Source organism: Agreia sp. Leaf335 (assembly GCF_001423605.1).
In the GTDB taxonomy this organism is placed as follows: Bacteria; Actinomycetota; Actinomycetes; order Actinomycetales; family Microbacteriaceae; genus Agreia.
In genome coordinates this window covers 390,896-446,733 of sequence record NZ_LMOQ01000001.1, presented here as the reverse complement: position 1 = coordinate 446,733, position 55,838 = coordinate 390,896, and the positions used below count along the sequence as shown (strand labels likewise).

Here is a 55,838-nt window from a genome sequence, read left to right as displayed (position 1 = left end):
ACGACAACCCGTGCTTCGCTCCCTCGAGGGCGGCGAGCAGGGTCTCGAGCGACGACCGGGTGGGGTTGCCGCCTCGCGCGTACTCGTAGCCTCCCCGAAAACCGCCGATGCCGTCTTGCACGAAGGTCGACGTCTGGTAGATCGGGGGGATGATCGCGCCGGTCGTCGGGTCGAACTCCTGTCCGGCGTGAACGGCGACGGTCTCGAACTGCTGCTTTTTCTGGGGCATGTCTACTTTCAAGTCGAGTGGGCCGCGGAATATTCGCGCGGGCGGCTTATTCGATGGCGGAACTATTCGCTCAGGAAGGTGAGCAGGTCGTGCCGGGTGATCACGGCCACGGGCTTGCCGTCGTCGGTCACCAGCAGGGCGCCGGCTTTGCCGAGAAAGCGTCGCGCCGAGGCGACAGACTCGTGGATGCCGATGAGCGGCAGAGGATCGCTGGCGAAGGCCCCGACATGGTCGGTCATGGAGGCCCGGCCGGAGAACACCTCTTCGAGCAGGCTCTGCTCGTTGAGCGAACCGGTGACCTCGCCCATCACCACGGGCGGCTCCGCCGAGAGCACCGGCAGCTGAGAGACGCCGTAGCTCGTCATGATCTGGATGGCGTCGCGCACGGTGTCGCTCGGGTGCGCGTGCACGAGCGCGGGAAGTCCGCCGGTCTTGGCCTTCAGGATGTCGCCCACCGTGGCCTCGTCGGTGGCGTCTGCGAAACCGTAGCTGCGCATCCACTTGTCGTTGAAGATCTTGCCGAGGTAGCCGCGGCCCCCGTCGGGAAGGAGTACGACCACGACGTCGTCGGGCCCGAGCTTGGCGGCAGCCTTCAGAGCGGCGGCCACGGCGAGCCCGGAGGATCCTCCGACGAGAAGGCCCTCTTCGCGCGCCAGCCGGCGGGTCAGAGCGAACGACTCGGCGTCGCTCGCCGCGATGATCTCGTCGACCACGCTCGCGTCGTAGGCCTCGGGCCAGAAGTCTTCTCCCACTCCCTCGACGAGGTAGGGGCGGCCGGTGCCGCCGGAGTAGACCGATCCCTCGGGGTCGGCGCCGATGATCGTGACCTCACCACCCGACACCTCTTTGAGGTAGCGGCCGACGCCCGAGATGGTGCCGCCGGTGCCGACGCCCGCGACGAAATGCGTGATCTTGCCCTCGGTGTCGGCCCAGATCTCGGGGCCGGTGGTCTCGTAGTGGCTGAGCGGCCCGTTCGGGTTGGAGTACTGGTTCGGCTTGAAGGCGCCCGGAATCTCGCGGGCGAGACGATCAGAGACCGAGTAATAGGAGTTGGGGTCTTCGGGCGCCACCGACGTGGGCGTGACCACGATCTCGGCCCCGTAGGCGGTGAGCACGTTGCGCTTGTCTTCGCCGACCTTGTCGGGAAGCACGAAGACGCAGCGATAGCCGCGCTGCTGGGCCACGAGAGCGAGGCCGACGCCGGTGTTGCCCGAGGTCGGTTCGACGATCGTGCCGCCGGGCTTCAGCTTTCCCTCGCGCTCAGCGGCGTCGATGATGCGCGTCGCGATGCGGTCTTTCGACGAACCGCCGGGGTTCAGATACTCGACCTTCGCCAGCACCGTGGCCTGGATGCCCTCGGTGACGCTGTTGAGCTTGACGAGGGGCGTGTTGCCCACCAGATCGATGACCGTATTCGCGTATTTCACCTCACGAAACTATCACCGACACTCGATGAACAGGCCCGCGCGCGAGCTGATCTACGTCGTTTCGTGCTGCTGCGAGTAGAGCGTCGAGTAGACCCCGTCGGCGTCGATGAGCTCGGCGTGCGTTCCGCGCTCGACGACCTCGCCGTTGTCGATCACGAAGATGACGTCGGCCGACAGCACCGTCGAGAGCCGGTGGGCGATCGCGATGGTCGTGCGGCCGCGGGATGCCGTGTCGAGCGCCGCCTGCACCACCCGTTCCGAGATGGTGTCGAGGGCGCTCGTAGCCTCGTCGAGAATGAGCACAGCGGGGTCTTTCAGCAGCACCCGGGCGATGGCGATGCGCTGCTTCTCTCCGCCGGAGAGGCGATAGCCCCGCTCCCCCACCACGGTGTCGTACCCGGCGGGGAAGCTCATGACGCGGTCGTGGATGTTCGCCTGACGCGCGGCGTCTTCGATTTCGGCCTGCGTGGCATCCGGCTTCGCGTAGCGCAGGTTGTCGGCGATCGTCGCGTGGAAGAGATAGGTCTCCTGGCTCACGATTCCGAGGTTCGCCACCAGGGAGTCCTGGCTGAGGTCGCGCACGTCCGTGCCCGCGAAGCGAACCGTGCCGTCGGTCGCCTCGTAGAAGCGCGGCACCAGGTACGACACCGTGGTCTTGCCCGCACCCGACGGACCGACGAAGGCCGCGAACTGGCCGGGCTCGATTACGAACGACACCCCGTTCAGCGTCGGGCGAGAGTCGTCCTCGGCATCCGGGTAGCGAAAGACGACGTCGTCGAACTCGACGCGGCCGAGGTGAGCCGTGTCGACCGCCCGCGCATCGGGCGCATCCGAGATGGCCGGCTTCAGATCGAGATACTCGAAGATGCGGGCGAACAACGCGCTCGAGGTCTGCAGGTCGAGCGCCACGCGCATGAGTCCGAGCAGGGGGAACAGGAGCCGGGCCTGCACGGTCGTGAACGCAACGATGGTGCCCGCGGTGATGTCGGGAGAACCGCCGACCAGCAGCCATCCGGCCACGAGGTACACGATGGCGGGGATCGCCGACAGGAAGATGTTGACCATCGCGAAGAACCACTGGCCGCTCATCTGCTGGCTCACCTGCAGTCGCACCTGGGTGGCGTTCTCGTCGGCGTAGCGGCCGATCTCGGTCTGCTGCCGGTTGAAGCTCTTCGAGAGCAGGATGCCCGACACGCTCAGGGTCTCTTGTGTGATCGCTGTCATGTCCGAGAGCGATTCCTGGGTCTTCGTGGCGATGCGGGCCCGCACTTGACCTACCCGTCGCTGCGCGAGAACCAGGATGGGCATCAGCACCAGGGCCACGATCGTGAGCTGCCAGTTCAGCAGCAGCATGGCCACGACGGCGGCGATGAGCGTGACGGTATTGCCGAGAATCGACGAGATGGTGTTGGTCAGCACGCTGGCCACTCCGCCCACGTCGTTCTGCAGGCGCGACTGGATGACACCCGTCTTCGTCTTGGTGAAGAAGCTCAGCTCCATCGCCTCGAGGTGCGTGAAGAGTCGAACGCGGAGCGCGCCCATCACGCTGTTGCCGACCTTGGCGGTGAGATAGGTCTGCCAGACGCTCAGCAGACTCGAGACGATGTAGATCACGATCATCAGAACGACGATCTCGATCAGCACCGGCAAGTTGGGGCCCTGGATGATCGAGCCCGCGTCTCCCGTGTCGGCCCCTGGGCCTGCAGACGGGAACAGCCCGTCGTCGAAGGCCCGCTGCGTGAGCAGCGGCGGGATCACCGTGAGGCCGGCCCCGAGCAGCACGAGCACGATGGTGCCGATGATGGGCCGGCGGTATGGCGAGAAGAGCGAGAGGATGCGGCTGAGGAGGTGGTCGATCTTCGGAGCGCTCTTGTTGAGCTCTTTCTGCAGACCGACATCTCCGGCGCTCACGCCGCCTCTGTGGCCGCCGCCACCTCGCATACTCATCTGCTCAACCTACCCGCGGTTCAACGCACGAGGCCCTCCGACGAGCTCGGGGAACGGTTCGCTCCCTGAGCCCGTCGAAGGGCCTGCATTGCGTGTCACTAGCCCTTCGTGGCTCCGGCGAGCAGGCCTCGAACGAAGAAGCGCTGCAGCGAGAAGAACACGACGAGCGGCACGATGATCGAGATGAACGCACCGGCGGACTGCAGGAACCACTGGTTGCCCCAGGTGCCCGACAGCGAGTTGAGCGTCTGGGTGAGCGGCAGCGATGTCGACGGCGCGAAGATCGTCGCCACGAGCAGGTCGTTCCAGACCCAGAGGAACTGGAAGATGGCGAACGACGCGATCGCCGGCGTGGCCAGCGGCAGCACGATACGGAAGAAGATCTGTCCGTGTCCGGCTCCGTCGACACGAGCGGCCTCGATCACCTCTCCCGGAATCTCCGAGATGAAGTTGTGCAGCATGAAGATGGCCAGCGGCAGGGCGAAGATCGCGTGGGCGATCCACACCGTCGCGAAGCTGTGCTCGGCGTCACGCAGCTCAAATCCCGGGAAGATGCCCACGCCGTTGACGGTGAGGCCCTTCGAGAAGAGGCTGAGCAGCGGCACGAGCGCCATCTGGATGGGCACGATCTGCAGGGCGAACACACCGACGAACACGATGTTCTTGAACTTGAAATCGATCCACGCGAAGGCGTATGCCGCGAGCGAGGCGATGACGAGGGGGAACACGGTCGCCGGAATCGTGATGCCCAGCGAGTTGATGAACGACTGGCCGAGCGTGAGCGCCGTTCCGCCGGAGTTCAACGCCTGCGAATAGTTGTCGAGCGTGAACGAGGGGTTCACGAAGACCGTCCACCACCCGGAGGACTGCGTGTCTGATCCGGGGCGGAAGGAGGTGACGAAGAGGCCGAAGGTGGGGATGGTCCAGATGACGGCGATGATGATCGCGGCGATCGTGGCGCCCTTCGAGGTGAGGCGCTTCTGCGCCATCTTCTCGCTCTTCTGGGTGGCCCGAGCGACCTGACGCTTCGACCTGTTGTCGACGAGAGTGTCGGTGGTCATCGGATCTCCCTCTGCTTCCGCATCTGGTTGGCGTTGTAGATGATCAGCGGCAGCACGAACAGGAACAGCACGACGGCGAGGGCCGCCGAGTGTCCGTAGCTCTGGAAGCGCTGCTGCTGGTTGACCATCTCGAAGCCGAGGACAGTCGTATTGGCGCGGCCACCGGTCATGACGGCGACGATGTCGTACACCTTGAGCGAGCCGATGGCGATGGTCGTCAGCACGACGATCAGCGACGAGCGGATGCCGGGAACCGTGACATTGCGGAAGCGCTGCCAGGCGTTGGTGCCGTCGAGCTCGGCGGCCTCCATCTGTTCGGTGGGCACGCCCTTGATGGCCGCCGACAGGATCACCATGGCGAATCCGGTCTGCGTCCAGATGAAGACCACGAGCAGGAGCAGGGTGTTGATGAGGGGCTGCGCGTCGAGCCACGAGACGGGCTGGCCGCCGAAGGCGGTGACGATCGCGTTCAGCAGACCGACCTGCTCGCCCTGGCGGTTGTCGTAGATGAACTTCCAGATGATTCCGGCGCCGACGAACGAGATGGCCATGGGCATGAACACCAGCGACTTCAGGTACTTCTCGCCGCGTGCCTTGTCGATGAACACCGCGTAGGCGAGACCGATCATCGTCGAGAAGACGGGGGCCACGAGCACCCAGATGAGGGTGTTGACGACAGACCAGAATCCCTCGGGATTGGTGAAGACCCAGAAGTAGTTCTCGAGGCCGACGAACTCGGTCGTGGTCTTGTCGAAGAACGACTGGTAGATCGTGGCCACGGTCGGGTAGATGAGTCCGAGCGCGAGCAGCAGCACCGCGGGGGCCATGAACGTGACGAGCTGGAAGAGGTAGCCCGCGCCCTGCCGCGACCGGTAGTCGGCGAAGAACAGCAGGGCGCCCACGACGAGCGCGATGACCAGAACCCAGATGAGCGCGTTCTGGTAGGGGCGCAGGAGCATCAGCGCCAGCACCGGGATAACGAAGCACGCGGCGAGACGCAGCCAGAAGTAGAAGTTGCCCGCTCGCGGCGCGTACTCGATGAGAACGAGGATGAGCGCGATGACGAGACCGAAGATCACGATGATGATCGGAATCTGAGCGAGAGGGTTCAGGTTTCCCATCCACCGGAAGAGGCTGTTCAGCGAGAATCCGAGAGAGACGGGCTTGGCCTCGTCGTTCGGCGGACTCGTGATCAGCAGGACGAAGACGACGGCCAGTACGACCGCGGCTCCCGCGACGACCAGCTTGGTCGTGCGCGCCGACGGCTGCCGCCTCGGCGATTCATGTGGCTCCGGTGGTACTGCTGACACCGGAGGCGTCTTCGTTCGTGTGTCGGACATGAATACCCTTTCGAGTACAACGGTGGACTCTTGGATTGGCCAACAGTAGCGCTTAAGGAATGGGCGCATCGACCTTTCGGTCGGTAGGGCCGAGAGTGGGGGCCGCCCCGTTGTACGAGCGGCCCCCACGGGCGCCGGGCAGGTCTGCCCGGCAGGTGGTCATGCGTTAGTTCTCGTAACCAGCCTGGATGTCGCTGAGCACCGTGTCGGTGTCCTTGCCATCGATCCAGTTGACCATGCCCTTCCAGAACGAACCGGAGCCGACGGTCGAGGGCATCAGGTCAGAGCCATCGAATCGAACGGTCGTGTTGGAGTCCTGGAGGAGCTTCATGGCGTCCTGCAGCAGCGGGCTGGATGCCTTCGAGGGGTCGGCGTTCAGGTTGGCCGAGATGACGCCACCGAGGCTGACGCGAGCATCGGCGAACTCGGGGGTGGCCATGTAGGCGGTGACCTTCTTGACAGCCTCGGAGTCGGTGAACGGCGTGACGAACTCGCCGCCGACCTCGATGTTGGCCGAGCCGGCCTCGATGCCCGGAAGCACGAAGCCGTAGACGTCACCGTCGGGAGCGACGGTGGGCGTGGCGCCCGCAGCGGTCTTGACGTCGAGGAAGTTGCTCGAGAGGAACGACGCCTGGTGGGTCAGCGCGCAGCTGCCGTCGGCGACCTTGGCGGCAACGTCACCGAATGCGGTGGAGTTGATGCTCTTGACATCGCCGTAACCCGCGTTCACGTAGTTCGGGTTGAGGAGGATCTCTCCGACGGAGTCGAAGGCCTTCTTGATGTCGGGGTCGGTGAACTTGGTGTCTCCCGCGACCCAGCTGTCGTAGACGTCGGGGCCGGACTGGCGGAGGACGAGGTCCTCGATCCAGTCGGTTCCGGGCCAGCCCGAAGCAGCGTCAGACGCGAAGCCGGCACACCAGGGCGCCTTGCCCGTCTTCTCCTGGATGGTCTTGGTCAGGGCGAGCGTCTCGTCCCATGTGGTGGGAACGGTGACGCCCCACTCCTTGAACTGCGCCGGCGAGTACCAGACGTAGCCCTTGATGCTCGCGAGCATCGGGGCCGCGTAGAACTTGTCGTCGAACGTGCCGTACTTCTTCCAGTCGGGCGACCAGTTCTTGTCGACGTTGGCGCTCGTCTCTTCTCCGGCCTCCTTGACCTCACCGGTCTCGACGAGGGTCTTGAGCAGACCCGGCTGGGGAACGATGGCGATGTCGGGGGCGGAGCCACCGGTCACCTTCGTGACGATGTTTCCTTCGAAGCTCTTGTCACCCGTGTACTCGACCTTGATGCCGGTGTCTTTGGTGAATGCGTCGAAGCTCTTGTTCAGGGCGTCGGCCTCGGTGCCGGTGATACCACCGGAGATCTTGACGGTCTGACCTTCGGTCGAACCGGAGTCGGTGCCGCTCTCTTCGGCACAGCCGACAAGGGCGAGTCCGACGATGGTGGCGATGGCGATAGGTGCTGCGATACGGCGATGCAGGGAAACCCGCATTTCTCCTCCTCATTGAGTCGAGAACAGATCGTCAGGACGGCCGATCTGCCTGCCGGTTGAGTGACCGGACTAGGACCGCCCAGCCACGCGAACAGGACGCGGGGAGGGCATGTAGGAAAACCTTTCCATGAGTTCCATGGAATCACAACCCTGCGAGCGACGTAAGAAAATTCCGTAACGATTCGATACCGAGAGCGCTCTCAGAGTTCAGCCTCATCCGGGTGCCGACGCTATTGTTGTGCTCGGGAATGTGACGGGGACGTTACATTTGTGGAACCGATTGCAGACGAGGGGGTCAGCCAGGAATGTCGGGTATCGAAGACGTCGCGATTCGAGCGGGAGTGTCGAAGGCCACGGTCTCGCGCGCTCTGAGCGGACGCGGCTACGTCTCGTCGATCACCCGCGACAAGGTGGCGATCGCGGCCAGCGAGCTCGGCTACGTGGTCTCGTCGAACGCCTCGAGTCTCGTCACGGGCCGAACGAACAACGTGGGCGTGATCATCCCCGTCATCAACCAGTGGTTCTTCGGCAGCATCATCGAGGGCGTCGAGCGCGCCCTGATCGAGCGCGGCTACGACCTCATGCTCTACAACCTCACCAAAGACATCGAGGCCCGAAGCAGGGTCTTCGAGTACTTCCTGGTGCGCAAGCGGGTCGACGCGATCATCGCCGTGACCCTCGAGATCTCACCAGACGAGGCATCCAGCCTGCTCGGCCTCGGCAAGCCCATCGCGGGCATCGGCGGTCCGCTCGCCGGCATTCCCACCCTCAGCATCGACGACATCGCAGCAGCCCGACTCGCGACAGAACACCTCATCGCCCTCGGCCACACCAACATCATGCACGTGGGCGGCGATGCGGCGGAGCTGATGGACTTCCACGTGCATTCCAAGCGCCTGCAGGGGTTCATGGATGCCCTGGCGGCCGCGGGTCTCCCGTTCAGCGACGAGTCCTACGTCGCGACCCACTTCGACATCCCGGGCGGTTACGCCGCGGGCAAGCAGATCCTCGGCGATCCGCGGCGCCGGCCCACCGCCATCTTCGCCGCGGCCGACGAGGTGGCGATCGGCGTCATCCTCGCGGCCCGCGAGCTGGGCATCTCGGTTCCCGACGATCTGTCGGTGATCGGCATCGACAACCATCCGCTCGCCGAGCTGTTCGGGCTCACCTCGATCGCGCAGAACCCCGCCAAGCAGGGCGAGCAGGCGGTCGACCTGGTGATCCGTCAACTCGAGACGGCCGGCTGGACGCCACCGAACATCCACACGACGGTGCCCGCGCAGCTCGTGATGCGCTCCAGCACGTCTGCCCCGCGCGCGGGCTCCCCGCGCTGACCGAGGGCCGAGCGCGGGCGTCGACGGTCAGTCGCGCTCGCCTCGGAACGCCCGACCCGACGATGCGAGGAATTCGTCGAACGATGCGCGGGCACGACGACGTCGATCGCCTCGCTCGTGGCCGACGACGCGCACCCGAGGATCGGGCTTCGGGGTACGGAGACGTGACGGGCGCCAGCGATCCGGCCACCAGGTGTGCGCGAGAGAGAAGGCGAACAACAACCACCCGGGTACGAGCAGCCAGCCGTTCGGCGCTGCCCCGCCGCCGAGAACGGCCGATGCGATGAGGAGCCCGGCGCCGACCGCCGCGCCGACGAAGGCGAGTTCGCCGTTGCGGATCCACCAGTGCCGCGCCCTGCGGCTGACACGCAGCGGAAGCCCCGCGATGACGACGAAGACGGTGGAGATCGCGGAGACCACGACCGCGGCGAGCAGGCACAGCAGGAATGCGCCGACCCCGTCGGACGCATAGCCCGTCGACAGCAGCAGAATCGTGGCCGCGACCGACAGGATGGCGCCGGTGGCGATGAGGTGAGCGGTCAGAACCCCGAGCTGGGCGGCTCCACGAGCCACGGGCGGGGCCGCGGCTTTGACCGTGCCGACCACACGGGCACCGGATGCGCGGAGGTTCGGCCTGGCCCTGCGATCGCGGGCGGGCGGGGCGTCGTGCACGCGTGGGGGAACGTCGTCGTACACCGTGGCCATGACGACTCCTCTCGTCGCTGAACTTCAAGGGTACACACCCCGCCTGAGTACACAGAAGGCCCCCGCACGTTCAGTGCGGGGGCCTTCTGATTCAGTAGTGTGCTCCGAAGCCGGAGCGCAGACTACTTGAGGGTGACGGTTGCGCCAGCCTCTTCGAGCTGAGCCTTGGCCTTCTCGGCGGTCTCCTTGTTGGCGCCCTCAAGGACAGCCTTGGGAGCTCCGTCAACGAGTGCCTTCGCCTCTCCGAGACCGAGGCTCGTGAGGGCGCGCACCTCCTTGATGACCTGGATCTTCTTCTCGCCAGCAGCCTCGAGGACGACGTCGAAGGAATCCTTCTCCTCGACCTCTTCGACGGCGGCGGCAGCTCCACCGGCCGCGGCGACCGCGACGGGGGCAGCAGCGGTGACCTCGAAGGTCTCCTCGAACGCCTTGACGAACTCGCTCAGCTCAATGAGCGTGAGCTCCTTGAACGCGTCGAGCAGCTCTGCAGTTGACAGCTTTGCCATGATTTTCTCCTTGTGATTTTCCCCTTCGACAAGCTCAGGGAACGAACTTGTGAAATGGAATTAGTTACTTGACTGCTTCTCGCGCAGCGCATCGACCGTGCGAACGGCCTTCGACAGCGGTGCGTTGAAGAGGTATGCGGCACCGAACAACGAGGCCTTGAAGGCGCCTGCGAGCTTCGCAAGCAGCACCTCCCGGGATTCGAGGTCGGCGAGCTTCGAGACCTCTTCGGCGGTCAGGGGGTTACCGTCGAAGTAACCGCCCTTCACAACGAGAAGAGGGTTTGCCTTGGCAAAGTCGCGCAGGGACTTCGCGACGGCGACAGGGTCACCGTGAACGAAAGCGATGGCGGACGGGCCGGCGAGTTCGTCGTCGAACGACGAGATGCCGGCGTTGTTGGCCGCAATCTTGGTCAGCGTGTTCTTTACCACGGCGTAGCTAGCGTGCTCACGGAGGGTGCCGCGCAGCGTCTTAAGCTGGGCGACCGTGAGACCGCGGTACTCGGTCAGCAGAACGGCGGTCGAGCTCTGGAAAAGTTCCGTGAGTTCGGCAACCGAGGCTTCCTTGTTCGCCATGGCGCTCCTTGTGGTTTCAATGCCGGTAGCCCCAGGCGCACCCCACAAAAAAAGCTCCGGCGCAGGAGGCCGGAGCGAATGCACACAAGTGTGCGTTTACTAACGTATTCCTGCGCAGGTCTTCACGGACGTGAACCTTCGATCACTGCGTCTGCGTTCGAACGAATCGAATGCGGGCACGGCGATAACCGGCGGTCTTTGGCTTCGTTCACCATACGTCATGCGCGGGAGCCATGCAAGTGCACGGCAGAATCATGCCGTGGTACTACCCAGACACATCCCCGGTCGGATGCCCGGATCGCGCCTCGTTCGTAGCGTTGAAGCATGACAACTTCGACACTCACCCCAGACACCCCGAACGTTCCCGACGCCGATGCCAACACCACCGTTCAACTGCCGATCTCGCAGCTGCCCGCCTCCGAAACGTTTGCCTCGCAGCAGCCACCGGTGCAGCCCGCCGCGCCGCAGGCCACCGCTCCCGCCTCACCCCACTACGACTACCCGCCCGTTCGCCCCACGAACGTGCTGGGCATCGTCACCCTGGTGCTCGGCGTGCTCGGCTTCGCGATCGTGCCCGTAGTCACCGGGCACATCGCCCTGGCACAGATCAAGCGCACGGGCGATGAGGGACGTGGCATCACGATCGCCGGCCTCGTTCTCGGCTACATCGGCCTCGCCGGCTACACCCTCGCGGCACTGCTCTTCTTCGGAGCGCTGTTCCTCGGCTTCATCGGCGCAGTGAGCTCCTACCGGTGATCGCCGCCCCTGCCTCCCGCGAGCGCCTGCGTCATCGGATAAGCGACGTAGGCGACGCGGCGGCCATCCGGAGACCAACCCGGCACGTTCGTCGTGCCCTGCCCACCCAGAAATGAATCGACCACCCTGTCGTCTCCCGACGAGAGATCGATCAGCCTCAGTTCGACGTCGAGATTCGGCGGATGGCCCGTCGTACCCGCGGGGTAGCTGAGGTAGAGCACGTGTCGGCCGTCGGGCGACGGATGCGGAAACCAGTTGACCCGGTCGTCGTGCGTCATGCGCTGCAGCCCGGTGCCGTCGACGCCCATACGGAACAGCTGGGCGTGTCCCGGGTACTCCCCCGCGCGCTCCGAGTTGAACCAGATGGCCTCGCCGTCGGCCGAGAAGTCGCAGCCGTCGTCAGCGAAGGCGTCGTCGGTGAGTTGCGTGTGCGGCCCGCCCACCGCGGGCAGTGTGTAGACGTTGGTCACCCACGTGCCGGATGCGTCGAGGCCGCCCCCGATGGCGGCCAGCGTCTGACCGTCGCGCGAGACCCCGTGCAGGTAGTACTTGAAACGCAGCGCCGGGTCGCGCGGCTCCGTGATGCGGCTCGCGACACCTCCCCGCCACGGGATGCGATAGAGCTGACCGTCTCTCGCCGAGACCAGCAGGTGCTCGCCGTCGGGCGAGATGACGTGGTCGTTGTTCAGCACGAGCGGCTCCGGCACCGCGATGGTCTCCAGCGGAGACGTTCCATCGGCGCGCAGCCGCACGAGGCCGCCCTCGACGTTGAGCACGAGCCACTCGCCGCCCGGATGCCAGTTCGGCGCCTCGACGTAACGCTCCGTCGAGCTGAACACGACGGTCGTCTTACCCGCGTCGAGATCGTGCACGCGCAGCTCGGCACGCTGGTGCGTCTGCAAGGTCAAGAAGGTCATGCCGGACCCTGCTCAGTCGCGCCAGCTGTGCTTCGGGTCGTAGCCGAGCAGGCGTCGGGCCTTGTCGATCGACAGCAGCGTGTTGGTGTTGTCGAGGTCTCCCCGGGTCTCTACTCCGGGGAAGACCTCGGCGACCAGCTCGGAGTTCGGGCGACTCATCACTGTGTCGGGCGAGGCGATGATGAAGCGGTCGAAGCCCGTGTGCTGCCACTCGAGGGCCTTGAGAACGGCTTGAGCTCCGTCGCGGGCGTCGATGTAGCCCCAGAGGTTCCATTTGCGAAGAAGCGCGTCGGCGTCGAACGACGGGAACTCGGCGTAGTCGGACTCGTGCATGACGTTCGAGAAGCGCAGTGCCACGATCTTCAGCTCGGGGTTCCAGCGGGTGAGCTCGATCGCCATCGTCTCCTCGAGGTGCTTCACGAGCGAGTAGGTGCTCTCGGGCCGCGCCGCGTACTCCTCGTCGACGGGGATGTAGGGCGGCGGAGCATCGAAGGGCAGCCCCAGCACGGTCTCGCTCGAGGCGTAGACGATGTTCGTGATTCCGGCCCGCTCGGCCGCCTTGAACACGTGGTAGGTGCCGAGCATGTTGTTCTCGAACGTCACCACATCGCTCCGGATGCCCGGGGCCGGGATCGCGGCGAGGTGCACGATGGCGTCGAAACCGTCGGGTCCGTCGTCGACGCTGTGGAAGGCATCCACGACATCGCCGTAGTTGGTCAGGTCGAGGCGCACGAAACCGGAGCCCCGCTCGCCGACGACATCGAAGTTGGTGACGGTGTGACCCTGCTCGCGCAGGTACGGCAGCACCACGCTGCCGAGCTTTCCAGAACCGCCGGTCAGTGCAATACGCATTCAAAACTCCCGTGTTGTGAGGCGAGCGCTCGGCATCGATGGTCAAACCGAGCGCGTCACCCCAGTCTGTCACCGGTCGTGAGCGAGAATAGGCAGGTGACTCTTCAGCCCATGCTCTCGTTCCCCTGGGAAGAGGAGCAGCGGCCGGCCCGACCCGCGCATCTCGATCGACTCGTCGCAGACGGCACGAACCGTGTCGAATGGCTGAGAGCACGCAGCCGCGGCGTCACCGCCACCGACGTGGCCCGCCTCACCGGCCCCCAGAACCTCGAATCGGTGGCCTACGACAAGATCAACGGCACCGGCTTCGGCGGCAACATCTTCACCGACCACGGCAAAGACCGCGAGCCGCACATCGCGCGCTACGTGCGGGCGATGTTCGGAGTCCTGCCCAGCTCATCCCTCTTCCACGCCGAGGGAGAGAAGCGCCATCTGGCGACTCCCGACGGCGTCGCGGTGACCAAGCACGGAACGATCGAGCTGGCCGAGATCAAGACCACGAACAAGGCCTGGCGCTCGATTCCGCGTCACTACCTGCGCCAGGTGTGGTGGCAGCAGTACGTGCTCGGCGCCGAGCGCACCATCGTGGTGTGGGAGCAGCACGACAACTTCATGCCCGTCGACCCCGAGCCGCAGAGCCGCTGGGTCGATCGCGACGAGAACGAGATCGCGCGTCTCGTGAACCTGGCCGACCGACTACTCGCGCTCATCCAACCCGGCCGCTGACCGGGCTCGCACGCTCGGCCGTCGCAGACGCCTCTGTCGGCACGGCCGCGAGTAGCGCGACCGCGAGGATCGCCAGCCACAGCAGGGCGACGGTGGTCGCGGCGAACTCGAGCAGGCCGCCCAGGTGCTGCATGAATCGGGCGAGAGACAGGATGCCGCCGGTTCCGGCGACCACGGCCACGACGACGGCCGACACCATCGAGAGGCGAGCGAGCCTCGGGTGGTCGCGTGCCGTCGCCACCTGCAGCATGGCGACGCACGCCGCCGCGAAGCCGAGCACGGCGATCACCGTGTGGGTGAAGTCCTGCCAGGTGAACGAGGCACCCACCGGCAGCGGACACCCGCTGGTGCAGGTGATCTGCGACGCGAGAGCGAACGCGGCCCCGGCGATCAGCAGAGAGACCGAGGGCGTGATGAGGGCGAGGATGCGCACGCGCGAGCGCAGGGGCGTCGCCTCCGCGGCCACGATGAGGGCGGCGACGGCGATGAGCAGCAGCGACCAGCGGAACGCCCAGGCGGTCGGCTCCCCGTCTGCCCCGAGTTCGCTCACATAGACGAAGCGATTCGCCGCGATGCGTGCCCCCCAGAGCAGCACGAGGCCGACGAGCACCGCCACCGCCGCCACAGCGAGCAGCGGGCGAGCCACTCGGGGCGACACTGCGCGAGAAAGGCGGAAAGACACGATATGCGAATGGTACCCGCGGTCTCGTTTGTTTGCTTCCAAGGAACACCGTCGTAACACCGGTGAATCATTCGAGCGATTGACTGGAGCCTGCGGGAAGCCCGAACGACCCTCACGCTCGGCAGGCAGCATATGCCTCGTCGAGAATCCCTCACGGGATACCCAGACCCCGTCGATGAAAGGCCAGCGATGACGCCGCACGAGAGCAACTCGATCACCCCTCACCTCGTCAGCGCTCCCCCGTCGTCACCGCCTGCGCTGATGAGGGCGGTCGTGTTCGACGAGCCGGGAGACCCGTCGGTTCTGCACGTGGCGGAGGTGCCCACGCCGGCCCGGGTGGGTTCCGAGGTGTTGGTCAAGGTGTCCGCGGCCGGCATCAACCCGATCGATGCGAAGACCCGTTCGGGCGCGGGCGTGTCCGTCGCCATCCCGTTCTATCCGACCGTCATCGGTCGCGACTTCTGCGGAATCGTCGTCGAGAGCCCGTACGACGGGCATCCGTTGAAACCGGGCGACGAGGTCTACGGCGTCAGCGCCGCGCCGCGCACCTTCGGGTCGTACGCGGAGTACGTGACCGTTCCGAGCCTGCAGGTCGCCCGCAAGCCGCGTCGACTCACTCCCATCGAAGCCGCGGCCGTCCCGACCGCGGCGCTCACCGCGTGGGGGCTCGTCGTCGACCTGGCGAAGGCTCACGAAGGGCAGCGGATGCTCATCCACGCAGGAGCGGGCGGCGTCGGCCACCTGGCGGTGCAGCTGGCCGCATACTTCGGCGCCCGCGTGATCGCGACGACATCGAGCAACAACGTGAGCTGGCTGCGCGAACTCGGTGCCGAAGAGGTCATCGACTACTCGACGACGCGCTTCGAAGATCGGGTGTCGGATGTCGACGTGGTGATCGACCTCATCGGCAACGTTCGCGACAACACCGGAACGCGCTCGCTGGCGACGCTCCGTCACGGCGGGCTGATCATCTCGGTTCCGACCGGCGGGCATCCCGGGCTCGCTACAGAGGCGGAGGAGGCCGGTGTTCGGTGGAGCGGGTATTCCGTGTCGCCAGACGCGGCCTGCCTGGCCATCATCTCGAGACTCATCGACTCCGGCGACCTGCATGTGCACGTCTCCGAGATCTACCCACTCGACGAGGCCGCGGAGGCGCACGCGCATCTCGAACGGGGCCACACACGCGGAAAGCTCGTGCTCGAAGTTCCCTGAGCCTCGGCCGCCCCTTCTGCCCGGCATGTCGCACGCGCCGCGTACGCTGGGGCGCGTGACCCGATCCTCGCTCCGGCTGACGATATCCACCGACGACCGTCTCGCCACGGCGATCGCGGCCATCCGCGCCGAGCTCGACCTGCCCGACGGCTTTCCGGCATCCGTCGAGGCGGAGGCTCAGCGCGTCGTCGAGGCGAGCCCGCTGCCCGAGGCCGATCTCACGGATGTTCCGTTCATGACGATCGACCCCGAAAGCTCGACCGATCTCGATCAGGCCGTGCACATCGAGCGACTGGGCGACGGCTATCTCGTGCGCTACGCGATCGCCGATGTGCCCGCGTTCGTCGAGCCGCTCGGCGAGATCGACGACGAGGCGAGACGCCGCGGCCAGACGTTCTACGCGCCCGACGGGCGCATCCCGCTTCACCCCACGATCATCAGCGAGAACGCCGCGTCGCTGCTGCCCGACCGGGTGCGTGGCGCATTCGTATGGCGGTTTTCGCTCGACGCCGACGGCGCCGTGCTGTCGACGGAGCTGTCGCGTGCGCGCATCCGCAGCGTTCGCCAGCTGTCGTACGTCGAGGCGCAGAGCGAGATCGATTCGAGTGCGGGCCCTGATGCGGCGACGGCCGACGAGACCGTGATGCTGCTCGCCGAGGTGGGCCCCGCCCGGCGCGTGCTCGAACGTAAGCGCGGGGGCGCGAGCCTGTCTCGACCCGAGCAGATCGTCTTCTCGAGCGAAGGCCACTACGCGCTCGAGCGTCGCTCCTCGCTTCCGGTCGAAGAGTGGAACGCTCAGATCTCGCTGCTCACCGGCATGGAGGCGGCGCGCATCATGATCGCCGGCCGGGTCGGCATTCTGAGAACGATGCCCGCCCCCGACCCCGACACGATCGAGCGATTCAGATTGCGCACCGAGGCGCTCGGCCACCCGTGGCCCGCCTCTATGCCCTACGGGGAATATCTCGCATCGCTCGACTCGAACGATCCCCTTCAGCTCGCGATCACCCATGCTGCGGGCTCCCTGTTCCGCGGCGCCGGCTACACGGCCTTCGACGGCGAGGTGCCCGAGCAGGTCTCCCAGGCCGCGGTCGGGGCGCCCTACGCCCACACCACCGCGCCCCTTCGCCGACTGGTCGACCGCTTCACCCTCGTCGTCTGCGAGGCACTGTGCGCGGGTGAGGCGCCGCCGGAGTGGGCCCGCGACGCCCTGGCCTCCCTGCCCAAGATCATGGCGGCATCCGATTCGCGTGCATCGCAGCTCGACAACCGATCGATCGCAGCGGTCGAGGCCGCCATCCTCTCCGATCGCATCGGAGAGGTCTTCGAGGCGTCGGTCATCTCGGCCAAGCAGGATCGGGGCGTGGTCCAGCTTCTCGATCCGGCCGTCGACGCGGAGTGCGCGGGCAGCCTGACGCCCGGCCAACGGGTACGGGTGCGCCTGGTCGAGGCCGTCATCGAGACGGGTCGAGTTCTGTTCGAGCTCGTGGCCTAGAGAGGCCGCGTCTGCTTGTCGCGCGCCTGGTTGTCGCTCGCCTGGTTGTCGCGTGCCTGGTTGTCGCTCGCGGCGCAGAGAACGGTGTCGAGCTTGGCTCCGAACGAGAGGTTCATCAGCTCCGTCGCCGCTTCGTCACCCTCGAAGTTGTCGGGCAGTCCGATGGCGAGGAGTGTGTTGATCAACATGCCGTCGGCGAGAAAGCTGCGCACCTGGTCTGCGGGAATCCCGGCCTCGTCGCGCAGCAGCCGGTAGATCTCGAGGAACCCGGCGCGTGCGTGCCGTCCGATCACGTCGTCGTGGCCCTGGATAAACCCCTGCATCAGAGACATCAGGATTCCCCGGTCTTCGATCAGATCGACGTAGGCCTGCCCCAGCCTCGCGCCGAGTTCGTCTGCGGCGATCTCCCCCGCGTCGCGCTGACGGATGATCTCTCGGAACGCCACGATGAGCTTCGCGAGCGCGCGTTCGATGACCTCGACGAACAGCTTCTCTTTCGTACCGAACATGCGCACGACGTAGGGCTGGCTGATGCCGGCGGCCTGGGCGATCTGCTCGGTCGTCGTGCCTGCGTAGCCGGTGCGACCGAAGACGGCGCTGGCGTGGCCCAGAATCAGCTCTCGCCGCTCGGCGGCCGGCATGCGTTCGCGAATGGGGCGCTCGGACGGGGCTTCGGTGGTCACGCTTGACATGGTATCAGCCGATACCTTAGCCTCTCGGTTATTAGTTGATTACTAACTTAGATCCTATGGAGAACTCATGACCGTCGCCCGCCGCATTCCCGTCTGGCTCGCGCTCGTCGCCGCGTCGGTGCCGGTCTTCATGGCCACCCTCGACAACCTGGTCGTGACCAGCGCTCTGCCCGTCATCCACGAGGAACTCGGAGCCGGCGTCACCGATCTGCAGTGGATCACCAACGCCTACACCCTGACCTTCGCCGCCCTGATGCTGCTCTTCGTCAGCCTGGGCGACCGCTTCGGGCGACGAAACGTGTTCGTCGGCGGCATCGTGCTCTTCACCCTCTCGAGCGCAGCTGCCGCGCTCAGCACCGAGCCGTGGATGCTCGTGCTGGCCCGGGCCGTGCAGGGTGCCGGCTCTGCCGCCATCATGCCGCTGTCGCTCACCCTTCTCGTCGGCTCCGTCTCCACACGCATGCGTCCCCTCGCGATCGGCATCTGGGGAGGCATCTCCGGGCTCGGTGTCGCCCTCGGCCCCCTCATCGGCGGTGCCGTCGTCGAGGGCTGGAACTGGCAGGCCATCTTCTGGCTCAACGTTCCTCTGGGCATCCTCTCGGTGCCTCTCGCCATCGCCGCACTGCCGAACTCCTTCGGCGCCCGGGTGCGCGCGGACATCTGGGGAGTGGTCCTCGCGGGCGTGGGGATTCTCGGCATCGTCTATGGAATCGTGCGCGGCAACGACGCCGGCTGGGCGAGCGCAGAGGTGCTCGTCGCGCTCATCGGCGGCGCCGCGCTGATGGCCCTCTTTCTCGTGCGGGAGTCTCGGGTGGCCGCTCCCCTGCTTCCCCTGCGCCTCTTCAGAGACCGCAGCTTCTCGATCGCGAACGCCGTGGGGCTCATCTTCAGCTTCGGTGCCTTCGGCGCGGTGTTCATCCTCATCCAGTTCCTGCAGATCGTGCAGGGCCGCTCACCCCTCGAAGCGGGCGTGCTCACCATGCCCTGGACGATGGCTCCCATGGTGGTGGCGCCGCTCGCCGGATTCATCGCGCCTCGGGTGGGCACGCGCATCCTGATCGTCACCGGCCTCGCCTCGCTCGCCATCGGCATCGGCTGGCTCGCCTCCACCATGGCCCCGGATGCGACGTACCCGGCCATGCTGCCCGGCTTCATCTTCGCGGGGCTCGGCATGGGCCTGGTGTTCGCGCCCAGCTCGACGGCCGTGCTGGTGAACATGGCTCCCGCCGATCACGCCAAGGCGTCGGGAACGAACTCCACGCTGCGCGAGATCGGTGTCGCTCTCGGCATCGCCGTGCTGACCGCCGTCTTCACCGGTGCCGGCGGCCAACTGACGCCGACCGGGTATGTGGATGCCGCGGTTCCGGCCGTCTTCGTCGGTGCCGCCGCCCTGGCCCTCGCCGCCGTCATCGCGCTGTTCCTGCCCGCTGGACGCGGCACGGAACTGCGCGACGAGGCGCCCGCCGTGCGCGAATCCGCGCTCGAGACTGTGGCCTGATCGCCTGCTCCCGCAGCCTGTCGACGGGCAGTTAGAGCACGCGCTCCCGCACGAAGTCGTCTTCGTACTTCTCGCCCACGAGAAACCGCTTGGTGCCGACCTTGGCGAAGTCGTTCTTCTCGTAGAAGCGATTCGCGCGGGCGTTCTCCTCGTTCACCCCGAGCCACACCGCTGCCGCTCCACGCTCGTGCGCCGTCGCGATCGTCGCGTCCATGAGAGCGGAGGCGATGCCCTGCCCGTGATGCCCCGCAAGAACGTAGAACTTGCTGAGTTCGATGGAGGGTCTCACGGTCAGCGCCCTCGACACATCCGGGTCGGACGGCTCGGCGAACACGAGCATCGTGTAGCCCACCGCCTCGCCCTCGACCTCGGCGATCAGGATGTCACGGGCCGGGTCGGCGAGGTAGCCGTCGAAACTCGTCGGGCTGAGATGGGCGGCGATGAACGCGGCCTTCGCCTCGTCGGTGGTGTGCGGAGGACACGCGAGCGGAAAGGTAGCAGCGGCCAGCGTGGCGAGCGCGCCGCTGTCGGAAGCGACAGCACGCCGCACAGAGAGAACCATCGGCCCAGAATACCGCTGCTCGCGCCCCCTTCCGCTCCCGCGCCATGCTCCCTTCGGAGCGTTCGCCAGGTCCGAGTTGCCGCTTCCGTGCACTCGAGAGCTCCGAGTTGCCACTTCCGTTGACCTGAACCGTCACATCGCAGGCGCGTACCCCACCGCAGTGTCAACTCGGTCGATAGCGGAGCCGTCCCATCCAGCCCTGTCGGTCGAGTTCACCCTGAATGTCGTCGAGGAACTCGTAGACGCCCGGTGGCTCCAGGTCGTCGGCGATGACACGAAGCCCGACGATCTCAGCTCCCGCCAACTGGCGGAACCGCCGCACATCACGCATCCACTGACGACGCTGCGTTCGATGATGGTCGCCTTCGTAGTCGAGCGTGATCCTGAAGCCACGAATGCGAAGGTCGGGTTGCACGACGACGCGACCCCACTGATCGCGTAAGGGCTCGTTCACGATGAGATCGGGGCATCCGGCCCGAAGCAGGAGAAGCCGCAGCTGCGTCTCCTTCGGCGAATCGACCCGCTCCCGGATCTGCTCGAGAGCGGCCGAGACCACGCGGGCGCCTCGGCGATCGATCGAACGTTCCGCTGCCGTTCGCAGTTCATCGAGGGTAGCGAGCGGCCGGTATCCCCTACGAGTCTCCCTCGGCCTCACCAGGTAGTCGCCGACGACGATGGCCTCGTCGAGAGTCAGGGACGAACCCGCGAGTTCCAGCCACGCGCGGCACGCGGTGCTGTGCGCGAACCCGGCCGACCGCATCCATTCGTCGCCGATCACAGTGCGACGGTGACCAACGACGTGACGACGGCGGGGCGCCCGATGGGGTGGGGGCACCGTGACGTGGATGCTGCGCTCGTCTCTGTAGCGAAGGGGAAAGTCGAAGAGACGCGCGGCTGATTCGTGGCTGATGAACGACCCGGGCGGGAGGACCTCCATCAGCGCGCGGCAACGCTGCACGAAAGTCGGCTGCCGCGCGGAGACGAGATTGACCCCGCGAAACGGGTGGGCGATGTCGCGAGCCCGCAATCTCGACGGGCCGACGCCGCGCGACAGCGCTTCTCGAGTGGTGAAGATCCCCGAGTCGAGCTCTTCTGGGAGGGGTGACGGTCTGGACATGTTCTGACGGTGTCAGGTGCGGCCACCCCAGCAACTCGGCAGAGGGCCACGTGTGGAGAGCTACTCACCCTCGGAAGCTGTGGCGGAGTTCTGCGAGTTGCCAGTTGCGTTGACGCCACGTGACATGTCGATCACCACACCTCGCTGAAACTGCCATCTCGAGGGCGGGGCAGCGCCGCGAAGAGGCGGGCGGCACGCAGAAAGGGCCGCCCTCGCGATGCGAGAGCGGCCCTTTCGGGTGAAGCTGAGCCTAGATGGCGTTGACGTCGAGCGGGATGCCCGGGCCGAACGTCGTGGAGACCGTGCCCTTGTGGATGTAGCGGCCCTTGGAGGAGGACGGCTTCAAACGGACGACCTCTTCGAGGGCGGCCTTCACGTTCTCGGTGAGCTGGTCTTCGGTGAACGAAGCCTTGCCGGCGACAAAGTGCACGTTCGAGTGCTTGTCGACGCGGAACTCGATCTTTCCACCCTTGATCTCGTTGACGGCCTTGGCGACGTCGGGCGTCACGGTGCCGGTCTTCGGGTTGGGCATGAGACCACGGGGGCCGAGGACCTTACCGAGGCGTCCGACCTTACCCATGAGCTCGGGGGTCGAGACTGCCGAGTCGAAGTTCGTGTAGCCAGCGGCCACCTTCTCGATGAGCTCGTCGCCACCGACCTCGTCGGCGCCGGCCGCGATGGCGGCTTCGGCGGCGGGACCGGTCGCGAAGACGATGACGCGGGCGGTCTTACCGGTGCCGTGAGGAAGAATCACGGTGCCGCGGACCATCTGGTCTGCCTTGCGGGGGTCGACGCCGAGCTTGAGAGCGACCTCGACGGTGCTGTCGAACTTGGCCGAGCCGGTCTCGCGAGCGAGAGCCATTGCCTCGGTGGGCGTGTAGACCTTGCCCTCTTCGATCTTTGCTGCCGCCGCCTTGTAGGCCTTGGAATTCTTTGCCATAACTGATTCTCCTGAATCTGAAGAGTGTGGTTTACGTGAGCCTGGCTGGCTCTCCCACGTCGTGCTGTGAAGCGGTGAGGAGTTAGGCCTCGACCGTGATGCCCATGGAGCGGGCGGTGCCGGCGATGATCTTCGACGCGGCGGCGATGTCGTTCGCGTTGAGGTCGGCCATCTTGGTTTCAGCGATCTCGCGGACCTGAGCCTGGGTGAGCTTCGCAACCTTGACGGTGTGCGGCGTTCCCGAACCCTTGGCGACTCCGGCGGCCTTCTTGATGAGCTCTGCTGCCGGGGGCGTCTTCAGGATGAACGTGAACGAACGGTCTTCGTACACGGTGATCTCGACGGGGATGACGTTTCCGCGCTGAGCCTCGGTCGCTGCGTTGTACTGCTTGCAGAACTCCATGATGTTGACGCCGTGCTGTCCCAGCGCAGGCCCGATGGGCGGTGCGGGGTTGGCGGCGCCGGCCTTGATCTGAAGCTTGATCAGACCGGTAACCTTCTTCTTCGGTGCCATTTTTCTCTTCCTTATCTGTGTCGAGTCCACCCTGATTGGCGAACTCTCCCGCCGTTCGGTGAACGCGGTTTGTGGCCGACTTCGTCAGCACGCCAGAAGGCGCGCCGGTATGAGGACAACCCTGTAAGCATACGCGATCCAGGCCGTTAACGCCATCGAGCCCATCGAATGAACGATGGGCTCGATGAAGTGAAGACCGTTAGAGCTTGGTGACCTGGTCGAAGCTGAGCTCGACCGGGGTCTCGCGCTCGAACAGCGAGACGAGAACCGTGAGCTTGCCGCTCTCGGGCTTGATCTCGCTGATCGATCCGGGCAGACCCGCGAACGAGCCTTCCTTGATCGTGATGGTCTCGCCGATCTCGAAGTCGACCTCGGCCGGAATCGAGCGGGAGACGGCCTTGCCACCCTTGCCGCCCGCAGCCTTGGCAACGGGGACATCGGCGACGACGACGAGCGACTGCAGCATCGAGAAAGCCTCTTCGAAACGCAGCGGCGTGGGGTTGTGCGAGTTGCCCACGAAGCCGGTGACGCCGGGCGTGTGACGCACGACAGACCAGCTGTCTTCGTTGAGGAACATGCGCACGAGCACGTAGCCGGGGATACGAACGCGAGTGACGAGCTTGCGCTGGCCGTTCTTGATCTCGACGACGTCTTCCATCGGAACCTCGACCTGGAAGACGAAGTCCTCCATGCCCATCGAGGACTTGCGGCTCTCGATGTTCTGCTTCACGCGCTTCTCGAAGCCGGCGTACGAGTGGATGACGTACCACTTGCCCGGCAGGGTGCGGAGCTCTTTGCGGAACGCCTCGTAGGGGTCGACGTCGGCGACAACGGGCTGGCCATCGGCGTCGAGCTCGACCTCTGAGACGTCTACCTCTGACTCCGGGGCGATTGCGCCGAGCGTCTCGGTGTCGTCGGCTTCGGTGCCGGATGCCTCGGGCTGCTCGGCCGCATCGCTCACGTCGGCCTCTGCCTCGGCTTCGGCGACGGCCGTGGCGATGTCGTCGCCGTCTTCGTCGAGCACCGTCGCGGCGTCGGGGTCGTCGAGCACGTCGATGGCCGCTGCGGCTTCTTCGGGATCGCTGATGTCGAGGGCGTCATCGACGAGGGCGTCGACCTCGGGGTCGGGATTCGCATCGATCGCCTCGAGGAGTGCGTCGAGGTCGGCGGGCGTTTCGCGCGCCGCCGTGGTCTCGGCTGACTTCTCTTCGGCTGCGACGTTCTCGACGTCGTCGCGCTGTGACTCTGCCACGTAAATCCGTTCCAATTCGTTGGTTATTGCGCTCTGCGCACGATGTCTTGGCTCACCGCTCTGCGGATGACCAGCCCGTTACGACTGCTCGGGCTGCACCGGTTCTGACAGAACATGTGTGCCCGCTTCAGTTGACTAGACCGGGTTTCCGAAGACCATCAGCGCAAGCCACGCGAACACTGCGTCGAGACCCGACACCAGCGCCATCATGATGATGACGAAGACGAGAACGACTGCGGTGTAGCTCAGCAGCTCTTTGCGCGTCGGGGTGACGACCTTCTTGAGCTCTTGGAAGACCTGCTTGATGAAGAGCACGATACGGGCGAACGGGTTGCGGCGAGCAGCCCGTTCTTTTTTGGCGCTCTCGACGACTTCTTCACTCGGTTCGTCGATTACTTTGCGTGCCACGTAAGTAGTTACCCTTCACAATTCGGCCATCCGGCCCAATCTCGTCCGTTGCCTCTCACACGATCTGAGAGAGCTACCGGATTCGATCAGCAGGGCGGACAGGACTCGAACCTGCAACCTGCGGTTTTGGAGACCGCTGCTCTACCAATTGAGCCACCACCCTTCGGGCTGAAAAGCCCGGGAATCGTCACCCGCCAAACCCTTCGAGACCCAAAAAGGGCATAAAAAAGCTTGGCAGACTTCAACTACCTCGACCAAGTGTAGGCGAGAGCAGAACGAGAGTAAAGCCAGCGCCCAGACCGGCCTTCACAGCCCCGGTTACTATGGGGGAAATCTTTTCGTCGACTTCAGGAGATCTCAGTGCGCAAGCTTCTCGTTACCGGTGGGGCCGGTTTCATCGGTTCGAACTTCGTGCATTACGTGCTCGAGAACACCGATGACCACGTGACGGTGCTCGACAACCTCACCTACGCTGGCAACCTGGCCTCGCTCGACGGGCTCGATCCCGAGCGCTTCACCTTCGTCAAGGGCGACATCGCCGATGCCGAACTGGTCGACGGCCTCGTCAAAGACGCCGACGTCGTCGTGCACTACGCGGCAGAGAGCCACAACGACAACTCCCTGCACGACCCGCGCCCGTTCCTCGACACGAACATCATCGGCACGTTCACCCTCATCGAGGCGGCCCGCAAGCACGACGTGCGCTTCCACCACATCTCCACCGACGAGGTCTATGGCGACCTCGAGCTCGACGACCCCGAGCGCTTCACCGAGCAGACCCCGTACAACCCGTCGAGTCCGTACTCCTCTACCAAGGCCGGCAGCGACCTGCTGGTGCGCGCCTGGGTGCGCTCCTTCGGACTGCGCGCCACGATCTCGAACTGCTCGAACAACTACGGCCCGTACCAGCACGTCGAGAAGTTCATTCCCCGCCAGATCACGAACGTGCTCACCGGCGAACGCCCCAAGCTCTACGGCGCGGGCGAGAACGTGCGTGACTGGATCCACGCCAACGACCACTCCTCGGCCGTTCTCACGATCATCGACAAGGGCGAGATCGGCGAGACGTACCTCATCGGCGCCGATGGCGAGAAGAACAACAAGCAGGTCGTCGAGCTGATCCTCGAGACGCTGGGCCAGCCCGCCGATGCCTACGACCACGTGATCGACCGCCCGGGTCACGACCTGCGCTACGCGATCGACTCCACGAAGCTGCGCACCCAGCTCGGCTGGGTTCCGCAGTACTCCGACTTCGAGTCCGGCCTCGCGTCGACCGTGGCCTGGTACCGCGACAACGAGAACTGGTGGAAGCCGCAGAAGGCCGAGACCGAAGCGAAGTACCAGCTCCAGGGACAGTAGGTGACGACCGCCTCCGCGACAGGAGACGTCGGCATCACGAGCCTCACCGCTCGAGCCGTGCTGTTCGACATGGACGGCACGCTCGTCGATTCCACCGCGGTGGTCGAGCAGGTCTGGACGGCCTTCGCGGCCGAGAACGGCATGGATGCGCGGGCGATTATCGCCACCGGCCATGGCGTGCGGGCCGAAGATACGATGCTGCGGCACGGTCCGACCGGCTTCGACGTGGTGGCGGGCGCCGATCGGCTCTTCGACCTCGAGCTCGCGGCCGTCGACGGCATCGTTCCCATTCCAGGTGCCCGCGCATTCGTCGAGAGCCTGCCCGCGGCGTCCATCGCTCTCGTCACCTCGGCCCGGCGCGCGCTCGCCCTTCGGCGGCTCGAGATCGCCGACGTGCCCGCACCGAACGTCGTCGTGACCGCCGCCGACGTCGAGCGCGGCAAGCCCGCGCCTGACTGCTACCTCCTGGCGGCCGAGCTGCTCGGCATCGACCCGGCAGACGCGATCGTCTTCGAGGATGCCGAGGCCGGCATCGCGGCCGGTCTCGCGGCGGGCATGCGCACCGTCGTGGTGGGCTCGCACGAGAGCGAGACCACGCGTGGCCTGCCGCGCATCCGGGATTATCGCGACGTCACGGTGACCGTGCACGACGCGGCGCCCGACGCCCCGGACCCACGGCCGAGTTTCACCATCGCTCTGCCCCTCTAGAATCGACGCGCCCCGCGACTTCCGCGATCGGTGCAGAACGGACAGCCATGACCTCGACTCCCCGCCTCGTCGCCTTCGACCTCGACGACACGCTCGCCCCCTCGAAAACGGCCATCGACCCGAGCATGGCGGACCTCCTCGTGACGCTGCTCGACCGGGTCGAAGTGTGCATCATCTCGGGCGGCCAGTACGGGCAGTTCACGGCTCAGGTGATCGACAAGCTCACCGATGCGAGCCCCGAGGCCCTCGCGCGACTGCACCTGATGCCCACCTGCGGCACCCAGTACTACCGCTTCGAGGGCGGCGTCTGGAACCAGGTCTACGCGCAGAATCTCACCGACGACGAGAAGCACCGCGCGCTGGCGGCCGTCGAGGGCGAGGCCCGACGACTCGGCTACTGGGAGTCCGAGACCTGGGGACCGATTCTCGAGGATCGCGGATCGCAGATCACCTTCTCGGCGCTCGGCCAGGGTGCGCCCGTCTCGGCGAAGTCCGCCTGGGACGCCGACGGCGTGAAGAAGAACACGCTGCGCGAGGCCGCGCAGGCCCTGCTGCCCGACCTCGAGGTGCGCAGCGGCGGCTCGACCTCGGTCGACATCACCCGTCAGGGCATCGACAAGGCCTACGGAATGACCCGGCTCGCCGAGCTCACCGGCATTCCCCTCGACGACATGCTCTTCGTCGGCGACCGCCTCGACCCCGACGGCAACGACTACCCGGTGAAGGCACTCGGCGTCGAATGCCACGCTGTCGAGGGCTGGCACGACACCGCGGCCTTCATCGACGAGCTCATCCCGACCCTGTAGGTCTCGATAAGGCCGCAGGCGGCCTACTCGACCAGCGCACACGTTGCGCTGGTCGAGTAGCCGCGCGACGTAGGAGCAGGCGTATCGAGACCACCCCCTAGACAGGCTCAGGGAACGCGGATCACCAGGTGGAGTCGCTCCTGATGACCGCGTCGCTGCCGCCGTCGACGAACACGACCTGGCCGCAGAGGTGCGAGTTCTCTTCGCTCACGAGCCAGGCCAAGAGACGCGCGGGCACGATGGCGTCGGCGAATCCGTTCAGCGGCATCGGCACGCCCTGTCGGATCTGCTCACGCCCCTCCTCGGTCTCGAGCAGCGGGGCCGTCATCGGGGTCACGATGACTCCGGGCGCGATGGCGTTCAACGGGATGCCGGCTCCGGCCCAGTCGGGTGTGGTCGCGGTCCGACGGATCCACTGCGCGAAGGCCTTCTTGGTCGACGCGTAGATCGTGCCACCCGTTCCGCCAGCGGCGACGGCCTCCGCTCGCGCGAGCGCCGCAGCCTCGTCGCCCGCCTCCATGGCCGCGACCAGCTCGTCGTCGACGGGATGCAGGCTCGCCATCGATGCGATGCCCACGGCTCGGGGCGCATCGGACGTGGCGAGCAGGGGCCTCAGCCCCTCGAGCGTGGCGACCATGCCGAAGAAGTTGACCCCGACGGTGGCGGGAATCTCGGCCGCGAGTCCGGCGATGCCGAGCACGCCGTCGATCGACCCACCGCTGATGCGTTCGACCTCCGAGACGAGCGTGCGGCGGCCCTCGTCGGTGGTGAGGTCGACGTTGACGTCGGAGTTCTTGAGGTCGACCCCGATGACTTTCTCGCCCCGCTCGACCAGCAGCGCGGCCGTGGCCTGACCGATGCCCGATGCTGCTCCGGTGACGACGTATGTGCGAACCATGAAATCTCCCTTGATCTCGACAAAAACAGTTTCCATTAGCAACTATATCGGTCGACTAGCGTGTACTCCATGGCCGCTACCGAATCTGCGGGTGAGGGCGTCGCTCCCCTGCAGTACCGCTCCGAACTCGTCGCGATCCTGGCCGATCTGCAGGGGGTGTGGGATTCGCCGCGGTTCCAGTCGGGCATCGCCCACTCCCGTCGGCGCGACTTCGGGGCGATCGAGGTGCGCATCCTCTGGACTCTCGCCCGGCGCGGCCCGCTCCGCTCCTCCGCGCTGGCCCAGCTGCTGGTGACCGGCGCCCCGACGATCAGCAAGGCCCTCGTGAAGCTGACGGCATCCGACCTCGTTCGCCGAGAGGTCGACGCGAACGACCGCCGGGCCCACACCATCGCGCTCACCGCCGATGGCGTCGCCGCGGCGCAGGATCTGTACGACGCCGGCGACGACATGATGGCGGAGTTGCTGGCCGACTGGCCCGCCGACGAGGCGGCCGCCTTCACCCGCTATGCCCGGCGCTTTCTCGAGCAGACGATCAGCTACGCGACCCGACTGAGCTGACGACGGAGTCGGCCTGACGACGGAGCCGGCGCGCCCAGCGCAGCCACGGAAAGTCGTGCGGCCAGTGGATGGTCAATGAGTGGAAGCCCCGTCTGATGCGCGTGGCGAATCCGCTGGCGTCGAAGAGCGGCCGCATCGAGATTCCCATGCCGAGGCCTCGCACGTAGCGGATGCGCCGCTTCGGCCCGATGTGCAGCGACAGATCCATGTCGTCGTGCACGAAGGAGTCGCCTCGGTGCACGGCGTCGCTCACCGCGACCCAGGCGTCACGGCGCAGAGCGAAGTTCGAGCCGAACAGCGGCATGTGCCCGAGCGCCAGGTACACCGTGCCGAAGTACGCCCCCAGATAGAACGCAGCCAGCATCCCGCGCAGCGGCTTCGGCCCGTCGATGAAGTGCGCCCCGCCCGTGACGGCCACGGCATCCGGATGCGCGACGAGCGCCGTCTCGACCCGCTCGAGCCATGCGGGCTCGGGCAGGCAATCCGCATCCAACCGCGCGATGACGTCGAAGCCGGCGGCGTCGTAGCCGGCCGCGCTGGCCGCGGGGATTCCGCCGCCCTCGACGAAGACGACCCGGGCACCGGCATCCCTCGCCACCTGCGCGCTGTGATCGCTCGACCCGTTGTCGACGACCACGATCTCGTCGGGCCGACGCGTCTGCTTCGCGAGCGCGCCGAGGCAGCGCCTCAGGAGCTCGCCGTCGTCTTTGACGGGAACGACGACCGAGATGCTCAGTTCGATGACGACCCGCCACCTGATTCGACGCTGGCGTCGTCGCCCGACTCCGCGAAGAGGTCCTCCTCGGCGTCGGCGCCCTCGTCGATGCGCTCGCCGGGCAGTCGGGCCTCTTCGGGCTCGTCTTCGGGCTGCTGCTCCTCGAGGGTGACCTCGGCGGGGATACGCACGCGCAGCGCCCCGGCGTCGACCCAGGTACGGAACGCGATGGCCGTGCCGAAGCTGTCACCGTCGAGCTCGATGTCGTGGGCGCGGTCGAGCTTCACGACGAGCTCCTTGCCCTTCACGTAGTTCAGGGCGCGCACTTCTTTCGACAGTCCGGCGAGGCGACGACCCGCGGCCGTGCGACGCAGAACGCCGTTCTCCCAGATGATCTTCACGATGATCTGGATCCAGCCCCCGACGCCCTTCGGGCGCAGCATCACGATGTCGAAGAGTCCGTCGTCGACGGCGGCCTCCGGCAGCAACAGGATGTTCGCCGGCAACGATCCGCAGTTGCCGATGATGATCGTGTGGGCGCGAACCGAGTGGTTGCCCTGCTTGTCGAGGTTGTAGCGCATGCGCAGCTCGTTCTTGTCGCGCAGGGCCTTCGCGATGGCGCTCACATAGGCGAGCCAGCCGACCTTCTTCTTGAGGTCGTCGTCGGTGTTCGCGATCATGGTGGCGTCGATGCCGAGGCCGGCCATGACGACGAAGGCGAACTTCTCGACCGAGGAGTCCTCGCGCCGCACCTGGATGAGCCCCACGTCGATGGCCCGGTCGTCGCCGGAGAACGCCGTCTCGACCGCGTGGTCGAGGTCGTTCAGCGTCAGATCGAGGTTGCGGGCGAGCAGGTTGCCCGTTCCGCTCGGAAGCAGAGCGAGCGATGCCTTGCTGCCGTGCACGGCCTCGGCGACCGAGCGCACCGTTCCGTCACCGCCGGCCGCGAGAACCATCGAGGCACCGGCATCCAGGGCGTCTTTCGTGACGCCCTGACCCGGGTCTTCGACGCTCGTCTCGAACCAGAGCGTCTCGCCCCACCCGTTCGGGCCCTCGTGCCGCTTAACAGAGGCGCGAAGGGCGTCGACATCGACCTTGATCGGGTTGTAGACGACGGCGGCGACGGGCTTCTGGCTGTCGGATGCGTCGGGCTGATTTTCGCTCATACCGTCAAGGGTATGGGCGACGGAAAGATCCGGGCTATCTGTGGCAGACCCGGTGCGAAAACACGCGCCGAAGCCCTAAACTCTCCGGTCGAATCACAGGCCCTCCCGCTAGGCTTGGCTCTCGTGACCGAACCCACCCGCATCTCGCACCGCATCGCATCCATCGCCGAATCGGCGACTCTCAAGGTCGACAGCAAGGCGAAGGCGCTGCAGGCCCAGGGCCGCCCCGTCATCAGCTATGCGGCGGGCGAGCCCGACTTCGCGACACCCGCTCACATCGTCGAGGCGGCGTCGCGCGCGGTGCTCGATCCCAAGAACTACAAGTACACGCCGGCGGTCGGTCTGCCCGACCTGCGCGAGGCGATCGCGGCGAAGACGCTGCGCGACTCGGGCCTCGAGGTCTCGGCGTCTCAGGTCATCGTCACCAACGGCGGCAAGCAGGCTGTGTACCAGAGCTTCGCCACGCTGCTCGATCCGGGCGACGAGGTGCTGCTGCCCACTCCCTACTGGACCACCTACCCCGAGGCCATCCGCCTCGCGGGCGGCGTTCCCGTCGATGTCTTCGCGGGCAGCGAGCAGAACTACCTGGTCACCGTCGAGCAGCTCGAGGCCGCGCGCACCGAGCGCACCAAGGTGCTGCTGTTCGTGTCGCCGTCGAACCCGACCGGCGCCGTGTACTCAGAGGAGCAGACCCGCGCCATCGGCGAATGGGCCGAGGCCAACGGGCTCTGGGTCATCACCGACGAGATCTACCAGAACCTCACCTACGACGGCGTGCGCGCCATCTCGATCGTCGAGGCCGTGCCGGCGCTGGCCGACCGCACGATCCTGGTCAACGGCGTCGCCAAGACGTATGCCATGACCGGATGGCGGGTCGGCTGGATGGTCGGCCCGGCAGACGCCATCAAGGGTGCCGCGAACCTGCAGTCGCACCTATCGAGCAACGTGTCGAACATCTCGCAGCGCGCTGCGCTCGAGGCGCTCACCGGTCCGCAGGACGCGGTGGAAGAGATGCGACTGGCGTTCGACCGCCGTCGCAAGGCGATCGTCGCGGGCCTCAACGCCATCGACGGCATCGTCTGCCCCACTCCCGAGGGCGCGTTCTACGTGTACCCCGATGTCACCGGTCTGCTCGGCCGCTCCTGGGGAGGTGTCACGCCGACGACCTCTCTCGAGCTCGCCGATCTGATCCTCGATCAGGCCGAGGTGGCAGCCGTTCCCGGTGAGGCCTTCGGCCCGAGCGGGTTCCTGCGTCTGTCGTACGCGCTGGGCGACGAGCCTCTCGCCGAGGGCATCGAGCGTCTGCAGAAGCTCTTCACGGCGTAGCCGCGCGGCCGGTCTCGGTCTCGATACGCTCGTTCCTCGCTACTCGACCAGCGCGCGGACTGCGCTGGTCGAGTAGGTCGCTCAGCGACCGTATCGAGACCGCTGCGAAGGGCTACTTGCCCTTCTTCTCGCTCTTCGACATCGTGGCCCGCTCTGCTTCGAGCGTTGCGCGCAGATCGTCGTCGATGCGGTCGTCGACGACACCGATGAACGGGTTCGCCATGCGCTTCTTGGCGGGCAGCGCAGAGAGGTACGCGGTGGCCGCCTTCTGAACACGAACGGTCGCCCGCTCGGTCTTCGAGACCGAGGCATCGGGGGTCGCAGCGATCTCTGCGTGCTTGCCCAACGCCTTGATGAGTTCGGCCAGCGCCGTGGTGATCTTCTTCGTCATGGCTGCATTGTCGCAGGCCAAAGTGAACACGCAAGACCATGCCTCGTGCTGCGCGATACCGCGGATCGACGGCCCGAACAGATGTGCAAGATCCGGCTCCCGACGGCGCATCCGCGGGCGGCGTTCTACGATTGACTGCGGGGCCTCGACCTCTCTTCGAGAGCGCCCCTCCCCCCACTCTCGACGAAAGCCCTTCCTCCATGCGCATCGAACTCATCCGCCACGGCCAGACCGACTGGAACCGCGACGGTCGCCTGCAGGGCTCCAGCGACATTCCGTTGAACGACACAGGGCGGGCACAGGCCGTGGAGACCGCCGCCGTGCTCGCCGACCAGGGCCTCTCGGCGATCGTCTCGTCTCCGCTGATGCGCGCCCGAGAGACCGCGCGCATCATCGCCGAGATCCTCGACATCGACCTGGGCGCCACCTACGACGACCTCATCGAGCGCGACTACGCCAGCCTCGAGGGCGCTGTCCCCACCGAGCAGATCCCCGACGAGCCCGACGCCGCCTTCCCGGACATCGAGCCTCGCGAGGCCGTCACCGCCCGCGGCATGCGCGCCATCGCCGAGATCCGCGACACGCGGCTGCCGCTCGACGGGCCGGATGCGACGGTCGCCGCGGTCTGCCACGGCACGATCATCCGCTTCGTGCTCTCCGAGATCCTCGGCGAGGAGATCCCCCACATCCACAATGCGGCGATCAACGAGATCGAGTGGGTAGACGGCGCCTGGCGCGTGCTGAGCGTGAATGGCAGCCCGGCCGCCGATCCTCGCTCGTAGCCGCGCGCCACAACTCAGGCAGAACCGCTCGGCCGCGTACGAGAACGCCGCTTTCGGCCCGCTTTTCCTGAATTAGAGCGGCGCCACCAGCGTCAGCAGTTCGAGCGTCGACGCTCCGCGCCCCACTTCGCCCACGACGCGTCCTCCGGCCATCGCCACGACGCGGTCGCTGATCGCCCGCAGCTCGTCGAGGTCGGCCGAGGCCACGATCACGGCCTTGCCCGCAGCGGAGATCACCCGCAGCAGCAGCCACACCTCGGCGCGCTGCTCAGCGTCGAGCTCGCGCGTCGGCTCGACGAGCAGCAGCACACGGTGCTGCGACTCGGGAAACAGCTCGAGCAGGCTGCGGATGCGCACCCACTCGTCGTCGCGCCCGCGCAGACGCACGGCTTCGAGCGCACGCGCGCCGGGCGTCGACCTCGTCTCGTCGTCGCGCGTCACCACTCCCGCCTTCACGAGCGCGGGCAGCATCGACGGCGTCGCCGGAGCCGAGATGCCCCCGACGATGCGCACCCGGTACTTCGGCTGCACGGTCACGATCGCGAAGATGCCGTGCTCGATCGCGGCCATCGTCGTGCTCGTGTCGACGGGGAGCCCGTCGATGAACACCGTTCCCGAGGGAATCGTTCCTGCCGTGCGCCCGAACACGCTCAGCAGCAGCTCGTTACGCCCCGAGCCCTCGAGCCCGGCCAGTCCGACGATCTCGCCGGCCGCGGCGCTCAGCGAGGCGCCCATGACCACGGGGGTCTCGAGGTCGAACTCGTCGTCGGTGCTCCAGTCGATGATCTCGATCACGGCGCCGGATGGCGACTCCGCCGCCGGGTCGCGCACCGCAGGGCCCGTGGCGCCGGCCGCATCCGTGCCGGCCGCATCCGCGCCTGCCGGGTGCGCGTCAGCCGCGCCGCCGCCGCCGGCCATCGCCTCGAGGAGTCGGCCACGGGCATCCGGCCGGCTGTCATCGGGCCGCAGCACCACCGAGACGGAACCGGCCGACAGCACCGACACCGCGTCGCCGATCTCGAGCGCGAAGCTCGGGCGCTGGGATGCGACGACCACGGCGATTCCGTCGTTGGCGAGACGGCGCAGCACCTGCACGACCCGCTCGGCACCCGCGTCGGTCAGGCCCGCCGTGGGCTCCGTGAACGCGAGCACGGTGGCGCCATGTGCCAGCGCTCTGGCCGCTTCGACGAGAACGCGCGAGGCGTCGTCGAGTCGCGACGCGAGCGTGGGAAGCGGCGAGTAGACATCGACCTTGCGCAGCAGCGCGGTGGCCTGCGTGCGCATCGCGGCTCGATCGACGATTCCGGGCAGTCCGAAGAAGCGACGCTTCGGCTCGATGCCGAGAAAGACGTTGTCAGCCAGATCGAGGGTCGCCGTGAGAGACGACACCCGGCGCACGTGCGCGAACGCGACGGCCCCCGCGACCCGCGTCAGAACGGCGTCGAGCCCGGGCGAGTCCACGCCGAGTACGACGTGGATCTCGCCCGGGCTCGGGCTGAGCTCTTCGGAGATCAGCGGCCTCCGGAGCGACGCTTGTTGTAGACGTCGAAGGCGACGGCGAACAACAGCACGAGGCCCTTGACCGCCTGCTGCCACTCGATGCCGATACCCATGATCGACATACCGTTGTTCAGAACACCGATGATCAGACCACCGATGATGGCGCCACCGATCGTTCCGACACCACCCTGAACCGCAGCTCCACCGATGAAGGCTGCCGAGATGGCCTCGAGCTCGAAGCCGTCACCGGCCTTGGGGCCTGCGAGGTTGAGTCGCGCGGTGAAGATCAGGCCGGCGAGTGCGGCGAGGAAGCCCATGTTGACGAACAGCCAGAAGGTGACGTTGCGGGTCTTGATGCCCGAGAGCTCCGCAGCGTGCAGGTTTCCACCGATGGCGTAGATGTGGCGGCCGAAGACCGAGCGGTTCATCACGATGCCGTAGACGAGAACCAGCACGGCGAGAACGATCAGGGTGATCGGGATGCCCTTGTAGCTGGCCAGCGCATAGGCGAAGAAGCCGATGGCAACGGTGATGAGCACGAGCTTGGCGATGAACCAGACGATCGGCTCGACGGCCTGGCCGTAGCTGGCGCGTCCCTTGCGGGTGCGGAACTGCTGAACGAACAGCGCGATCACGGCGATGGCCGCGACACCGAGGGTGAGCGGGTCGAGTTCGAGTTCACCGAAGACGTTGCTGAGGAAGCCGTTACCGAGAGCGCGGTACTCGGTGGGGAACGAACCGATGTTGGCGTTACCGAGAACGACGAGGGCGAGACCGCGGAATATGAGCATGCCCGCGAGCGTCACGATGAACGCGGGTATGCCTACGAAGGCGATCCAGAATCCCTGCCAGACACCCACGAGGGCACCGACCAGCAGCGAGAGCACGATCGACAGCCACCAGGGAAGTCCCCATTGAACGGCGAACACGCCAGACACGGCGCCGACGAATGCTGCCACCGATCCGACGGAGAGGTCGATGTGGCCGGCGATGATGACCATCACCATTCCGATCGCGAGAACGAGGATGTAGCCGTTCTGCACGATCAGGTTCGAGATGTTCTGCGGACGCAGCAGGATGCCGTTGGTGAGGACGCTGAACAGCACCACCACCAGGATCAGGGCGATGAAGATGCCGTTCTTGCCCAGGTCGGCGAGGATGTGGCTGAACCTGTTGGTGAACCTGTTCTCCACGGGATTCACCTGGCTGCCGGCCGCGACGCCGTCGGCGGGCTTGGTCTCGAGGTTAGACATGTCGTTGTGCTCCTATATCCACCAGCGCGAGCGCTAGCGGGCCTTTTCCATGGTCATGAGTTTGAGCAGAGCCTCGGGGCTCGCTTCTTCGATCGGCAGTTCGCCAGTGATGCGGCCCTCGGAGAGGGCGTAGATGCGGTCGCAGATTCCGAGCAGCTCTGGCAGCTCGCTCGAGATCACGATGACACCCTTGCCCTCGGCCGCCAGCTTGTTGATGATGCTGTAGATCTCGTACTTGGCGCCGACGTCGATTCCGCGGGTGGGCTCGTCGAGGATCAGCACGTCGGGGTCGGAGTAGATCCACTTCGACAGAACGACCTTCTGCTGGTTTCCGCCCGACAGCTTGCCGGTCTTCGCCAGCACGGTCGGCGACTTGATGTTCATGCTCTTGCGGTACTCGTTGGCGACGGTCCACTCCTGGCCGTCGTTGACGAGGCCCAGCTTCTCGAGCTTCTTCAGCGCCGCCATCGAGATGTTGCGCTTGATGTCGTCGATGAGGTTGAGGCCGTAGGTCTTGCGGTCTTCGGTGGCGTAGGCCAGTCCGTTCGCGATCGCCTCGGACACCGTGCGGGTCTTGATCTCGACGCCGTTCTTGAAGACGCGACCAGAGATCTTCGATCCGTAGCTGCGACCGAACAGGCTCATCGCGAACTCGGTGCGCCCTGCGCCCATGAGCCCGGCGATGCCGACGATCTCGCCGCGGCGCACGTTGATGTTGACGTTGTCGACGACCACGCGGCTCACATCCTGCGGGTGGTGTGCGGTCCAGTCCTCGACGCGCAGGATCTCGTCGCCGATGTGCGGCGTGTGATCGGGGTAGCGGTTCTCGAGGTCGCGGCCCACCATGTCTTTGATGATGCGCTCTTCGGTGACGTCGCTCTTCTTGATCGTCTCGATCGTCTTGCCGTCGCGGATGACCGTGACCGCGTCGGCGACCTTCTTGATCTCGTTCAGCTTGTGGCTGATGATGATGGCCGTGATGCCCTGCTCCTTGAGGTGCAGGATCAGGTTCAGCAGGTGGTCGCTGTCTTCATCGTTGAGGGCCGCGGTGGGCTCGTCGAGAATGAGCAGCTTCACGCGCTTCGAGAGGGCCTTGGCGATCTCGACGAGCTGCTGCTTACCGACACCGATGTCCATGATCTTGGTCGTCGGGTTCTCGCGCAGACCCACGCGGGCGAGCAGCTTTGCCGCCTCGGCGTTGGTCTTGTTCCAGTCGATCAGCCCGAGGCCGCCGCGCTGTTCGTTGTTGAGGAAGATGTTCTCCGCGATCGACAGGTACGGGCTGAGCGCCAGCTCCTGGTGGATGATCACGATGCCTTCGGCCTCGGAATCGCGGATGTCTTTGAACTCGACGGTCTTGTTCTCGAAGACGATGTCGCCCTCGTAGGTGCCGAACGGGTAAACACCCGAGAGCACCTTCATCAGCGTCGACTTGCCGGCGCCGTTCTCACCGCAGATGGCGTGGACCTGGCCACGGCCGACCTCGATGGTCACATCTTGCAGCGCCTTGACGCCGGGGAACGTCTTGGTGATTCCCCTCATCTCGAGGATGTTGAGCGGAGCGTCGACCTTGTCCGTCATCGCGATTCTGCTTCCTTGCTGGTTGTTCGTGGGGTGATTTACGTCGCCGTGATGGCGACGAGAGACTGGATGCGCCGGGCGCGCGACCCGTGAAGGTCACGCGCCCGGAGCATCCGGGATCTTTAGGTGTTAGCCCTTGATCTCGTCTTCGGTCCAGTAACCGGAGTCGACCAGGACCTCCTTGATGTTGTCTTTCACAACGATCTGCGAGTCGAGCAGGAAGGACGGAACGACCTTCTTGCCGTTGTCGTAGTCCTCGGTGTTGTTGACCTCGGGCTTGTCACCCTTGAGGATGGCGGTGGCCATGTCGACCGCGACCGTGGCGAGCTTGCGGGTGTCCTTGAAGATCGTGGCGTACTGCTCGCCGCCGTTGATCGCCTTGACGCTGTCGAGCTCGGCGTCCTGGCCGGAGATGGTGGGCCACTCAGCACCCACGGTGTAGCCGGCGTCGGTCAGAGCCGAGATGATTCCACGCGAGATGCCGTCGTAGGGCGACAGAACACCGTTGACCTTCTTGGATCCGTCGGAGTACGTGGAGGTCAGGATGTCCTCCATGCGGCTCTGGGCAGCTTCGCCGTCCCAGCGGAGGGTTGCGACCTGCTCGAAGCTGGTCTGGCCGCTGCCGACGACGAGGGTCTTCTTGTCGATGTAGGGCTGCAGAACGTCCATCGCGCCTTCGAAGAAGAACGTGGCGTTGTTGTCGTCGGGCGAACCGGCGAACAGCTCGATGTTGAACGGACCGGCGGGTGCGCCGGCGATCTCGGTGCCGTCGAGCTCGGTCAGACCGAGGCCGTTCAGCATCGACCATGCCTGCTGCTGGCCGACCTTGAAGTTGTCGAACGACGCGTAGTAGTCGACGTTCTCGGTGTCGCGGATCAGACGGTCGTAGGCGATGACCGGGATGTCGGCGTCCTTGGCGTCCTGCAGCACGCTGGTGAGCGTGGTGCCGTCGATCGAAGCGACGATCAGGGCCTTGGCACCCTTGGTGATCATGTTCTCGATCTGCGAGACCTGGGTGGGGATGTCGTCTTCTGCGTACTGCAGGTCGACGGTGTAGCCGGCGTCTTCGAGCTGCGACTTCACGGCGTTGCCGTCCTGGATCCAGCGCTCGCTCGACTTGGTGGGCATCGCGACGCCGATGAGGCCGCCGTCTCCGCCGCCTTCTCCGCCGCCTGAGCCGGAGGAGCAGGCCGAGAGGCCGATGATCATCGCGCCGGCGGCGACGCCGGCGAGGAGGGTTTTGATTTTCACTGTGTGAATTCCTTTCGAATGTGCAGTGGACGTCGTTGTCTGCAGTGGTGCGCGATTCGGCCTCGTCCCGAAGACCGATTCGTTCGCCGTGCAGGGCAGGGAGCCTTGCGCGGCATAGGGCTGAGAACTAGAGAGAAGGCGGATGAGCTGCGCTGCGAATGCTGCTGGCCATATCGACGACTCCCTTGTCTGCTCTGGTGCGTTGTTGCGACCACAATCCTTGTGAACGTTCACAACGCGTGTTCATACTAGACCCGTACATGATCACCCTGTCAACCTCGATTGTTCGGCGTGTCACGATCGTTATCCAGACGACGGTGCAGCCGATGAACCGCGCACGACGAGGGTCGGAAGAATGCTTCCTGAATATTCCTCGCCGGCTTCGAGCCCGCCCAACAGCAACGCCATGCAGCGTCGGCCGAGCTCCGCGAAGTCCTGCCGCACGGTGGTGAGCGGGGGCCAGAAGTGGGCGGAGTCGGGAATGTCGTCGAAGCCGACGATGCTGACGTCTCGCGGCACCTCGAGGCCGCCGTCGCGGATGGCGTGCATGAGCCCCAGCGCCATCTGGTCGTTCGCCGCGAAGATCGCCGTGAAGTCGCGCATGCGCAGCAGCTCGCGCCCCGCGAAGTAGCCGAACTCGGCTGTCCAGTCGCCCAGAATAGGTGCCGTCGTCGGCATATCTTGCGCGTTCATCTCGTCGAGAAAGCCTGTCATGCGGGCCTCGGCCTCGATCCAGTCCTGTGGACCAGCGAGGTGGTAGATGTACCGGTGCCCCAGCTCGATGAGGTGACGGGTCGCCAGGCGCGCCCCCGTGATCTGGTCGACCGACAGCGACTTGTCGTTCTCGGTTCCCGTGGATTGCAGCGTGACGATCGGCAGGCGCAACGACATGCCCGCGAGGGTGTCGAACACCCGGCGCTGCGGCGCGATCACGACCAGACCCTCGATCGCCTGGTCGAGCAGGCGGTCGATGGCGCGCACGATCGAGGTGGACTCGTAGCCGCTGATGCTGGCCGTCGTGACCGAGTATCCGGCCGCACTTGCGGCATCTTCGATGGCTTGAATACTGGCGGCGGGGCCGTACATCGTGCGCGAGGCAGACAGGATGCCGATGGTGCGGGATCGAGACGTGACCAGCGCACGCGCGGCCCGGTTGGGCCGGTACTGCAGCTGCTCCATGGAGTCGAGCACCCGCTGCTTGGTCTCTTCGCGGATGTTCGGTAGGTCGTTGATGACGCGCGAGACGGTCTGATGCGAGACCCCGGCGAGGCGCGCCACATCGTGCATGCTCGGGGCCCGTGACTTCTTCGCCACCGGCTCGGGATCCTTTGCCACGCGTTCAAACCTCATCGTTGTTCACGTTCACAAAGGGTGAGCGCCTACTTATTATGCACACCCGTTCACCCCTGCGGTGCCCTCGCGTCGATGGCAGCGTCGGTGAACGAGTCGACATCGGCGTCTGTGGCCGCTGCCTCGAGGTGCTGTGCGGATGTTGCAGTGGAGGTGGTGCGAGGGGCTTCGATAGGTGGCGCGCAGGCCTCGGTAGGTGGCGCGCGGGCTTCGGTAGGTGGTGCTGGGCCTCGGTAGGTGGCGCTGGGCGCGGTTCGACGTTGTCCTGCACTCGCCCGATGCCGCCGCCGCCCGTATTCAGGAGAAGCGCGCCCAAACCGGGCTTTTCGCCCTCGACGCACCGGTTTTTCCTGAATTCGAGCGCGGCCCGCCACCGAACACCTCGGTACGACGGCACTACATCACGCAGGCAGCTGACACGGATGAGTACTTCTCTCAGCCGACGCTCCACCCGCTGCCGCCGCTCCAATTCAGGAAGATCGCGCCGAAACCGCGCTTTTCGCACGCCGCTCCCCCGGCTTTTCCTGAATAAGAGCGCGCCCTCCCCTCCGCCACCGCAGCCGCGCACACGCATCGCTCCACAGATCCGCCTCACAGGCCATCGACGCGTCTGCGCGGCGGCAACCATCATTCGCATGAACAGACCCCGCGGCCACATCGTCGCTCGAAAAGGACTCCTCGCCTTCGGCATGACGCATCACTCGATAGCCCGTGCAGTTGCCCGTGGCGAGCTGCTGCGACTGCGACGAGGGTGGTACGCAACGCCCGGTGCGGCGCCCCTCGCAATGCGCGCCGTCACCGTGGGCGGCGTGGCCACGTCGCTCTCTGCGGCCGAAGTGATCGGACTCTGGACACCGCCGGACTCCACGCTCCATGTCGCCGTTCCGACCAACGCCGGCAGGTTGCGAGGCGGTGTATCCCAGCAATCACGGCCAGGAAGGACAGCTCCACTGCAGCCGCAAGGAAGCTCGGTCGCCAAGCCCGTCTGCCTGCACTGGCGCACGCACCGGGACTCACCGCGCGACGGCGTCGCGTCGGTGATCGACGCACTGATCGATACGGTGCAGTGCCAGCCCGAGGAGTATGCCGTCGTCGTCATCGACTCCGCCTTGAACCAAGGCCTCCTCACCCTGCGTCAGCTCGAGTCGGCATTCGCGCGCCTCCCCCGACGCTACGTTCGCGCACTCAGCCGCGCCGACGCACGGAGCCAGTCAGGCACCGAGACCCTCGTTCGGCTACGGCTTCGAGCCCTCGGCCTTCGCGTCTCTGTGCAGGTGCGAATCTCCGAGGTCGGATACGTCGACCTGGTCATCGGCGACCGCTTCGTTCTGGAGTGCGACAGCAAGAGATTCCACACCGGCCAGGAGCGCTATTACGGGGACCGCCTTCGCGACCGCACGCTCATCGGGCTCGGCTATCTGCCCATGCGACTCACCTACGAGATGGTCATGTTCGACTGGCCGGAGACCCTCGAAACGATCCTCTCCCGCGTTCGACGAAGAGAGCACTTATGGCCGCGGCGCTCTAAATCAGGAAAAACCGCCACTCGCCGTGCGAAAACGCACGAAGAGGACGGTTCTTGCTGAAGTACCGCAGCAGCAGCGGCTGCTGCAGAGCGACTAGCGCCCGAACGCCTGCGCTGCGGGGCAGTCGAAGGGGTCTCCGCCGGCCGAGAGGCCCACGCGGTTGAGGTAGCGGATCACGATGCCGTACGACTGGCGCAGGCCGGTCTCGGTGTAGAGGATGTCGTGCTTCTCGCAGTATTCCTTCGCGATGGCCTGAGCCTTCTTGAGGTTGGGGCGCGCCATGTTCGGAAAGAGGTGATGCTCGACCTGGTAGTTGAGACCGCCCATGAACGTGTCCATGACGAAGCCGCCGCGGATGTTGCGCGAGGTCAGCACCTGGCGACGCAGGAAGTCGACCTTGCTGTCGTGCGGCAGAGTCGGCATTCCCTTGTGGTTGGGAGCGAAGGACGCACCCATGTAGACGCCGAAGACGGCCAGCTGAACACCGATGAAGGCGAAGGCCATTCCGGGCTCGAGCAGCAGGAAGATGACGAGCACGTAGGCCGAGATGCGCGTGGTGAGCATGACGATCTCGAGCCAGCGCTTGTCGACCTTGCCCTTGCCGAAGACGGTGCGGAAGCCATGGATGTGAAGGTTGAGACCCTCGAGCATCAGGATCGGGAAGAAGAAGTATCCCTGGCGCTTGGTAGCCCAGGCGTAGAGGCCGCGCGACTTGGCCGCGTCTTCGGGCGTGAACGACACGAAGTCGCGCTCGATGTCGGGGTCTTTGCCGAGCACGTTCGGGTTGGCGTGGTGACGCGAGTGCTTCGTCATCCACCACGAGTAGCTGATGCCGACGAAGAGGTTGGCGAGCGTGCGGCCCGCGATGTCGTTGGCCTTGCCCGAGGTGAACACCTGGCGGTGCGAGGCTTCGTGGGCGAGGAAGGCGAACTGCGTGAAGATGATGCCGAGCGCGGCAGCCATCAGCAGCTGGAACCAGGAGTCGCCCAGCAGAACGACTCCGACGCCGACGCCGCCGAGCGCTGCGAGCAGCACACCGAACATGGCGTAGTAGAAACCCTTGCGGCGGCGAAGAAGGCCAGCATCGCGAACGGTGTTGAGCAGCGACGAGTACTCGCTGGTCGGGCTGGTGCGCGCACCACCCGGCTTCGTCTTGGTGAATGTAATGCGCGGTTTGACTGTGTCGGTCACAAGGCCCCTCTCGGCCATCGGGCCCTCGCAGGGCAGCAAGACAACCAGGTTCTAGGGGTGACTTGCTCTCACTCTAGGGGGCGTGGGCATCGATCCACGGATCGGGCCACGGATGCACGGTCTTTGGGTAGAGAATTGCCAGCCCAAGGGATTGATTAACGCCGCTCGCGCCCGAGCTGTACATAACGCAAAATGCATATAGCAGCCCCACCGAGCAGTGCTCCCGCGGTGTTCGCGGCCACATCACCGGCCGCCGCGAACCGCTGTGGCAGCAACAGAGCTTGGGAGAGTTCGATGGTGAGCGACGCAAAGAACCCGAGAACGCCCGAGATCCACCACAGCGACGGCCAGGCCAGCAAGGCGATCAGCGCGCCGAGCGGAACGAACATCACGACGTTCGACGCCGACTCCACGACCGAGTAGGTGACCCACTCGGGCAAGCCATGTCGGTGCAACGATGCGAGCAGCCGAGCAAGCGCACTCTGAAATGGCTGGTCCACGGGCGTAGGCCAGAACGTGATCGCCACGACCGCGACTGCGATCACGCCGAGAGCACGCCAGGCCCATCGACGAGTGTGCGCGCTGTTCATGCCTCGAGGCTAACGAAAACATGTTTCACGGCGATTGCCGCGGGGCACCGATTACGCGTCGCGCTACGCCCCGAGATACTGCTTCAATGCCTCGTCGCCGTCGCGGGGAACGAACCCGGTGGCCGCGAGTTTGCCCAGCGGCAGAACACTGCCGAGCGGGCGCGGGGCCACCGACTTGCCCGCGAAGTACTCCTCGGTCGACACCCCGGTCACGTCAGAGGCGGAGTGACCCGTGAGCTCGTAGACGCGCGCGGCGATGGCCGCCCACGAGAGCGGCTCGCCCTCGTTCGTGAGGTTGTACGTGCCGAAATCAGCACCCGACGACAGCAGGTGCCGGATGCCGGCGGCCAGGTCGGTCGTGAAGGTCAGGCGCCCGATCTGGTCGTTCACGACGCTCGGAGCCACTCCACGCGAGGCGAGCGACGCCATGGTGCGCACGAAGTTGTTGCCCTCGCCGATGACCCAGCTGGTGCGCACGATGTAGTGCTTGGGAACGGTCGACACCAGAGCGTCGGCCGCTGCCTTGGTCTGGCCGTAGACGCCCAGCGGCGAGAACGCCTCGTCTTCAGGGTGCTCGGCGGCGGTTCCGTCGAAGACGTAGTCGCTCGAGACGTGCACGAGGGTGAGGCGGTTGGCGGTGGCGACCGATGCGAGCAACGCGACGGCCGAGACATTCGCGGCCCACGCATCCGGTCGGCCCGTGGCCGTCTCTGCCTCGTCGACCTTGGTGTACGCGGCGGCGTTGATGATGGTGTCGTAGTCGCCCCAGTGCCGCGAGGTGTAGCTGGCGGGGTCGGCCACATCGAAGTCGGCGCGCGAGACGTACTCCGCGTCGGGGAACTCGGCGCGCAGGGCGAGGCCGAGCTGTCCGCCGGCGCCGAGCACGAGCGTGCGCGCGCCCTTCATGGGCACGACGTCGCCGAGACGCGGGTGGGCCTGGTCTTTCGCGCTGATCTCGACGTCGTCGAGCGCGATGGGCCACTGGATGTTCGCGGTCTCGTCGGCGAGGTTGAGGAACGTGTACGAGGCGGCCGGGCTCCAGTGGTCGTTGACCAGGTAGGTGTAGGCCGTGTCTTCTTCGAGGGTCTGGTACGAGTTGCCCACTCCACGCGGCACGTAGACGGCGCGACCGGCATCGAGCTCGACGGTGACGACGGCTCCGAAGGTGTCGCCCTCGCGCAGGTCGACCCACGCTCCGAAGATGCGGCCGGTGGCGACAGACACGTACTTGTCCCAGGGCTCGGCGTGGATGCCGCGGGTCGTTCCGGTCTTGCCGTTGAACGAGATGTTGTTCTGCACAGGACCGAAGTCGGGCAGGCCGAGGGCCAGCATCTTCTCGCGTTGCCAGTTCTCTTTGAACCAGCCGCGATTGTCACCGTGCACCGGCAGATCGAGAATGACGAGTCCGGGAATCGCGGTCTCTGTCAGACGCAGTTCTGTCGCTTCGGCCATCGGTAATACCTGTGCTTTCTCTCGCCGCACGCGTTCGGTCGCGCGCAGCGAGCCTATCGGCAACGAGCGCCCGGGTCACCCCGGCGCGGGGGTGCACACCCTCTGTTCACGTGTCAAAACGACGAATGTCGGAATATCGCCGCGCGCGGGCCGGTTTCCGAGAGCGATGACTTCCGACAGCAATGCCTCCTCCCCCGCTCCTCTTTCTCTCGCCGAGAGCGACGTCGCGTCGCCCTCGCCCGACCGGGTCGCGCTCGTCGTGGGCGCATCCGGCATTACCGGCTCGGCCCTGGTCGACCGATTGGCGGGCGATGGATGGCGAGTGCTCGCGTTGGCCCGTCGCGAGGGCCGGCCGGTTGCCGGGGTGCGATGGATCTCTGCCGACCTGCGGTCGCCGCATAGCCTGCGCTCGGCCCTCGAGGGCCAGGGCATCAGTCACGTCTTCTTCTCTGCCTGGGCGCGACAGGCCACCGAAGAAGAGAACATCGCGGTGAACGGCGGCATGGTGCGCGACCTTCTGGCCGCCCTCGATTCGTCGCCCGTGGTGCACGCGTCGCTCGTGACCGGCCTCAAGCACTACCTCGGCCCGTTCGATGCCTATGCGCAGGGCGAGATGCCCGACACCCCGTTTCATGAAGAGGAGCCGCGCCTCGACACTCCCAACTTCTATTACGCGCAGGAAGACGAGCTGTTCGCGGCCGCCGAGCGGCAGGGGTTCACGTGGTCGGTGCACCGCTCGCACACGGTGATCGGTCACGCCGTCGGCAACCTCATGAACATGGGGCTCACCCTCGCCACCTACGCCTCGATCTGCAAGCACCGCGGCCTCCCGTTCATCTTTCCGGGCAGCGAGACGCAGTGGAACGGTCTCACCGACATGACCGACTCCACCGTGCTCGCCGAGCAGATGGCGTGGGCCGCCACGACGCCGAGCGGCGCGAACGAGGCCTTCAATGTGGTGAACGGCGACGTCTTTCGCTGGCGCTGGATGTGGCCGCAGCTCGCCGCCTACTTCGGCGTCGAGGCCGAGGGATTCGACACCGCGCCTCGCCCGCTCGAGCAGCAGATGGTCGGCATGGAGGGCGTGTGGGCAGAGCTCGCCCAGAAGCACGCACTGGTCGAACCCGACCTCACCCGCCTCGCGTCGTGGTGGCACACCGATGCCGATCTCGGGCGCGACATCGAAGTGGTGACCGACATCAGCAAGAGTCGCCTCGCGGGGTTCCACACCCATCACCGCACGGTGGACTCGTTCACCGCGCTGTTCGACCGCTATCGGCGAGACGGCCTGATTCCCAGCGCCTGATCGGCGCGGATCGTCACAAGGAGTCAACCTGGCTTCGACTCGTCGAACTTTCGCGCGCATGGCTAGTAAAGTCAAGCCCTCGGGGAGGGCCTGCGTGTGCGCCACGCTCGAAGGGCTACTAGTCGAGGGAGACGAGACCTATGAAGCGCGTTGACTGCCAGGGCAAGACCTTCATCACTACCGACGACGTCGCGCAGGCGATTACGAACTTCTCGCAGGCCGCCCAGCGGCGAGGCCGGGTCGTGAAGATCGACGTTCCGGCGATCGCCGAGACCGGCGAGCACGTCGTCGAGTTGGTGCTGTCTCCGGGCGAACCGCTCGATGTCTCCGACTCTCTGCACGAGCCCGTCGACCTCGACACAGCGCCCCTGATCCGCTCTCTGTCGGAGCGCAAGCTGGCGTGGAGGCCCCACACGATGCCGCGGGGCGAGACGGCGTAGGGACTGCTGCCACCGAACTCTGGTAGGAATGAGGCATGCATAAGCACGATGGAGTGCCTCAATTTGCCACATCGGGGGAAGGCAGAAAATGAAGCTCTCTGTAATCGGCTGCGGCTATCTGGGCGCGGTTCACGCCGCATCGATGGCCGAGCTGGGCCACGAAGTTATCGGCATCGACATCGACCAGGCCAAGATCGAGGCGCTGGCAGCCGGAAAGGCGCCGTTCTTCGAGCCGGGCCTCCCCGAGATCCTCACCTCTGCCACCGCCACGGGCCGTCTGCGCTTCTCGACTGATCTTGCGGATGCCGCCGGCTCGCAGGTGCACTTCATCGCCGTGGGAACCCCGCAGAAGCGGGGCAGCTACGCCGCCGACCTCACGTACGTGAACGCCGCCCTCGAAGGCCTGCTCCCCTATCTCTCGGATGGCGACCTGGTGGTCGGCAAGTCGACAGTGCCCGTCGGCACCGCTGCCGACCTGGCCGCGAAGGTCGCCGCGAGCGGCTCCGGAGCCATGCTCGCCTGGAACCCGGAGTTCTTGCGCGAGGGCTTCGCCGTGCAAGACACCATCTCGCCCGACCGTCTCGTCTACGGCCTGCCGCCTGAGCCCGACCAGGCCGAGGCATCCAAGGCCTTGCTCGACGGCGTCTACGAATCGGCGCTGAGCAAAGACACCCCGCTGGTGGTCACCGACTATGCGACCGCCGAGCTCGTGAAGGTCTCGGCCAACGCGTTTCTGGCCACGAAGATCTCGTTCATCAACGCGATGGCCGAGATCGCGGAGGTCACCGGTGCCGATGTCACGCAGCTGTCGACAGCGATCGGCCTCGACGACCGCATCGGCTGGAAGTTCTTGAAGGCCGGCGTGGGCTTCGGCGGCGGATGCCTGCCGAAGGACATTCGGGCGTTCACCGCTCGCGCAGAGGAGCTGGGCCGCGGCGAGAGCGTCGCGTTTCTTAAAGAGGTCGACGCCATCAACCTGCGCCGTCGCCAGCGCGTGGTCGACCTCGCGGTCGAGGCGCTGGGCGGCTCGGTGCACGGCAAGAAGATCGCCGTGCTGGGCCTGGCCTTCAAGCCGCACTCCGACGACATTCGCGACAGCCCGGCGCTCGACGTGGCCGTGCAGCTGAAGGGCCGTGGCGCCAACGTGGTGGCCACCGACCCCGAGGCGATCCACACGGCCAGCCGCGTGCACCCGCAGCTCACCTACGAGGCCGATCCGGCCGCAGCCCTGCAGGATGCCGACCTGGTCGTGCTGGTGACAGAGTGGGACGAGTTCCGCTACATGGACCCCACCTGGGCCCTGCCGCTGGTCAAGACGCCGACGATCATCGACGGCCGCAACACACTGGATGCGACGGCCTGGCGCGCTGCCGGCTGGACGTACGTCGGGCTGGGCCGCCCGTAACCCAGCGCTGGTCGAGTAGGCCAGCCGCGGCCGTATCGAGACTGAACAATACACGACGCTTCGTAGTTAAGCGAGAATTGCTCGATTTACACAAGACTGCGCCATAAGCTCCTCCTCATGGAACTTTCTGCCATCGCCGCCTCGGTCATCGTCATCGCTGCCGCATGGATCTCGTTGGCCCTCGCCGTGGGCCTTGGGCTCGGAGCCGTTGTTCGACGTCGCGACGCCGAGCCACCTCTTTCGCGAGCATCCGACCTTCGCTAGCTCGACGTCCTCCGCATCGACCAACCGCGTCTGACGCCCTCAAACGCAAAAGGCCCCAAGCTTTGCTTGGGGCCTTTCGACGTAAATCCCGTGAGGGACGGGCAACGTTAGTTGCGACGTATAGCTATTATGCTGCGCTCTTGTTGCGGCGAACGACGCTCAGCACGAAGACGAGCGCGATGCCCAGAACGAGTGCACCACCGGCGCCCCAGACGATCAACATCGGAGTCTCGAAGCCTGTGTTCGGCAGCGCGCCGTTGGAACCAGACCCAGAACCTGAACCTGAACCAGCTGCGTCGGTCGGCACGACGGTGAGCGTTCCGGTGGCGACATTGCTGGCGCTAGAGACGGTGATCGTGTAGCTTCCCGGCTGAGTTGCAGACGCGGTGTAGCTGACGGTTCCGTTGGGACCTGCCGGCTTGCTGGCGGTAACGACAACCTTGAGCGCGCTCAGAGTGACGGCGTCAGGAGCCGAGGCGACGGTCGGCTCTCCGGGCTGAAAGCCGCCGAAGGAAAACGTTACGGGCGCTCCGGGAGCCACAACTACGGTCGCTCCGTTGTCACCGCCGTCGCCGTACGAGGCAGCGTTAGCCGCGGTCGGAACCGAGAAGATAGCGAGAACGGCGAGAGCGCCGATCGCAAGAGCCTTTTTGAACATGAGAACTTCCCCCAATAGTTTGCGCTGGGGCAAAGTGAACGCCCCCACACCAGTCATGCCTCAGTTGAGACTCTTCTACTGTAAGGCATTTTGACAGTCGACTTCGAGGGCCTTTGTTTCTAAAGCGTAAACAAAGGGGGTATGTTGCACCGAAACGGCCTTGGTTTGCGGCGCGTCACCTAAGAATTGGAAGTCAAGCACCGTACTATCTCCCGGCGCGAGTTCTATCTCCACCTTCGAAACACCATATCCCAGTTCTGTAGATGGTTGGTATGGAAACGCCGCCCCATCTCGAGTGAGTCCCAAGTTGTAGAGGCCTTCGGCTCCGTATGCGGCTATGTTCGTGCGGATATTGCCCGGAGGTATGCCAAACTCCCCACCGCCCGTGACGTAGTCGGGGAGCGACGTGGCAGCGTCCGCTGGCGCCGTGTTGGTGAGTGTGACGCGCACCGAGTTCAGCGGCAAACCGTCGTTCCGGCAAACAGCCTGACCCGCTTCGATGTTCACCTGCAGATAGGGGTCCATCTTGGCGGTGGTGCTGTCGTTGAAGTACACGCCGAAACGCTGCTCAGTCTCGGAGCTTTTCGGCAGCCCTCCGGCCAGCGTCGTGCCTGCCAAAACTTGCTGGTCTTCATCGCTCGCGCTCCACACCAGCACGCGGTTCTCCTCGCCGGCTTGCCCCAGCGCGGACACCAGCGCAGCGGGGTTAACGTTGCCGCTCGCGACTTTGTCGAAGACGGCCGCGGCCGCCGATGCGAAGAAGGCGTCCTGCTCGGGCGGCTGCTCGTACTTCGCATAAACGTCCTGCAGCAGCAGCTTTACTGCGTTCTCGCTCGTGAGCTGATCGCCGCTGGGGAGGGCGATGGGGCCCGTCGCCTTCAGCAGATACGACAGGGCGACCGGATCGAGCGAGATAACCCCATCCACCTGTAGGCCGAACTTCCTGTTCCACATTTCCCTGGCGATCTGACCTGACAGCGCGAAGTTGGGTGTGAAATTCACGTCTTGCATGAACTCGGCAGTGTTGTCGCCGTAAAGCGACTTTGTGTCGAGCGGCAACTCGATCACGGGTTCAGGAAACTGCCGGAAGCTGCTGCCGGATGTCTGCTGGCTCAGCTTGATGGAGCCAGCATCGGTATTGACGAGCGCAAGGGCGCCCGGGATGCCTCCGGTCGAACGAAGCTCCGCGTTGTTCTGGAAGAGCAGTAGATAGTTACGCGGACCGTCGGCGCCAAGCATGGCGGGCAGGAGCACGGCCGCTTTGCTCAGGGTGGTTAGCTCGCCCGATGCCTCGGTGAGTTTATCGAGAAGCTGCAATCGCGCATCCGCCAGCGGTTGAATGACGCCGTCGCCATCGAGCGCGTCGACTCGTGCCACGGCATCGCCGACGGCCGCAGATGAATCCGCCAGAACTCCCTGCGCGTCGAGCAGCGGTTGCAGATCAACCCGTCCGTCGACGGGCTTGAAGTCAGAGAGGCCGATGGAACCAGCGAGCCCCGTCAGCGGCTGGACGCCGTAGCGCGAGACGTCATTCACGGTCGAGGAGAGCTCGCGCATTACGGTGAGGTTGCTACCGACCCACGGAAGCAACTCCGTCGCGCGCCAGACCGGATCGCTCGTCAGATCGGCGGCAGACTGCGCGTGCTGCGTGAGCCTGTTCATCGAATCGATCGCTCCGGCAGAGTCCCCCGACGTGACCTGAGTCTTTAGCTGAGTCACCAGAGGGATGGCGGCCTCCAGCTCGCCCTTCGCCTGGTAGCCGCGAACGCCTACCCACGCGGCCACGGCTACGACGAGCAGGGCGACGACGCCGAGAACGACGCCGAGAACCTTTCGGCGTGACTTCGTGCGCCTAGGCCGACGCCGCCGTTCATCAGTTGTTGCGTGCCGGTCAAGCAGCGGCTCTTCTCCTGAGTTACTCACCCGCGGCATCCTCGTATTGGCTTGATCGGTTGCGCGACGCCGCCCGGAGTCCCGAGAAGACGCCTCTCCATGTTCCCCCGAGCTTTGACAGCACTGACTTTTCTCCTCGCACGATCTTGATTATCGCAACCGTGAGGCCGCAGCATTTCTGATCGCCGACGAGCAGGGCACGCAGAACGAAGGCAACCGTCTGCGACCTCGACGAGTAAAGAGACAAGGCGAGCGCCTCGTTGTGCCGTTGAACGAGAATGCGCTCCCGCGTATAACTAGTGCGCTCGTCGCCCGTCGCCCGCTTAGCCGGAAAGTGGTCGACCTGCAGGCGCGGATCGTAAGCGGCGCCATACCCCTGGCTGGTGATCCCGAGGCTCAGAACGAACTCGTTGCGAGACTGTGCGCCGGTGCCCGCTACGAGCCGGGCCAGCGGCACTCGTCGAGCCGGCGCCACCCGCATGCTCATGTTTGCGCCTTTGACGTGCTCGGCCACCCGGAAGACACCCTTACCCAGGTGATGGTTGCCTGCGATCTTGCCTCTCGTCAAGCGCCCGACCACGAGGTCGGAATCGCCCGAACTGCGGTCACCATCGACATTGTCTCGCCCCCCAAAAAGTCCGAGGTTTGGGTCAGATGCATAGGCCTGCCGGATGCGACCGACCCAGTCGGGCAAAGCTCGAGCGTCGTCGTCTACGAACGCGATCACATCGGTCGCCGTAGAACGGATCGCCGTCTCCAGTGCGAGAGCGAGGCCCGGCTTAGTCACGATGATCGTGCGCAGTGCCGCCTCTGCTGCAACCGCCTGGGTTGCCGTATCGGAGCTCTGCGCGACGACGACGACGGCGTCCGGCGTATCGGTCTGCAGCCGCAGGGCGGCGATGCACTGTTTCAGGTCATCTGGGCGGCCCACGCTGGCGATCGCCACAGTGACGCTCGGAGTCAGAGGTGTAGCCACGAGTTCCCTCCCCCAGGGCTGCATGCGGTCATGACGCGATGGCTCAACGCCACCCCCGCTTCTTTCACTAGACGGTACCGCACGCCATTCATGATTGCCTGATTGGCGACGAGCCCCTGTAAGTTGACGCTATGGGGAAGAGCGTGATGCGCAACGTCATGGCGCTGTGCGCTCTGGTTGCACTGGGGGCTGTGGCCGGAGTCGCTGCATCCCGATTGGACGTGCAGATCACCCTCTCGGCCCTGATCGTTCTGAGTGCGCTGTGCATGTACAACGTTCGTCGCGTGCTCATTTTCGCCGTCGTGCTCGTGCCCCTCATCTCGTTGATTCGGAGACTGGTCAGTGGTGGTCGTGTCGATTCCGATCCCCTGGTGCTCGTTCCGCTCATTCTCGTGATCTCAGTTCTCTTGATTCGTTTTTTTCACGAACACGAGAAGCACAATCGCACCAACTGGGTGAATCGTCTGGTCATCGCACTCGCAGTGGCCGTGGCCTTCACTCTCGTCATCCGGACTGTCACGGCAATCGCGCCTCTCTACGCGGCAGGGGCCATCGTGGTGCCCCTTCTTTTGATTCCGCTTGTCATAGACGGCAGGGTTCCGGATGTCTGGCTCACCGCGGATCGCATCATCCCTATACTCGGGATCCTGGTCGGCCTCTATGGGGTGTACCAGTTCTTCTTCCTCCCCGAATGGGACAAGTCGTGGATGATCGCCTCGGACCTCAATAGCATCGGAGCCCCGAACCCACTCGAGGTGCGTGTCTTCGGCGCCTCGGAATCACCCGGGCCCTACGCGCTCTTCGTCGGTCTTGCGAGCGTCGTCGCGCTCGCCAAGGCCACCATCACGTCAAAGCTGGTTGCGAGGGTCCTCTGGTTCGGATGCGCGGCGAGCCTGACTGTTCCGCTTATTCTCTCGGGAGTCAGAACCGCCCTCATTGCCGTCGCCCTCTGCGCAGTCGTCCTGGCCCTCATCCGGGGTAAGGGATTCGGGCGCTTCATCCCCGTCATCCTGGTGGTTCTCGTGGGGTTCGTGCTGGTCCGAATTCTAAACGCCCTCGACGGCAGCTCGACCATTCTGTCGGCCGACCGGTACACCGATTTCGATTCCAGCACCGATGATTCGTTCCAGGCTCGGTTGGGTATTTTGCAGTATTTCTTCAGCCCCGCGAAATACCTCATCGGAAATCCGTCCGGGGCTCGGGCAGACAGCTTGATCGGCGACACGATCATGCAGTACGGCTACATCTCCGGCGTTCTGATAACCATCCTGTGCATCGTGATGTTGTTCATCTCGCTCAAGAACCTCGGCGCTCGACGCGCTGAGACCGCGTCACTCAGCTCCATTTTCATTGTGGTGGCGAGCGTTTCAGGCAACGTCTTTCTCGCGACGTTCGGCATCATCATCGGACTTGCCTTTGCATCGACGGCCAAGGCCTATTTCTTGGCAAGACAGACACGACCAGCGCCGCCTGCAGATCGCCATCATGCTGATCAAAAGCACGCGGCGCGTTCGGCTAAGTACCGTAAGCTGGGCGTCAATTAGCCGAGGGTTCGACGTCCCACGGTCTCCATGGATGCAGCGCCGCATGCTCAAAGGTCGTAGTTCAAACCGTCCGGCGAAGGGGAATCAGCGCTACATTCGGGGGGAATGGTTTTGACTGGTGTGATTGTGCACGAATGGCTCGAACCTCACGGGGGTGCCGAGAAAGTCGTTGAAGAACTCGCCGCGATTTTTCCGGATGCGCCGATCAAGGCCCTCTGGAATGCCGCTCCCGAGCGATTCACTTCGGACAGGGTTTCCGAAACGTGGATGTCACGCACGCCTCTTCGAAATCACAAAGGAATTGCCGTGCCCTTGATGCCCGTTACCTGGCGGCATCTAGGCAAGAGTGACGCCGAGTGGATTCTGTGCAGCTCACACCTGTTTGCGCATCATGCACGCTTCTCAGGTCCCGCTCGATCGGCAGCAAAGTACGTTTACGCCTATACGCCGGCAAGGTACATCTGGAATCCCGAGCTAGACAGGCGAGGCGCGTCGTTAGCCGTCCGCGCCGCGTCGGTGCCACTTAAGGCGATCGATCGCAGGCGAGCGCAAGAGCCTCACGCCATCGCCGCCATCAGCAACTTCGTGCGCGGCCGGATCAAGGAGAGCTGGGGCCGAGACAGCACGGTCGTCTACCCTCCGGTCGACGTCGAAGGTTTCATCTCAGCGAGTGAAGAGCTGAGCGAGCACGATCAGATGATTCTCGACTCGCTTCCAGACACCTTCGTGCTCGGCGCATCTCGCTTCATTCCCTACAAGCGCCTCGATCTCGTGATTGACATGGGCATCGCGGCCGACCTCGACGTGGTTCTCGCTGGCGACGGCCCCTCGCTCGGCGCCCTACAGCACAAGGCGTCTGAACACCCCGGCCGAGTGACATTCGTCAAGCATCCCTCCCATACGCTACTCAGGGCCCTCTACATTCGTTCGCTCTTCTACATGTTTCCCCCGATCGAAGACTTCGGCATCATGCCCGTCGAGGCTATGGCGACAGGAACACCGGTGGTCGCGAGCGCGATCGGGGGCGCCTCCGAGACGGTGCAACACGGCACGACCGGAGTTCTGCTCGAAGGCTTCAGCCCGGCCGAACTGCGTGAAGCCGCGCAAACGGTCGTAACGATGGATTCGGCTGCCTGCGTCAGCCGTGCCTGGGACTTCGACCGCTCTTCGTTCGCGAAAGAGATCCGCGCATGGGTGGGTTCATGAGAGGCGGGGGGCCGTCACCTCGGGTGCTGCACCTCGACCACACGCAGGCCCGTGGCGGCGCGGAGTATGCACTGATGAGAGTGCTGAAAAAAGCAACGTGGACGGCGACGTTGGGATTACCCCCGGCTGAATCCGAGGGCTTCAACGTCTACGGCACGCTCACCGGCTTGCCGAACGTGAAGGTCGAAACGATCGGCCCGCGGCAACGGTTCGGCGCCAGCAGCAGCCGCTCGATCGCGGCCATTGCTCGGTTCGCCATCGCCGCACTCGGGCAGGCCGTCAGCATCCGGCGCAGCCCCGCATTTGCAGCGGCAGATATCATTCACACGAACACGTCGAGGGCAGCCGTGTACGCGGCGATTGCGACCGTGGGCAGCCGCAAACCTCTGGTCGTACACCTTCGCGACCTGGTCGACAAGCCGAGCCTGGGCTCGATCGGCTACGCCCTGTTCACCCGCATCGCTCTCCCTCGCGCCGCGGGCGTCATTGCGAATTCGCAATCGACGCTCGCCTCAGCCGCCCCATTCATCTCGATCAAGACGCGACACGTCATCATCCCCAGCGCCGCCGGTATCGAGGCAACCGGACGCACATCGCCGTCGAAAGATGTCGTCGCTAGGGTAGGCATGGTCGCTCGATTGGACCCGTGGAAGGGCCAGGACCTGCTGCTGCGGGCATTCGCCGGGGTCTATGCAGGCCGTGACGTGCAACTTCTTCTAGCAGGAGACGCAGCATTCGGGCACGAGCGTTTTCTCGCTGAGCTGCAAGATCTCGCGAAGCAACTCGGCATAGAAGGCCAGGTGCAGTTTCTCGGCCATGTTGACGACGTTCCCGCGCTTATCGACACGCTCGACGTGTGTGTTCAGGCGTCGACGAGGCCCGAACCACTTGGGCAGAACATCTTGCAGTATCTGAGTGCCAGTAAAACTGTCATCGCCACGTCCGTGGGAGGCCCCAGCGAGTGGATCAGGCACGGCGAGTCGGGCCTGCTCTTCGAGATGGGCGACGAAGAGTCTTTGATCGCCAGCCTTCGCGAAGCCGAAGACGTGTCGATAAGACGCGAGCTCGAAGACGGAGCACGGCGTACGCCCGGTCTGCTCTCCGACACAGAGGTCGCCGAATTGCATCGGGCGTTCTTCGAAGAAGTAACGCAGTCGCGAAAACCCGAACGCCCCCACGAGGACGCGAAATGACGAGAAGTGAGCACCTACAGTGAAAATTCATATGACCGGTTCTGAGTGGTTTTCGAGCCGCCAGGGCGGACTCAATCGCTATTTCGAAGGGCTCTACCTCGCCATGGCTGCGACGCCGGAAGTGCAGGTGTCTGGGGCTGCATTCGGCGACCCAGCAGCCGGGGGCACATCGTGGGGGCCGACCGGCGGCAGCACCGTCTCGCGCGTGCTTGCCTCGCGCAGAGCTCCCGAAGCCAGGCGGCTCGACATCGTCGACAAGCACTTCTCGTTGTACGGGTCGCCGCGGGCCCCGAAGACGAGCCCGGATGCC

Annotated in this window: 56 protein-coding genes and 1 tRNA gene (2 of these 57 running past the window's edge); 22 read left to right on the top strand and 35 right to left on the bottom strand. The window is 65.4% G+C overall.

Annotated elements, in window-relative coordinates; genetic code table 11:
* The 6 genes from ASF79_RS02240 to ASF79_RS02215 form a co-directional block, all read right to left on the bottom strand.
* Nucleotides 1–229: the beginning of a cystathionine gamma-synthase gene (locus tag ASF79_RS02240; RefSeq protein ID WP_055851453.1), read on the bottom strand. 929 nt of this gene lie to the left of the window's left edge; only the first 229 of its 1,158 coding nucleotides appear in the window; its start codon is at nt 227–229; its stop codon lies off the left edge, out of view.
* 62 nt (nt 230–291) lie between these two features.
* Nucleotides 292–1,656, bottom strand: coding sequence for a cystathionine beta-synthase (locus ASF79_RS02235; RefSeq protein ID WP_055851450.1), 1,365 nt, complete (start codon nt 1,654–1,656; stop codon nt 292–294).
* A gap of 51 nt (nt 1,657–1,707) precedes the next feature.
* Complete coding sequence (locus ASF79_RS02230) at nt 1,708–3,603, bottom strand: ABC transporter ATP-binding protein (RefSeq protein WP_055851447.1); 1,896 nt, start codon at nt 3,601–3,603, stop codon at nt 1,708–1,710.
* Nucleotides 3,604–3,701: 98 nt separating this feature from the next.
* A complete protein-coding gene (locus ASF79_RS02225) occupies nt 3,702–4,664 on the bottom strand; it encodes a carbohydrate ABC transporter permease (protein WP_055776091.1) in 963 nt (320 codons plus the stop codon).
* Nucleotides 4,661–6,004: a carbohydrate ABC transporter permease gene (locus ASF79_RS02220; protein ID WP_082495638.1), complete on the bottom strand. Its 1,344-nt coding sequence runs from the start codon at nt 6,002–6,004 to the stop codon at nt 4,661–4,663. The genes ASF79_RS02225 and ASF79_RS02220 overlap by 4 nt, the downstream gene beginning before the upstream one ends.
* Before the next feature lie 166 nt (nt 6,005–6,170).
* The gene (locus tag ASF79_RS02215) at nt 6,171–7,496 is read right to left on the bottom strand and encodes an ABC transporter substrate-binding protein (protein WP_055851443.1); all 1,326 of its coding nucleotides are present in this window, start codon (nt 7,494–7,496) and stop codon (nt 6,171–6,173) included.
* A 305-nt stretch (nt 7,497–7,801) separates the two neighbouring features.
* On the opposite strand from ASF79_RS02215, the gene ASF79_RS02210 reads away from it, so the two are divergent.
* Nucleotides 7,802–8,830, top strand: coding sequence for a LacI family DNA-binding transcriptional regulator (locus ASF79_RS02210; RefSeq protein WP_055776097.1), 1,029 nt, complete (start codon nt 7,802–7,804; stop codon nt 8,828–8,830).
* A gap of 27 nt (nt 8,831–8,857) precedes the next feature.
* Here the strand turns inward: ASF79_RS02210 and ASF79_RS02205 are convergent, their stop codons facing one another.
* From ASF79_RS02205 to rplJ, 3 genes are all read right to left on the bottom strand, one after another.
* The gene (locus ASF79_RS02205) at nt 8,858–9,535 is read right to left on the bottom strand and encodes a hypothetical protein (protein WP_055851440.1); all 678 of its coding nucleotides are present in this window, start codon (nt 9,533–9,535) and stop codon (nt 8,858–8,860) included.
* Between the two features lie 122 nt (nt 9,536–9,657).
* Nucleotides 9,658–10,041 carry a 50S ribosomal protein L7/L12 gene (gene rplL / locus ASF79_RS02200; protein ID WP_055851437.1) on the bottom strand — a complete coding sequence of 128 codons (384 nt, stop codon included), beginning with the start codon at nt 10,039–10,041 and terminating at the stop codon, nt 9,658–9,660.
* A gap of 60 nt (nt 10,042–10,101) precedes the next feature.
* On the bottom strand, nt 10,102–10,614 hold the full coding sequence (rplJ, locus tag ASF79_RS02195; protein ID WP_044441564.1) for a 50S ribosomal protein L10: 513 nt from the start codon (nt 10,612–10,614) through the stop codon (nt 10,102–10,104).
* Between the two features lie 324 nt (nt 10,615–10,938).
* On the opposite strand from rplJ, the gene ASF79_RS02190 reads away from it, so the two are divergent.
* Nucleotides 10,939–11,370, top strand: a complete 432-nt coding sequence (locus tag ASF79_RS02190; RefSeq protein ID WP_055851434.1) for a DUF4190 domain-containing protein — start codon at nt 10,939–10,941, stop codon at nt 11,368–11,370.
* Here the strand turns inward: ASF79_RS02190 and ASF79_RS02185 are convergent.
* Both ASF79_RS02185 and ASF79_RS02180 read right to left on the bottom strand, forming a co-directional pair.
* Nucleotides 11,361–12,287, bottom strand: coding sequence for a TolB family protein (locus ASF79_RS02185; RefSeq protein WP_235500605.1), 927 nt, complete (start codon nt 12,285–12,287; stop codon nt 11,361–11,363). The two genes, ASF79_RS02190 and ASF79_RS02185, sit on opposite strands and share 10 nt — an antisense overlap.
* 12 nt (nt 12,288–12,299) lie before the next feature.
* Nucleotides 12,300–13,139, bottom strand: a complete 840-nt coding sequence (locus ASF79_RS02180) for an NAD-dependent epimerase/dehydratase family protein (RefSeq protein ID WP_055776121.1) — start codon at nt 13,137–13,139, stop codon at nt 12,300–12,302.
* 96 nt (nt 13,140–13,235) lie between these two features.
* On the opposite strand from ASF79_RS02180, the gene ASF79_RS02175 reads away from it, so the two are divergent.
* Nucleotides 13,236–13,865: a YqaJ viral recombinase family protein gene (locus ASF79_RS02175; RefSeq protein WP_326938946.1), complete on the top strand. Its 630-nt coding sequence runs from the start codon at nt 13,236–13,238 to the stop codon at nt 13,863–13,865.
* On the opposite strand, the gene ASF79_RS02170 is transcribed toward ASF79_RS02175, so the two are convergent.
* Nucleotides 13,846–14,511 carry a DUF998 domain-containing protein gene (locus tag ASF79_RS02170; RefSeq protein WP_235500604.1) on the bottom strand — a complete coding sequence of 222 codons (666 nt, stop codon included), beginning with the start codon at nt 14,509–14,511 and terminating at the stop codon, nt 13,846–13,848. The two genes, ASF79_RS02175 and ASF79_RS02170, sit on opposite strands and share 20 nt — an antisense overlap.
* Nucleotides 14,512–14,736: 225 nt before the next feature.
* Here ASF79_RS02170 and ASF79_RS02165 point away from each other — a divergent pair, with 225 nt between their 5' ends.
* Nucleotides 14,737–15,759: an NADP-dependent oxidoreductase gene (locus tag ASF79_RS02165; protein ID WP_235500603.1), complete on the top strand. Its 1,023-nt coding sequence runs from the start codon at nt 14,737–14,739 to the stop codon at nt 15,757–15,759.
* A 55-nt stretch (nt 15,760–15,814) separates the two neighbouring features.
* Nucleotides 15,815–17,254: an RNB domain-containing ribonuclease gene (locus ASF79_RS02160; RefSeq protein ID WP_235500602.1), complete on the top strand. Its 1,440-nt coding sequence runs from the start codon at nt 15,815–15,817 to the stop codon at nt 17,252–17,254.
* On the opposite strand, the gene ASF79_RS02155 is transcribed toward ASF79_RS02160, so the two are convergent.
* Nucleotides 17,251–17,937: a TetR/AcrR family transcriptional regulator gene (locus ASF79_RS02155; protein WP_055851426.1), complete on the bottom strand. Its 687-nt coding sequence runs from the start codon at nt 17,935–17,937 to the stop codon at nt 17,251–17,253. The two genes, ASF79_RS02160 and ASF79_RS02155, sit on opposite strands and share 4 nt — an antisense overlap.
* A gap of 76 nt (nt 17,938–18,013) precedes the next feature.
* Between ASF79_RS02155 and ASF79_RS02150 the strand changes: the two genes are divergently transcribed.
* A complete protein-coding gene (locus ASF79_RS02150) occupies nt 18,014–19,444 on the top strand; it encodes a DHA2 family efflux MFS transporter permease subunit (protein ID WP_055851423.1) in 1,431 nt (476 codons plus the stop codon).
* A gap of 31 nt (nt 19,445–19,475) precedes the next feature.
* Here the strand turns inward: ASF79_RS02150 and ASF79_RS02145 are convergent, their stop codons facing one another.
* From ASF79_RS02145 to ASF79_RS02115, 7 genes are all read right to left on the bottom strand, one after another.
* A complete protein-coding gene (locus ASF79_RS02145) occupies nt 19,476–20,006 on the bottom strand; it encodes a GNAT family N-acetyltransferase (protein WP_055851419.1) in 531 nt (176 codons plus the stop codon).
* A 163-nt stretch (nt 20,007–20,169) separates the two neighbouring features.
* Nucleotides 20,170–21,123 (bottom strand): hypothetical protein, encoded by a 954-nt coding sequence (locus ASF79_RS02140; RefSeq protein WP_055851416.1) that lies wholly within the window; start codon nt 21,121–21,123, stop codon nt 20,170–20,172.
* A gap of 250 nt (nt 21,124–21,373) precedes the next feature.
* The gene (gene rplA, locus ASF79_RS02135) at nt 21,374–22,063 is read right to left on the bottom strand and encodes a 50S ribosomal protein L1 (RefSeq protein ID WP_055851413.1); all 690 of its coding nucleotides are present in this window, start codon (nt 22,061–22,063) and stop codon (nt 21,374–21,376) included.
* A gap of 82 nt (nt 22,064–22,145) precedes the next feature.
* Complete coding sequence (gene rplK, locus ASF79_RS02130) at nt 22,146–22,577, bottom strand: 50S ribosomal protein L11 (protein ID WP_055776148.1); 432 nt, start codon at nt 22,575–22,577, stop codon at nt 22,146–22,148.
* A 199-nt stretch (nt 22,578–22,776) separates the two neighbouring features.
* Nucleotides 22,777–23,829: a transcription termination/antitermination protein NusG gene (gene nusG / locus ASF79_RS02125; RefSeq protein ID WP_055851410.1), complete on the bottom strand. Its 1,053-nt coding sequence runs from the start codon at nt 23,827–23,829 to the stop codon at nt 22,777–22,779.
* 135 nt (nt 23,830–23,964) lie between these two features.
* Nucleotides 23,965–24,237, bottom strand: a complete 273-nt coding sequence (secE, locus tag ASF79_RS02120; protein WP_055776152.1) for a preprotein translocase subunit SecE — start codon at nt 24,235–24,237, stop codon at nt 23,965–23,967.
* Between the two features lie 90 nt (nt 24,238–24,327).
* Nucleotides 24,328–24,400 (bottom strand) — tRNA-Trp (locus ASF79_RS02115).
* 197 nt (nt 24,401–24,597) lie between these two features.
* On the opposite strand from ASF79_RS02115, the gene rfbB reads away from it, so the two are divergent.
* The 3 genes from rfbB to ASF79_RS02100 are packed head-to-tail and all read left to right on the top strand — an operon-like array spanning nt 24,598 to nt 27,110.
* Nucleotides 24,598–25,596 carry a dTDP-glucose 4,6-dehydratase gene (rfbB, locus tag ASF79_RS02110; RefSeq protein ID WP_055776155.1) on the top strand — a complete coding sequence of 333 codons (999 nt, stop codon included), beginning with the start codon at nt 24,598–24,600 and terminating at the stop codon, nt 25,594–25,596.
* A complete protein-coding gene (locus ASF79_RS02105) occupies nt 25,597–26,304 on the top strand; it encodes an HAD-IA family hydrolase (protein ID WP_055851405.1) in 708 nt (235 codons plus the stop codon).
* A 47-nt stretch (nt 26,305–26,351) separates the two neighbouring features.
* Complete coding sequence (locus ASF79_RS02100) at nt 26,352–27,110, top strand: HAD-IIB family hydrolase (protein ID WP_055851403.1); 759 nt, start codon at nt 26,352–26,354, stop codon at nt 27,108–27,110.
* Nucleotides 27,111–27,231: 121 nt separating this feature from the next.
* Here the strand turns inward: ASF79_RS02100 and ASF79_RS02095 are convergent, their stop codons facing one another.
* Nucleotides 27,232–28,008, bottom strand: a complete 777-nt coding sequence (locus ASF79_RS02095; protein ID WP_055852996.1) for an SDR family oxidoreductase — start codon at nt 28,006–28,008, stop codon at nt 27,232–27,234.
* Between the two features lie 69 nt (nt 28,009–28,077).
* Between ASF79_RS02095 and ASF79_RS02090 the strand changes: the two genes are divergently transcribed.
* The gene (locus tag ASF79_RS02090; protein ID WP_055851400.1) at nt 28,078–28,569 is read left to right on the top strand and encodes a MarR family winged helix-turn-helix transcriptional regulator; all 492 of its coding nucleotides are present in this window, start codon (nt 28,078–28,080) and stop codon (nt 28,567–28,569) included.
* Here ASF79_RS02090 and ASF79_RS02085 read toward each other — a convergent pair.
* Entirely contained in the window at nt 28,544–29,299 is a 756-nt protein-coding gene (locus tag ASF79_RS02085; protein WP_326942845.1) for a glycosyltransferase family A protein, read from the bottom strand. The two genes, ASF79_RS02090 and ASF79_RS02085, sit on opposite strands and share 26 nt — an antisense overlap.
* 2 nt (nt 29,300–29,301) lie before the next feature.
* Nucleotides 29,302–30,450 carry a diacylglycerol/lipid kinase family protein gene (locus ASF79_RS02080; protein WP_082495635.1) on the bottom strand — a complete coding sequence of 383 codons (1,149 nt, stop codon included), beginning with the start codon at nt 30,448–30,450 and terminating at the stop codon, nt 29,302–29,304.
* Nucleotides 30,451–30,573: 123 nt separating this feature from the next.
* Between ASF79_RS02080 and ASF79_RS02075 the strand changes: the two genes are divergently transcribed.
* A complete protein-coding gene (locus tag ASF79_RS02075) occupies nt 30,574–31,776 on the top strand; it encodes a pyridoxal phosphate-dependent aminotransferase (RefSeq protein ID WP_055852994.1) in 1,203 nt (400 codons plus the stop codon).
* 112 nt (nt 31,777–31,888) lie between these two features.
* On the opposite strand, the gene ASF79_RS02070 is transcribed toward ASF79_RS02075, so the two are convergent.
* Nucleotides 31,889–32,167: a hypothetical protein gene (locus ASF79_RS02070; RefSeq protein ID WP_146077604.1), complete on the bottom strand. Its 279-nt coding sequence runs from the start codon at nt 32,165–32,167 to the stop codon at nt 31,889–31,891.
* Between the two features lie 200 nt (nt 32,168–32,367).
* On the opposite strand from ASF79_RS02070, the gene ASF79_RS02065 reads away from it, so the two are divergent.
* Complete coding sequence (locus ASF79_RS02065) at nt 32,368–32,949, top strand: histidine phosphatase family protein (protein WP_055776170.1); 582 nt, start codon at nt 32,368–32,370, stop codon at nt 32,947–32,949.
* Between the two features lie 72 nt (nt 32,950–33,021).
* Here ASF79_RS02065 and ASF79_RS02060 read toward each other — a convergent pair whose 3' ends face one another.
* The 5 genes from ASF79_RS02060 to ASF79_RS02040 all read right to left on the bottom strand — a co-directional run bounded on the left by ASF79_RS02060 (nt 33,022) and on the right by ASF79_RS02040 (nt 39,821).
* Nucleotides 33,022–34,410, bottom strand: coding sequence for a sugar ABC transporter ATP-binding protein (locus ASF79_RS02060; RefSeq protein ID WP_055851392.1), 1,389 nt, complete (start codon nt 34,408–34,410; stop codon nt 33,022–33,024).
* 50 nt (nt 34,411–34,460) lie between these two features.
* Nucleotides 34,461–35,702 carry a multiple monosaccharide ABC transporter permease gene (gene mmsB / locus ASF79_RS02055; protein ID WP_055776176.1) on the bottom strand — a complete coding sequence of 414 codons (1,242 nt, stop codon included), beginning with the start codon at nt 35,700–35,702 and terminating at the stop codon, nt 34,461–34,463.
* 33 nt (nt 35,703–35,735) lie between these two features.
* A complete protein-coding gene (gene mmsA, locus ASF79_RS02050; protein ID WP_055776179.1) occupies nt 35,736–37,283 on the bottom strand; it encodes a multiple monosaccharide ABC transporter ATP-binding protein in 1,548 nt (515 codons plus the stop codon).
* Nucleotides 37,284–37,412: 129 nt separating this feature from the next.
* Nucleotides 37,413–38,492 (bottom strand): multiple monosaccharide ABC transporter substrate-binding protein, encoded by a 1,080-nt coding sequence (chvE, locus tag ASF79_RS02045; RefSeq protein WP_181035701.1) that lies wholly within the window; start codon nt 38,490–38,492, stop codon nt 37,413–37,415.
* A gap of 345 nt (nt 38,493–38,837) precedes the next feature.
* The gene (locus ASF79_RS02040; protein ID WP_082465946.1) at nt 38,838–39,821 is read right to left on the bottom strand and encodes a LacI family DNA-binding transcriptional regulator; all 984 of its coding nucleotides are present in this window, start codon (nt 39,819–39,821) and stop codon (nt 38,838–38,840) included.
* A 280-nt stretch (nt 39,822–40,101) separates the two neighbouring features.
* Between ASF79_RS02040 and ASF79_RS02035 the strand changes: the two genes are divergently transcribed.
* Nucleotides 40,102–40,416: a hypothetical protein gene (locus tag ASF79_RS02035; protein ID WP_055851388.1), complete on the top strand. Its 315-nt coding sequence runs from the start codon at nt 40,102–40,104 to the stop codon at nt 40,414–40,416.
* 103 nt (nt 40,417–40,519) lie between these two features.
* Nucleotides 40,520–41,470 carry a type IV toxin-antitoxin system AbiEi family antitoxin domain-containing protein gene (locus ASF79_RS02030; RefSeq protein ID WP_055851384.1) on the top strand — a complete coding sequence of 317 codons (951 nt, stop codon included), beginning with the start codon at nt 40,520–40,522 and terminating at the stop codon, nt 41,468–41,470.
* Between the two features lie 33 nt (nt 41,471–41,503).
* Here ASF79_RS02030 and ASF79_RS02025 read toward each other — a convergent pair whose 3' ends face one another.
* The 3 genes from ASF79_RS02025 to ASF79_RS02015 all read right to left on the bottom strand — a co-directional run bounded on the left by ASF79_RS02025 (nt 41,504) and on the right by ASF79_RS02015 (nt 44,643).
* Nucleotides 41,504–42,619, bottom strand: coding sequence for a fatty acid desaturase family protein (locus ASF79_RS02025; protein ID WP_055776194.1), 1,116 nt, complete (start codon nt 42,617–42,619; stop codon nt 41,504–41,506).
* Between the two features lie 137 nt (nt 42,620–42,756).
* On the bottom strand, nt 42,757–43,191 hold the full coding sequence (locus ASF79_RS02020) for a VanZ family protein (protein ID WP_055851382.1): 435 nt from the start codon (nt 43,189–43,191) through the stop codon (nt 42,757–42,759).
* Between the two features lie 63 nt (nt 43,192–43,254).
* Nucleotides 43,255–44,643: a sugar nucleotide-binding protein gene (locus ASF79_RS02015; protein WP_055851379.1), complete on the bottom strand. Its 1,389-nt coding sequence runs from the start codon at nt 44,641–44,643 to the stop codon at nt 43,255–43,257.
* A 166-nt stretch (nt 44,644–44,809) separates the two neighbouring features.
* Between ASF79_RS02015 and ASF79_RS02010 the strand changes: the two genes are divergently transcribed.
* The 4 genes from ASF79_RS02010 (at nt 44,810) to ASF79_RS17270 (ending at nt 48,058) form a co-directional block, all read left to right on the top strand.
* Entirely contained in the window at nt 44,810–45,949 is a 1,140-nt protein-coding gene (locus ASF79_RS02010) for an SDR family oxidoreductase (protein WP_055851377.1), read from the top strand.
* Nucleotides 45,950–46,089: 140 nt separating this feature from the next.
* Nucleotides 46,090–46,389, top strand: coding sequence for a hypothetical protein (locus ASF79_RS02005; protein ID WP_055851372.1), 300 nt, complete (start codon nt 46,090–46,092; stop codon nt 46,387–46,389).
* Nucleotides 46,390–46,477: 88 nt separating this feature from the next.
* Nucleotides 46,478–47,794: a UDP-glucose dehydrogenase family protein gene (locus ASF79_RS02000; RefSeq protein WP_055851368.1), complete on the top strand. Its 1,317-nt coding sequence runs from the start codon at nt 46,478–46,480 to the stop codon at nt 47,792–47,794.
* 117 nt (nt 47,795–47,911) lie between these two features.
* On the top strand, nt 47,912–48,058 hold the full coding sequence (locus tag ASF79_RS17270; RefSeq protein WP_156351627.1) for a hypothetical protein: 147 nt from the start codon (nt 47,912–47,914) through the stop codon (nt 48,056–48,058).
* 127 nt (nt 48,059–48,185) lie between these two features.
* Here the strand turns inward: ASF79_RS17270 and ASF79_RS01995 are convergent, their stop codons facing one another.
* The 3 genes from ASF79_RS01995 to ASF79_RS01985 all read right to left on the bottom strand — a co-directional run bounded on the left by ASF79_RS01995 (nt 48,186) and on the right by ASF79_RS01985 (nt 51,585).
* Nucleotides 48,186–48,716 carry an LPXTG cell wall anchor domain-containing protein gene (locus ASF79_RS01995; RefSeq protein ID WP_055776210.1) on the bottom strand — a complete coding sequence of 177 codons (531 nt, stop codon included), beginning with the start codon at nt 48,714–48,716 and terminating at the stop codon, nt 48,186–48,188.
* Nucleotides 48,717–48,791: 75 nt separating this feature from the next.
* On the bottom strand, nt 48,792–50,639 hold the full coding sequence (locus ASF79_RS01990; protein ID WP_162239057.1) for a DUF4012 domain-containing protein: 1,848 nt from the start codon (nt 50,637–50,639) through the stop codon (nt 48,792–48,794).
* Entirely contained in the window at nt 50,632–51,585 is a 954-nt protein-coding gene (locus ASF79_RS01985; protein ID WP_162239056.1) for a glycosyltransferase family 2 protein, read from the bottom strand. Before ASF79_RS01985 ends, ASF79_RS01990 begins: the two co-directional genes overlap by 8 nt.
* Before the next feature lie 302 nt (nt 51,586–51,887).
* On the opposite strand from ASF79_RS01985, the gene ASF79_RS01980 reads away from it, so the two are divergent.
* The 4 genes from ASF79_RS01980 to ASF79_RS01965 all read left to right on the top strand — a co-directional run.
* Nucleotides 51,888–53,129 carry a hypothetical protein gene (locus tag ASF79_RS01980; protein ID WP_156366130.1) on the top strand — a complete coding sequence of 414 codons (1,242 nt, stop codon included), beginning with the start codon at nt 51,888–51,890 and terminating at the stop codon, nt 53,127–53,129.
* A gap of 105 nt (nt 53,130–53,234) precedes the next feature.
* Nucleotides 53,235–54,335, top strand: coding sequence for a glycosyltransferase (locus ASF79_RS01975; RefSeq protein ID WP_235500601.1), 1,101 nt, complete (start codon nt 53,235–53,237; stop codon nt 54,333–54,335).
* Nucleotides 54,320–55,528 (top strand): glycosyltransferase, encoded by a 1,209-nt coding sequence (locus tag ASF79_RS01970; protein WP_082495633.1) that lies wholly within the window; start codon nt 54,320–54,322, stop codon nt 55,526–55,528. The genes ASF79_RS01975 and ASF79_RS01970 overlap by 16 nt, the downstream gene beginning before the upstream one ends.
* Nucleotides 55,529–55,559: 31 nt before the next feature.
* Nucleotides 55,560–55,838, top strand: partial view of a glycosyltransferase family 4 protein gene (locus ASF79_RS01965; RefSeq protein ID WP_055851354.1) — the beginning only. 783 nt of this gene lie beyond the right edge of the window; only the first 279 of its 1,062 coding nucleotides appear in the window; it begins with the start codon at nt 55,560–55,562; its stop codon lies off the right edge, out of view.

Excerpts from the sequence above, each read along its gene's own strand:
- ASF79_RS02230 (WP_055851447.1), bottom strand. The coding sequence starts at position 3,603 with ATGAGTATGCGAGGTGGCGGCGGCCACAGAGGCGGCGTGAGCGCCGGA.
- ASF79_RS02225 (WP_055776091.1), bottom strand. The coding sequence starts at position 4,664 with ATGACCACCGACACTCTCGTCGACAACAGGTCGAAGCGTCAGGTCGCT.
- ASF79_RS02220 (WP_082495638.1), bottom strand. The coding sequence starts at position 6,004 with ATGTCCGACACACGAACGAAGACGCCTCCGGTGTCAGCAGTACCACCG.
- ASF79_RS02215 (WP_055851443.1), bottom strand. The coding sequence starts at position 7,496 with ATGCGGGTTTCCCTGCATCGCCGTATCGCAGCACCTATCGCCATCGCC.
- ASF79_RS02210 (WP_055776097.1), top strand. The coding sequence starts at position 7,802 with ATGTCGGGTATCGAAGACGTCGCGATTCGAGCGGGAGTGTCGAAGGCC.
- ASF79_RS02205 (WP_055851440.1), bottom strand. The coding sequence starts at position 9,535 with ATGGCCACGGTGTACGACGACGTTCCCCCACGCGTGCACGACGCCCCG.
- rplL (WP_055851437.1), bottom strand. The coding sequence starts at position 10,041 with ATGGCAAAGCTGTCAACTGCAGAGCTGCTCGACGCGTTCAAGGAGCTC.
- rplJ (WP_044441564.1), bottom strand. The coding sequence starts at position 10,614 with ATGGCGAACAAGGAAGCCTCGGTTGCCGAACTCACGGAACTTTTCCAG.
- ASF79_RS02190 (WP_055851434.1), top strand. The coding sequence starts at position 10,939 with ATGACAACTTCGACACTCACCCCAGACACCCCGAACGTTCCCGACGCC.
- ASF79_RS02185 (WP_235500605.1), bottom strand. The coding sequence starts at position 12,287 with ATGACCTTCTTGACCTTGCAGACGCACCAGCGTGCCGAGCTGCGCGTG.
- ASF79_RS02180 (WP_055776121.1), bottom strand. The coding sequence starts at position 13,139 with ATGCGTATTGCACTGACCGGCGGTTCTGGAAAGCTCGGCAGCGTGGTG.
- ASF79_RS02165 (WP_235500603.1), top strand. The coding sequence starts at position 14,737 with ATGACGCCGCACGAGAGCAACTCGATCACCCCTCACCTCGTCAGCGCT.
- ASF79_RS02150 (WP_055851423.1), top strand. The coding sequence starts at position 18,014 with ATGACCGTCGCCCGCCGCATTCCCGTCTGGCTCGCGCTCGTCGCCGCG.
- ASF79_RS02145 (WP_055851419.1), bottom strand. The coding sequence starts at position 20,006 with ATGGTTCTCTCTGTGCGGCGTGCTGTCGCTTCCGACAGCGGCGCGCTC.
- ASF79_RS02140 (WP_055851416.1), bottom strand. The coding sequence starts at position 21,123 with ATGTCCAGACCGTCACCCCTCCCAGAAGAGCTCGACTCGGGGATCTTC.
- rplA (WP_055851413.1), bottom strand. The coding sequence starts at position 22,063 with ATGGCAAAGAATTCCAAGGCCTACAAGGCGGCGGCAGCAAAGATCGAA.
- rplK (WP_055776148.1), bottom strand. The coding sequence starts at position 22,577 with ATGGCACCGAAGAAGAAGGTTACCGGTCTGATCAAGCTTCAGATCAAG.
- ASF79_RS02100 (WP_055851403.1), top strand. The coding sequence starts at position 26,352 with ATGACCTCGACTCCCCGCCTCGTCGCCTTCGACCTCGACGACACGCTC.
- ASF79_RS02095 (WP_055852996.1), bottom strand. The coding sequence starts at position 28,008 with ATGGTTCGCACATACGTCGTCACCGGAGCAGCATCGGGCATCGGTCAG.
- ASF79_RS02090 (WP_055851400.1), top strand. The coding sequence starts at position 28,078 with ATGGCCGCTACCGAATCTGCGGGTGAGGGCGTCGCTCCCCTGCAGTAC.
- ASF79_RS02080 (WP_082495635.1), bottom strand. The coding sequence starts at position 30,450 with ATGAGCGAAAATCAGCCCGACGCATCCGACAGCCAGAAGCCCGTCGCC.
- ASF79_RS02070 (WP_146077604.1), bottom strand. The coding sequence starts at position 32,167 with ATGACGAAGAAGATCACCACGGCGCTGGCCGAACTCATCAAGGCGTTG.
- ASF79_RS02065 (WP_055776170.1), top strand. The coding sequence starts at position 32,368 with ATGCGCATCGAACTCATCCGCCACGGCCAGACCGACTGGAACCGCGAC.
- mmsB (WP_055776176.1), bottom strand. The coding sequence starts at position 35,702 with ATGTCTAACCTCGAGACCAAGCCCGCCGACGGCGTCGCGGCCGGCAGC.
- mmsA (WP_055776179.1), bottom strand. The coding sequence starts at position 37,283 with ATGACGGACAAGGTCGACGCTCCGCTCAACATCCTCGAGATGAGGGGA.
- chvE (WP_181035701.1), bottom strand. The coding sequence starts at position 38,492 with ATGATCATCGGCCTCTCGGCCTGCTCCTCCGGCTCAGGCGGCGGAGAA.
- ASF79_RS02040 (WP_082465946.1), bottom strand. The coding sequence starts at position 39,821 with ATGCACGATGTGGCGCGCCTCGCCGGGGTCTCGCATCAGACCGTCTCG.
- ASF79_RS02030 (WP_055851384.1), top strand. The coding sequence starts at position 40,520 with ATGAACAGACCCCGCGGCCACATCGTCGCTCGAAAAGGACTCCTCGCC.
- ASF79_RS02025 (WP_055776194.1), bottom strand. The coding sequence starts at position 42,619 with ATGGCCGAGAGGGGCCTTGTGACCGACACAGTCAAACCGCGCATTACA.
- ASF79_RS02020 (WP_055851382.1), bottom strand. The coding sequence starts at position 43,191 with ATGAACAGCGCGCACACTCGTCGATGGGCCTGGCGTGCTCTCGGCGTG.
- ASF79_RS02015 (WP_055851379.1), bottom strand. The coding sequence starts at position 44,643 with ATGGCCGAAGCGACAGAACTGCGTCTGACAGAGACCGCGATTCCCGGA.
- ASF79_RS02010 (WP_055851377.1), top strand. The coding sequence starts at position 44,810 with ATGACTTCCGACAGCAATGCCTCCTCCCCCGCTCCTCTTTCTCTCGCC.
- ASF79_RS02005 (WP_055851372.1), top strand. The coding sequence starts at position 46,090 with ATGAAGCGCGTTGACTGCCAGGGCAAGACCTTCATCACTACCGACGAC.
- ASF79_RS02000 (WP_055851368.1), top strand. The coding sequence starts at position 46,478 with ATGAAGCTCTCTGTAATCGGCTGCGGCTATCTGGGCGCGGTTCACGCC.
- ASF79_RS17270 (WP_156351627.1), top strand. The coding sequence starts at position 47,912 with ATGGAACTTTCTGCCATCGCCGCCTCGGTCATCGTCATCGCTGCCGCA.
- ASF79_RS01995 (WP_055776210.1), bottom strand. The coding sequence starts at position 48,716 with ATGTTCAAAAAGGCTCTTGCGATCGGCGCTCTCGCCGTTCTCGCTATC.
- ASF79_RS01975 (WP_235500601.1), top strand. The coding sequence starts at position 53,235 with ATGGTTTTGACTGGTGTGATTGTGCACGAATGGCTCGAACCTCACGGG.
- ASF79_RS01970 (WP_082495633.1), top strand. The coding sequence starts at position 54,320 with ATGGGTGGGTTCATGAGAGGCGGGGGGCCGTCACCTCGGGTGCTGCAC.